The sequence below is a fragment of the Vibrio sp. JZG120 genome, from assembly GCF_053890955.1.
Window position 1 is genome coordinate 1 of the sequence record NZ_JBSRRK010000015.1, and the last position, 57,671, is coordinate 57,671.

Annotated in this window: 51 protein-coding genes; 19 read left to right on the forward strand and 32 right to left on the reverse strand. The window is 46.6% G+C overall.

What is annotated here, in order from left to right:
* From ACWPOD_RS20860 to ACWPOD_RS20870, 3 genes are all read left to right on the forward strand, one after another.
* Positions 1-239, forward strand: a 239-nt coding sequence (locus ACWPOD_RS20860; RefSeq protein ID WP_456232184.1) for a hypothetical protein, incomplete at its 5' end; no start/stop codon positions are given.
* A 687-nt stretch (positions 240-926) separates the two neighbouring features.
* Entirely contained in the window at positions 927-2,498 is a 1,572-nt protein-coding gene (locus tag ACWPOD_RS20865) for an ABC-F family ATP-binding cassette domain-containing protein (RefSeq protein WP_152815409.1), read from the forward strand.
* Positions 2,495-3,652: an MFS transporter gene (locus ACWPOD_RS20870; protein WP_456232185.1), complete on the forward strand. Its 1,158-nt coding sequence runs from the start codon at positions 2,495-2,497 to the stop codon at positions 3,650-3,652. The genes ACWPOD_RS20865 and ACWPOD_RS20870 overlap by 4 nt, the downstream gene beginning before the upstream one ends.
* A 74-nt stretch (positions 3,653-3,726) precedes the next feature.
* Here ACWPOD_RS20870 and fis read toward each other — a convergent pair whose 3' ends face one another.
* From fis to ACWPOD_RS20915, 9 genes are all read right to left on the reverse strand, one after another.
* The gene (fis, locus tag ACWPOD_RS20875; protein WP_000462885.1) at positions 3,727-4,023 is read right to left on the reverse strand and encodes a DNA-binding transcriptional regulator Fis; all 297 of its coding nucleotides are present in this window, start codon (positions 4,021-4,023) and stop codon (positions 3,727-3,729) included.
* Between the two features lie 23 nt (positions 4,024-4,046).
* The gene (dusB, locus tag ACWPOD_RS20880) at positions 4,047-5,015 is read right to left on the reverse strand and encodes a tRNA dihydrouridine synthase DusB (RefSeq protein WP_041853011.1); all 969 of its coding nucleotides are present in this window, start codon (positions 5,013-5,015) and stop codon (positions 4,047-4,049) included.
* Between the two features lie 139 nt (positions 5,016-5,154).
* Positions 5,155-6,042, reverse strand: coding sequence for a 50S ribosomal protein L11 methyltransferase (gene prmA / locus ACWPOD_RS20885; RefSeq protein WP_085344392.1), 888 nt, complete (start codon positions 6,040-6,042; stop codon positions 5,155-5,157).
* 165 nt (positions 6,043-6,207) lie between these two features.
* On the reverse strand, positions 6,208-7,551 hold the full coding sequence (gene accC, locus ACWPOD_RS20890; protein ID WP_005397839.1) for an acetyl-CoA carboxylase biotin carboxylase subunit: 1,344 nt from the start codon (positions 7,549-7,551) through the stop codon (positions 6,208-6,210).
* 14 nt (positions 7,552-7,565) lie between these two features.
* Positions 7,566-8,030, reverse strand: a complete 465-nt coding sequence (accB, locus tag ACWPOD_RS20895; RefSeq protein WP_005397840.1) for an acetyl-CoA carboxylase biotin carboxyl carrier protein — start codon at positions 8,028-8,030, stop codon at positions 7,566-7,568.
* Between the two features lie 61 nt (positions 8,031-8,091).
* Positions 8,092-8,541 (reverse strand): type II 3-dehydroquinate dehydratase, encoded by a 450-nt coding sequence (aroQ, locus tag ACWPOD_RS20900; RefSeq protein ID WP_005397842.1) that lies wholly within the window; start codon positions 8,539-8,541, stop codon positions 8,092-8,094.
* A gap of 303 nt (positions 8,542-8,844) precedes the next feature.
* Positions 8,845-10,797, reverse strand: coding sequence for an acetate--CoA ligase (gene acs / locus ACWPOD_RS20905; protein ID WP_456232186.1), 1,953 nt, complete (start codon positions 10,795-10,797; stop codon positions 8,845-8,847).
* Positions 10,798-11,034: 237 nt separating this feature from the next.
* A complete protein-coding gene (locus ACWPOD_RS20910) occupies positions 11,035-11,664 on the reverse strand; it encodes a 3'-5' exonuclease (protein ID WP_456232187.1) in 630 nt (209 codons plus the stop codon).
* 35 nt (positions 11,665-11,699) lie between these two features.
* A complete protein-coding gene (locus ACWPOD_RS20915) occupies positions 11,700-13,526 on the reverse strand; it encodes a DUF294 nucleotidyltransferase-like domain-containing protein (protein ID WP_395204493.1) in 1,827 nt (608 codons plus the stop codon).
* 230 nt (positions 13,527-13,756) lie between these two features.
* On the opposite strand from ACWPOD_RS20915, the gene ACWPOD_RS20920 reads away from it, so the two are divergent.
* Both ACWPOD_RS20920 and ACWPOD_RS20925 read left to right on the forward strand, forming a co-directional pair.
* A complete protein-coding gene (locus ACWPOD_RS20920) occupies positions 13,757-14,944 on the forward strand; it encodes a 3-phenylpropionate MFS transporter (protein ID WP_005397849.1) in 1,188 nt (395 codons plus the stop codon).
* Between the two features lie 143 nt (positions 14,945-15,087).
* Positions 15,088-18,519: a hybrid sensor histidine kinase/response regulator gene (locus ACWPOD_RS20925; protein ID WP_432602423.1), complete on the forward strand. Its 3,432-nt coding sequence runs from the start codon at positions 15,088-15,090 to the stop codon at positions 18,517-18,519.
* A 94-nt stretch (positions 18,520-18,613) separates the two neighbouring features.
* Here the strand turns inward: ACWPOD_RS20925 and ACWPOD_RS20930 are convergent, their stop codons facing one another.
* The 5 genes from ACWPOD_RS20930 to ACWPOD_RS20950 form a co-directional block, all read right to left on the reverse strand.
* Positions 18,614-19,999: a class II fumarate hydratase gene (locus ACWPOD_RS20930; protein WP_301609650.1), complete on the reverse strand. Its 1,386-nt coding sequence runs from the start codon at positions 19,997-19,999 to the stop codon at positions 18,614-18,616.
* 17 nt (positions 20,000-20,016) lie between these two features.
* On the reverse strand, positions 20,017-20,394 hold the full coding sequence (locus ACWPOD_RS20935) for a hypothetical protein (RefSeq protein ID WP_048626674.1): 378 nt from the start codon (positions 20,392-20,394) through the stop codon (positions 20,017-20,019).
* A 201-nt stretch (positions 20,395-20,595) separates the two neighbouring features.
* Positions 20,596-21,078: a hypothetical protein gene (locus ACWPOD_RS20940; RefSeq protein ID WP_012841321.1), complete on the reverse strand. Its 483-nt coding sequence runs from the start codon at positions 21,076-21,078 to the stop codon at positions 20,596-20,598.
* 256 nt (positions 21,079-21,334) lie between these two features.
* Positions 21,335-23,062 (reverse strand): sodium:solute symporter family protein, encoded by a 1,728-nt coding sequence (locus tag ACWPOD_RS20945; RefSeq protein WP_005397550.1) that lies wholly within the window; start codon positions 23,060-23,062, stop codon positions 21,335-21,337.
* Positions 23,063-23,074: 12 nt separating this feature from the next.
* Positions 23,075-23,338, reverse strand: a complete 264-nt coding sequence (locus ACWPOD_RS20950) for a DUF4212 domain-containing protein (protein WP_005397548.1) — start codon at positions 23,336-23,338, stop codon at positions 23,075-23,077.
* A gap of 520 nt (positions 23,339-23,858) precedes the next feature.
* Here ACWPOD_RS20950 and ACWPOD_RS20955 point away from each other — a divergent pair.
* Positions 23,859-25,604: a potassium/proton antiporter gene (locus ACWPOD_RS20955; protein WP_047010251.1), complete on the forward strand. Its 1,746-nt coding sequence runs from the start codon at positions 23,859-23,861 to the stop codon at positions 25,602-25,604.
* A 2-nt stretch (positions 25,605-25,606) separates the two neighbouring features.
* Here ACWPOD_RS20955 and ACWPOD_RS20960 read toward each other — a convergent pair whose 3' ends face one another.
* The 4 genes from ACWPOD_RS20960 to aspA all read right to left on the reverse strand — a co-directional run bounded on the left by ACWPOD_RS20960 (position 25,607) and on the right by aspA (position 31,338).
* Positions 25,607-26,236: a response regulator gene (locus ACWPOD_RS20960; RefSeq protein WP_005397542.1), complete on the reverse strand. Its 630-nt coding sequence runs from the start codon at positions 26,234-26,236 to the stop codon at positions 25,607-25,609.
* A 194-nt stretch (positions 26,237-26,430) separates the two neighbouring features.
* A complete protein-coding gene (locus ACWPOD_RS20965; protein WP_456232188.1) occupies positions 26,431-28,242 on the reverse strand; it encodes a protein-disulfide reductase DsbD in 1,812 nt (603 codons plus the stop codon).
* 161 nt (positions 28,243-28,403) lie between these two features.
* Positions 28,404-29,711 (reverse strand): anaerobic C4-dicarboxylate transporter, encoded by a 1,308-nt coding sequence (locus ACWPOD_RS20970; protein WP_005382378.1) that lies wholly within the window; start codon positions 29,709-29,711, stop codon positions 28,404-28,406.
* 175 nt (positions 29,712-29,886) lie between these two features.
* Positions 29,887-31,338 (reverse strand): aspartate ammonia-lyase, encoded by a 1,452-nt coding sequence (aspA, locus tag ACWPOD_RS20975; RefSeq protein WP_005397540.1) that lies wholly within the window; start codon positions 31,336-31,338, stop codon positions 29,887-29,889.
* A gap of 430 nt (positions 31,339-31,768) precedes the next feature.
* On the opposite strand from aspA, the gene ACWPOD_RS20980 reads away from it, so the two are divergent.
* Positions 31,769-32,287 (forward strand): FxsA family protein, encoded by a 519-nt coding sequence (locus tag ACWPOD_RS20980; protein WP_053807754.1) that lies wholly within the window; start codon positions 31,769-31,771, stop codon positions 32,285-32,287.
* 69 nt (positions 32,288-32,356) lie between these two features.
* Here the strand turns inward: ACWPOD_RS20980 and trmL are convergent, their stop codons facing one another.
* From trmL to ACWPOD_RS21000, 4 genes are all read right to left on the reverse strand, one after another.
* Positions 32,357-32,836: a tRNA (uridine(34)/cytosine(34)/5-carboxymethylaminomethyluridine(34)-2'-O)-methyltransferase TrmL gene (gene trmL, locus ACWPOD_RS20985; RefSeq protein WP_005382381.1), complete on the reverse strand. Its 480-nt coding sequence runs from the start codon at positions 32,834-32,836 to the stop codon at positions 32,357-32,359.
* A gap of 136 nt (positions 32,837-32,972) precedes the next feature.
* Positions 32,973-33,581: a superoxide dismutase gene (locus ACWPOD_RS20990; RefSeq protein ID WP_005397537.1), complete on the reverse strand. Its 609-nt coding sequence runs from the start codon at positions 33,579-33,581 to the stop codon at positions 32,973-32,975.
* Between the two features lie 176 nt (positions 33,582-33,757).
* Positions 33,758-35,152, reverse strand: coding sequence for an envelope stress sensor histidine kinase CpxA (cpxA, locus tag ACWPOD_RS20995; protein WP_301657786.1), 1,395 nt, complete (start codon positions 35,150-35,152; stop codon positions 33,758-33,760).
* The gene (locus tag ACWPOD_RS21000; RefSeq protein WP_456232189.1) at positions 35,152-35,841 is read right to left on the reverse strand and encodes a response regulator; all 690 of its coding nucleotides are present in this window, start codon (positions 35,839-35,841) and stop codon (positions 35,152-35,154) included. The genes cpxA and ACWPOD_RS21000 overlap by 1 nt, the downstream gene beginning before the upstream one ends.
* A 190-nt stretch (positions 35,842-36,031) precedes the next feature.
* Here ACWPOD_RS21000 and ACWPOD_RS21005 point away from each other — a divergent pair, with 190 nt between their 5' ends.
* From ACWPOD_RS21005 to pfkA, 3 genes are all read left to right on the forward strand, one after another.
* Positions 36,032-36,544 carry a CpxP family protein gene (locus tag ACWPOD_RS21005; RefSeq protein WP_256895328.1) on the forward strand — a complete coding sequence of 171 codons (513 nt, stop codon included), beginning with the start codon at positions 36,032-36,034 and terminating at the stop codon, positions 36,542-36,544.
* Positions 36,545-36,656: 112 nt separating this feature from the next.
* On the forward strand, positions 36,657-37,565 hold the full coding sequence (fieF, locus tag ACWPOD_RS21010; protein ID WP_005397530.1) for a CDF family cation-efflux transporter FieF: 909 nt from the start codon (positions 36,657-36,659) through the stop codon (positions 37,563-37,565).
* A 284-nt stretch (positions 37,566-37,849) separates the two neighbouring features.
* Complete coding sequence (gene pfkA, locus ACWPOD_RS21015; RefSeq protein ID WP_005397529.1) at positions 37,850-38,812, forward strand: 6-phosphofructokinase; 963 nt, start codon at positions 37,850-37,852, stop codon at positions 38,810-38,812.
* A gap of 94 nt (positions 38,813-38,906) precedes the next feature.
* Here pfkA and ACWPOD_RS21020 read toward each other — a convergent pair whose 3' ends face one another.
* Complete coding sequence (locus ACWPOD_RS21020) at positions 38,907-40,289, reverse strand: MATE family efflux transporter (RefSeq protein ID WP_046874656.1); 1,383 nt, start codon at positions 40,287-40,289, stop codon at positions 38,907-38,909.
* Positions 40,290-40,529: 240 nt separating this feature from the next.
* On the opposite strand from ACWPOD_RS21020, the gene ACWPOD_RS21025 reads away from it, so the two are divergent.
* From ACWPOD_RS21025 to ACWPOD_RS21035, 3 genes are all read left to right on the forward strand, one after another.
* Positions 40,530-40,820: a co-chaperone GroES gene (locus ACWPOD_RS21025; RefSeq protein WP_005381516.1), complete on the forward strand. Its 291-nt coding sequence runs from the start codon at positions 40,530-40,532 to the stop codon at positions 40,818-40,820.
* 77 nt (positions 40,821-40,897) lie between these two features.
* Positions 40,898-42,544 carry a chaperonin GroEL gene (gene groL / locus ACWPOD_RS21030; RefSeq protein WP_005381509.1) on the forward strand — a complete coding sequence of 549 codons (1,647 nt, stop codon included), beginning with the start codon at positions 40,898-40,900 and terminating at the stop codon, positions 42,542-42,544.
* A 316-nt stretch (positions 42,545-42,860) separates the two neighbouring features.
* Positions 42,861-43,424, forward strand: coding sequence for a VC2662 family protein (locus ACWPOD_RS21035; protein WP_005395435.1), 564 nt, complete (start codon positions 42,861-42,863; stop codon positions 43,422-43,424).
* Positions 43,425-43,524: 100 nt separating this feature from the next.
* On the opposite strand, the gene ACWPOD_RS21040 is transcribed toward ACWPOD_RS21035, so the two are convergent.
* A complete protein-coding gene (locus ACWPOD_RS21040; RefSeq protein WP_005395427.1) occupies positions 43,525-44,022 on the reverse strand; it encodes an MgtC/SapB family protein in 498 nt (165 codons plus the stop codon).
* 95 nt (positions 44,023-44,117) lie between these two features.
* Complete coding sequence (gene epmB, locus ACWPOD_RS21045; protein WP_005381502.1) at positions 44,118-45,140, reverse strand: EF-P beta-lysylation protein EpmB; 1,023 nt, start codon at positions 45,138-45,140, stop codon at positions 44,118-44,120.
* 32 nt (positions 45,141-45,172) lie between these two features.
* Here epmB and efp point away from each other — a divergent pair, with 32 nt between their 5' ends.
* Positions 45,173-45,739, forward strand: coding sequence for an elongation factor P (gene efp / locus ACWPOD_RS21050; RefSeq protein ID WP_005395425.1), 567 nt, complete (start codon positions 45,173-45,175; stop codon positions 45,737-45,739).
* A gap of 265 nt (positions 45,740-46,004) precedes the next feature.
* A complete protein-coding gene (locus ACWPOD_RS21055; RefSeq protein ID WP_005395423.1) occupies positions 46,005-47,408 on the forward strand; it encodes an SPFH domain-containing protein in 1,404 nt (467 codons plus the stop codon).
* A 102-nt stretch (positions 47,409-47,510) separates the two neighbouring features.
* On the opposite strand, the gene frdD is transcribed toward ACWPOD_RS21055, so the two are convergent.
* From frdD to frdA, 4 genes are read right to left on the reverse strand one after another with little or no spacing between them, the layout of a single operon-like run.
* The gene (gene frdD, locus ACWPOD_RS21060) at positions 47,511-47,888 is read right to left on the reverse strand and encodes a fumarate reductase subunit FrdD (RefSeq protein WP_005395421.1); all 378 of its coding nucleotides are present in this window, start codon (positions 47,886-47,888) and stop codon (positions 47,511-47,513) included.
* Between the two features lie 10 nt (positions 47,889-47,898).
* On the reverse strand, positions 47,899-48,282 hold the full coding sequence (gene frdC / locus ACWPOD_RS21065; protein WP_005395419.1) for a fumarate reductase subunit FrdC: 384 nt from the start codon (positions 48,280-48,282) through the stop codon (positions 47,899-47,901).
* A 2-nt stretch (positions 48,283-48,284) separates the two neighbouring features.
* Positions 48,285-49,043: a succinate dehydrogenase/fumarate reductase iron-sulfur subunit gene (locus ACWPOD_RS21070; protein ID WP_005381489.1), complete on the reverse strand. Its 759-nt coding sequence runs from the start codon at positions 49,041-49,043 to the stop codon at positions 48,285-48,287.
* Complete coding sequence (frdA, locus tag ACWPOD_RS21075; RefSeq protein WP_047010259.1) at positions 49,043-50,842, reverse strand: fumarate reductase (quinol) flavoprotein subunit; 1,800 nt, start codon at positions 50,840-50,842, stop codon at positions 49,043-49,045. Before frdA ends, ACWPOD_RS21070 begins: the two co-directional genes overlap by 1 nt.
* Before the next feature lie 435 nt (positions 50,843-51,277).
* On the opposite strand from frdA, the gene epmA reads away from it, so the two are divergent.
* The 4 genes from epmA (at position 51,278) to ACWPOD_RS21095 (ending at position 54,391) form a co-directional block, all read left to right on the forward strand.
* On the forward strand, positions 51,278-52,249 hold the full coding sequence (gene epmA, locus ACWPOD_RS21080) for an elongation factor P--(R)-beta-lysine ligase (RefSeq protein ID WP_456232190.1): 972 nt from the start codon (positions 51,278-51,280) through the stop codon (positions 52,247-52,249).
* A gap of 9 nt (positions 52,250-52,258) precedes the next feature.
* A complete protein-coding gene (locus tag ACWPOD_RS21085; protein ID WP_005395414.1) occupies positions 52,259-52,633 on the forward strand; it encodes a VanZ family protein in 375 nt (124 codons plus the stop codon).
* A 21-nt stretch (positions 52,634-52,654) separates the two neighbouring features.
* Positions 52,655-53,290, forward strand: a complete 636-nt coding sequence (locus ACWPOD_RS21090; protein WP_005395413.1) for a TetR/AcrR family transcriptional regulator — start codon at positions 52,655-52,657, stop codon at positions 53,288-53,290.
* Positions 53,291-53,434: 144 nt separating this feature from the next.
* Positions 53,435-54,391, forward strand: coding sequence for a DHH family phosphoesterase (locus tag ACWPOD_RS21095; RefSeq protein ID WP_167426170.1), 957 nt, complete (start codon positions 53,435-53,437; stop codon positions 54,389-54,391).
* A 73-nt stretch (positions 54,392-54,464) separates the two neighbouring features.
* Here the strand turns inward: ACWPOD_RS21095 and ACWPOD_RS21100 are convergent, their stop codons facing one another.
* The 3 genes from ACWPOD_RS21100 to gpsA all read right to left on the reverse strand — a co-directional run bounded on the left by ACWPOD_RS21100 (position 54,465) and on the right by gpsA (position 57,573).
* Complete coding sequence (locus ACWPOD_RS21100) at positions 54,465-55,610, reverse strand: murein hydrolase activator EnvC family protein (RefSeq protein ID WP_047010262.1); 1,146 nt, start codon at positions 55,608-55,610, stop codon at positions 54,465-54,467.
* Positions 55,611-55,635: 25 nt separating this feature from the next.
* A complete protein-coding gene (cysE, locus tag ACWPOD_RS21105) occupies positions 55,636-56,457 on the reverse strand; it encodes a serine O-acetyltransferase (protein WP_005395410.1) in 822 nt (273 codons plus the stop codon).
* 78 nt (positions 56,458-56,535) lie between these two features.
* Positions 56,536-57,573 carry an NAD(P)H-dependent glycerol-3-phosphate dehydrogenase gene (gene gpsA, locus ACWPOD_RS21110; protein WP_005395404.1) on the reverse strand — a complete coding sequence of 346 codons (1,038 nt, stop codon included), beginning with the start codon at positions 57,571-57,573 and terminating at the stop codon, positions 56,536-56,538.
* Positions 57,574-57,671 lie beyond the last annotated feature (98 nt).

A 57,671-nucleotide genomic window follows, 5' to 3' on the forward strand; every position in this document is an offset into this window, starting at 1 on the left:
TTAAGCCTCAGTCGAAAGACTGGGGCTTTTTTCGTTTTGGTTACCCGACTTACCTTAACCTCATTTCCATATTGAAATCTTGCATCGAGAGGCAGACTTCCCTCTTCGCTATGCTTTCTAAGCCCTGTCATGAACGAGTTGATGCGCAGTTCTGTGTGGTTTCTGCAGTTTCGAGCTCTAGTTTTGAGCCCCTGTGCTTAACTTACCAAAGCTTCCTTTATTATTACCTAGAAAGTTAATTCACTAGGTTATGTTATTTTCGGGGGAGATTTCTCTGCTTTAGATGTTTTGATTTAGCCACAGGCGCTCATTAAAATAAACTCAGCGCATTTAAAACTTTCCGAACATGGATTTTGTTTGTAGATCTATTTAAGCCAGTGCCTGCCTTAAAGGATATTTGCTACTTCTTCCCCTCTAATCGTCTCCAACCGATAAAGCCACCACTACGTACGTATAACGTGAGCGGTATAGGTGCTCTCATAGCTGTGTTTGCTGAGTAAGTCGTTCACCTGGCACATTGACTGAGGAAAGGTCTTCTTTCAGTGGACCTTCGTGTAAGTCACGATAGTTTTAATAATTATCTGGTACTTTTTATTATAAAGGTGTACGCTTCACATCGAATGTTTTTTCGACAGTAAACCATGTTATATCTCTTGTTTAAAAGCTTTGTAAGAAGGCTGAACTCCGTGCAAAAAACGCGATGAAGTGTTGCTCGGAGTCTTAAATTAATCTTCATCAGGTGTTTTATGCGTGAGTAACTTCGCTGAAGTTATACGCAGGGGTCTGTACACCTGATAAAAGAGAAGAGATGGCCGGTGATATTTCATCATCGGCCTTTTTGTATCTGTTAAGCAGCTACAAAGCATTATCCAGTATTGAAATAAGGGCCGGTATTGATCACCGGCCCTTTTTATTTGGTTAAAAACATGAGTATTTTACAAGTTAAAAATTTGTCTTATCAGATCGCTGATAAGAGTTTATATAACAACGCGACATTTCGAATTAACGTGGGAGAGAAAATAGGTATCACTGGAGCGAATGGCGTTGGAAAAAGCACCTTATTAAAACTGCTTATCGGTGAATTATCTGCAGATAAGGGCTGCATTGACTGGTTACCAAACCTTGAGGTGGGGTATTTAGAGCAACATTTTAAGATGGATAATGCGCTGACGGTTTATGAATGCTTAAAGAGTGCTTTTGAGAACTTATACGCTGCCGAGCAGAAGCTTTGGACTTTGTATCAGGCGATGACCGAGTCTCACTCTACATCTCTTTTAAGCCAAGTCGCCCGACTACAGGCATATTTAGAAGATGAAGACTTCTATGCAATTGATACCAAAATTGAACAAGTTGCTGTAGGTCTTGGCATTTATCAATTTGGCTTAGATACACCGCTTGTCTCGCTAAGTGGTGGTCAAAGACACAAGGTCCTTTTAGGGAGGTTGTTACTCCGCAACCCCGATGTGTTAATTCTCGACGAGCCGACAAACTATCTTGATGCTCTGCACATTGAATGGTTGGTCACGTTTCTCAACGAGTACACTGGCACTGTTTTACTGGTTTCTCATGATATTGACTTCCTTAATCAAGTAGCGACCAGTATTTGTGATATTGATTATCAAACGGTCCGAAAATACAGCGGCACTTATGTCAAAGCAATGCAGCAAAAGAATCACGACGGTGCTTTGTTAGAAAAGCAATATAAGGCTCAGCAAAATGAAATTCGAAAGTTAGAGCAATTTATTGCCAAAAATGGCGCTGGAGTTAACGCGAGTCTTGCTAAGGGACGCAAGAAAAAACTGGATAAAATCGAACGTATTCAACTGAATCATATAGAGAAAGTATCGATGTTTGACTTTGCTCACCAGCCTATTGGGCAACAGTATGTGATTGACGCAAAAGCGTTGAAGATAGGTTATCAGCAGCCTCTGCTTCCTGCGCTTGATATCACGTTAGCGCGCGGGGAGAAGTTGGTCGTTTCTGGTTTTAACGGCGTAGGTAAGTCGACTTTGCTTAAAACCCTTATGGGGGAGATCGAGCCGATCTCTGGTGAGGTGGTATTGGCAAAAGGTGCAATGATTGGGTATTTTTCTCAAGATTTGTCTTGGCGTCACCCTCAGCACACGCCTGAGCAGGAGCTATGCTCTTGTGATCCAACGATATCAAGCAAAGAATCACGCAAGATATTAGCTCGCTTTGGGGTCACCGGAGATAAGACGCAGCGCCACCTAGATACATTAAGTGGAGGTGAGCAAACTCGCGTGAAACTTTGTTGTTTATCAGTCCAGAAATGCAATGTTTTGCTGTTGGACGAGCCAACGACACATTTGGATAGCAGCAGTAAAAATGCGCTTAAAGAGGCTCTCCAGCGCTTTTCTGGTAGTGTGATTGTGGTATCTCATGAGAAGGCGTTTTTACAATCTTGGCCTGATAGAGTTTTAGATATTTCGTTGCTCACTTATGCTGAATCGGAAACAGAACAGGAGGTGGAGCTATGATGCAGTCCATGATCCTATTTCTTGTTGCTTTTCTTGTTGGTGCTGATGAGTTGATGCTTGGATCTATTCTTGAACCTATCGGAAATGATTTAAGTGTTCAACCGAGTCAGGTTACGTTATTTATTACGGCATATAGTTTAGCTATAGCAATTTGCGCTCCTTACCTGGGACGTTTATCAGACCGGGTTGGGCGTATTCGTATCATGTTGCCTGCTTGCTTCGTATTTGGGGTTGCGTCTATTACGACGGGCATAGTTCATGATTTTGAACTTGCGATTGCAAGTCGAGTGATCACAGGTATTGCAAGTGCAGGCATGTTGCCAATTGCATTTGCGTTGGCGGGAGACGCGAAGGGTAATAGAGCGATGCGTCAAATTGTGATGGTTCAGGCGGGATTAACGCTGGGTATGATAACCAGCCCAGCGATCGGAGCATTGCTGACCCAGCTTTTATCATGGCGTGCCGCTTTTATTATTTTGGGCGTTGCGGCTCTTCTTGTCGGTGCCATGAGCGTAGTGTTCATGAACAACAAGCATAATGAGTCCAAGAAGTCAGATACTCTGCCACCTATCACAGACGTCATTCATCTTCCAGGCGCGTTGAGGGCGATTCTAGCGATGTGTTTAGGCCTAGGGGGAGGTATTGGTGTATTTAACCTGATAGGCCTTCATATTCGAGATACCAGCGAGTTGGCGCTCGGTTGGGTGGGCGCTATTTATGCTGCTCTAGGGATCGTGAGTGTGGTTGGAAATATGTGCGTGGGGAGAGCTTGCCGTTGGCTTGATAGCTCTCGAGCCGTTATGCGAGTGGCTTTAATGGTGTGCATACCTTGCAGTGCATGGGTGTTCTCAAATGAGATGAGTACGGTGACCGCTTATCTTCCAGCTCTAGTGCTCTGGTCTCTTGCTGGAGGGGTAGGCTCTCCGGCGTTACAAGCACATATAGCAAGCTTATCTGATGAACATCGAGGTGTGCTGATGTCTTCTGGAATGAGTATGATGCACTTTGGTGTCGCGATTTGGTCTGCCTTGGCGGGCTTTGCTTATTCTGTAGGTAGTGAATGGGTCGCTGTCGTGGCTTTGTTATTGTTTGGCTCAGCGGTAGTTATATTAAAGCCAGTTGGTAATGCTGAACAAAGTGAGCGTTATTCGTAGTGTTTTAGTAGATAAAGAAAAGCCGTTACCTAAAAAGGTAACGGCTTGTTCCAAATACTTTTTGAAAGCCGGTCTTAGTTCATGCCGTATTTCTTAAGTTTTTTGCGAAGAGTACCGCGGTTGATACCCATCATAGTTGCCGCGCGAGTTTGGTTACCGCGAGTGTACTGCATGATAGTATCTAATAGTGGCTGTTCAACTTCAGCTAGAACTAATTCGTATAGTTCTGTTACTTCCTGGCCGTTTAGTTGAGCAAGGTAGTTTTTAAGAGACGCTTTAACAGAGTCACGTAAAGGCTTCTGAGTAATCTGGTCTTGTGACGTTACTGTAGTTACTGTTAATGCTTCTGAAGTCAGATTTTGTTCGAACATATTCGGTCTAGCTCTTCTCTTAATTATGATGCAACGTTATCAAAATAACCTTCTAACGCCTCAATTTGCAGCGGAGCTGCGTCGATAGCGTTGAAGGTACGGCGAAACTCACTTGCCTGTTCATGCTCTTTCAGGTACCACCCAACGTGCTTGCGCGCGATACGTGGGCCTAAGTACTCCCCATAAAATTCATGCAGAGCATTTACATGACCAAGCATAATGGTTTTCACTTCCTCAGTTGGAAGCTCCTCCATTGTGGTGCCGTTTTCCAAATAGTGATGGATTTCCTGGAAAATCCAAGGACGACCCTGGGCAGGGCGTCCAATCATTAAAGCGTCCGCACCGGTGTACTCCAGTACAAATTTGGCTTTCTCCGGGCTATCGATATCACCGTTCGCGATAACCGGAATTGAAATCGCCTCTTTTACCGCTTTAATGCTGTCATATTCGGCCTCACCTTTGTACATACATGCTTTCGTTCTGCCATGCAGAGCAAGAGCTTGTATGCCGCAGTTTTCGGCTAATTTAGCGATCTGGACACAGTTCTTGTTGTCTGTATCCCAGCCAGTTCGAGTCTTTAACGTTACAGGAACGTCCACTGCATTCACGACCGCTTTCAAAATCTCTTCGATAATGTTTGGGTATTGAAGCAGAGCAGAGCCCGCTAGCTTCTTATTCACTTTTTTTGCCGGGCAGCCCATGTTGATGTCGATGATTTGTGCACCGTTCTCAACACTGAATTGAGCTGCGTCCGCCATAAGCTGTGGATCGGAACCCGCAATCTGTACAGAGCGAATGCCCGATTCGCCCTCGTGTACCATGCGCTGTTTCGACTTTGACGTTCCCCATAGTTTTGGGTTAGCAGACATCATTTCACTGACGGCCATTCCCGCACCATAACGAAGACACAACTCGCGAAACGGTCTATCCGTTACACCAGCCATAGGGGCTACGATTAGATTGTTCTTAAGTTGATAGTTTCCGATTTTCAAAACGTCATCACAGTTCTGTACCAGCAAGGGCGCGCATTTTACGCATTTTTTCACTGCGTGAAAAGACTAATATTTGAGCATTTACAAATTGTTTTTGTAAATTGTATGAATTTCAAACAATTAGCTCTGAAAACCTTGTCTAGCCTTGCTTACGACCAGAGATGCGACACCATTCGCTTTGCTCAACAATCGGGTCAATGTGAAGCTCGTCACGGTAATAATTCGCAACATCTTCGGCTTGGGTGTCTAATACGCCGGACATAGCGAGGTTGCCATTTGGTTTAACTAGGCCTTTAATGATTGGTGCAAGTTCACGCAGTGGGCCAGCAAGAATGTTAGCAACAACCACGTCTGCAATCAGACCTTCTGGTTGGTTTTGAGGAAGGTAAACTTCTAGTTTGTCGGCAACGCCGTTACGCTCTGCGTTGTCTTTCGAAGCAAGCAGTGCTTGAGGATCAATGTCGATCCCTATCACTTTTTCAGCGCCCAGTTTGATCGCAGCGATCGCCAGAATGCCAGAGCCACAACCGAAGTCGATAACGGTCTTACCGCTTAAGTCCATGCTTTCTAGCCACTCAAGACAAAGTGCTGTTGTAGGGTGAGTACCCGTACCGAATGCAAGGCCAGGATCCAACATAACATTAACAGCGTCAGGATCTGGAATGTCGCGCCAGCTTGGACAAATCCATAGGCGTTCACCAAATTTCATTGGGTGGAAGTTTTCCATCCATTCGCGTTCCCAGTCTTTATCTTCAAGCTGTTCTACTTTGTAAGCAAAATTGTCAGCCAGCATATTGCTCGCTTTAATTTGGTCGATGATGAAGTTAGTGTCTGCTTCTGCATCGTACAGTGCCAGAATGTCAGTATCGCCCCATAAGCGAGTTTCGCCAGGTAGAGGTTCGAATACAGGTGTATCCTGCGCGTCTAAGAATGTAACAGACAGCGCGCCAGTCTCTTCCATTAGCATATCGCCGATTTGCTCAGCGTTTTCATTGGTCGCGTTGAGTTTGATTTGAATCCAAGGCATTGGTTTTTGCTCTTAAAGTGAATGAAGTGGCGCAGAGTTTACCAGAACTCTACGATTTGTTTGAGTATATACCCAAATAAGCCTACTTATCTGTTGAATGCTTAGAGTACATACAAAACAAAAATGCCCACGGGTGTGGGCATTTTTTAAGACGTTAGCTAAGGCTTATTGTAAGCCGAGCTTCTTCTCTAGGTAGTGGATGTTTGCGCCACCATGCTGGAAGTTTTCGTCATTCATAATGGAGAATTGCAGTGGCACGTTGGTTTTGATGCCTTCGATGATCATCTCACCCAGAGCATTCTTCATGCGTGCAATCGCCACATCACGGTTCTCACCGTAAGTGATCAGTTTACCAATCATTGAATCGTAATGAGGTGGTACTGTGTAACCAGAATAAATGTGTGATTCCCAACGCACACCCATACCGCCAGGCGCGTGGAAACGCTCGATCTTACCTGGAGATGGTAGGAAGCGTTCTGGGTCTTCTGCGTTGATACGGCACTCAATCGCATGGCCACGGATCTTAATGTCATCTTGAGTGAATGACAGAGGTTGACCCGCTGCAACGCGAAGCTGCTCTTTGATTAGGTCGATGCCGGTAACCATTTCTGTTACTGGGTGTTCTACCTGAATACGAGTGTTCATTTCGATGAAGTAGAATTCACCGTTCTCGTATAGGAATTCGAACGTACCTGCGCCGCGGTAACCAATTTCGATACATGCACGAGTACAACGTTCACCGATGTACTTACGCATCTCTTCAGTGATACCTGGTGCGGGCGCTTCTTCCACTACTTTTTGGTGACGACGTTGCATTGAACAATCACGCTCCCCAAGGTGGATTGCGCCGCCTTGACCGTCAGCGATAACTTGCACTTCAACGTGACGAGGGTTTTCTAGGAATTTCTCCATGTAAACCATGTCGTTGTTGAACGCTGCTTTTGCTTCAGCACGCGTCATTGCAATCGCTTGAATTAGGTCTTTTTCTGCGCGAACGACACGCATACCACGGCCACCGCCGCCACCAGACGCTTTGATGATGACTGGATAACCAATGCGTTTAGCAAACGCCTTGTTTTTCTCTTCGTCGTTGTCCAGAGGACCGTCAGAGCCAGGTACACAAGGAACGCCAGCTTTCTTCATTGCGTTGATAGCCGACACTTTGTCACCCATCAGGCGGATAGTGTCTGCTTTTGGACCAACGAAGATGAAACCACTGCGCTCAACTTGCTCAGCGAAGTCTGCGTTTTCTGACAAGAAGCCGTAACCAGGGTGAATGGCAACTGCTCCTGTTACTTCTGCTGCAGAAATAATTCGTGGGATATTTAGGTAGCTGTCGATACCACGAGCAGGGCCGATACACACGGTTTCGTCTGCGAGTAGTACGTGCTTAAGATCGCGGTCAGCTGTCGAGTGAACAGCGACGGTCTTAATACCTAATTCTTTACAAGCGCGAAGAATACGAAGTGCAATTTCACCTCGGTTCGCGATGACTACTTTGTCTAGCATAAGGCAAGCCCCGCTTATTCGATTACAACAAGAGGTTGGTCGAATTCAACTGGTTGGCCGTCTTCAGCTAGGATCGCTGTAACAACGCCAGATTTGTCCGCTTCGATTTGGTTCATCATTTTCATTGCTTCAACAATACATAGCGTATCGCCAGCATTTACTTTCTGACCCACTTCTACGAATGCTTTAGAGTCTGGGCTTGGAGAACGGTAGAAAGTACCAACCATTGGAGAAAGAACTTGGTGACCTGCAGGCGTTGCAGCTGCTGGAGCTTCTGCTGCTGGCGCTTCTGCTACTGGTGCCGCTGCTGCTGGAGCAGGTGCCGCTACTGGAGCTGCTGCGTAGTGAACTGGTGCTTGAGGGGCTGCAGTGCCGTGACGACTGATGCGTACTGACTCTTCACCTTCAGAAATCTCTAGCTCAGCAATGCCAGACTCTTCAACTAACTCAATTAGCTTCTTGATTTTACGAATATCCATCTTTTCTTTCTCTTTTATCTTGTGATTAAGACAACCCTCGTGGGGTTGCAGAGTGTTAGGGTTACTTTGCCTGTAGCTTATTAATCGCGGCAGACAGAGCGAATTCATAACCTTGTGCGCCTAGACCGCAAATCACGCCTTCTGCTTTATCTGACAGATAAGAGTGATGACGAAATGGTTCACGTGCGTGCACATTTGATAAGTGCACCTCAATAAATGGGATGGCGACGCCAAGTAATGCATCTCGCAGTGCCACACTGGTATGAGTGAAAGCCGCTGGATTGATGATAATGAAGTCAATCTTGCCATAAGCAGCATGAATGGCTTCAATCAGTTCGTACTCACGATTTGATTGTAGGTGTTCCAGTTCCACCCCAGCGTTATGAGCTTGCTTCGTAAGAGCATCCACAACTTGTGCTAAGGTGCTGTGACCATAGTGTGTCGGTTCGCGCAGACCCAATAGGTTAAGATTTGGTCCGTTTAGAACAAGAATCCGTGACTTTGCAGACATTATGTTGCTATCTTCCCTTATCGTGAGTGGAACGTTTATATTCCCAAATATACGATAGTTCAGCACGATTTTTTTGTTAAAACCGAGCAAATTTTAAAAAATCGACCAAGATTATAGCTAATTCATAGCAATTAGCAGCAATTTACTGGTCTAATCTCCTAATAGCCACCTTCGTTTCTGTAACCAAGTTAACAAAAACAACATAATTGCCATGTTCTTTGTGTGGCTAATTTGTGCGCAAAAGCAAAAAACCGCCATGAGTGATGGCGGTTTTTAAAGTGCTTTTAAAACAGTTGGTTGAATTTATGCCAATTCTGCTTTCTCTGCGATAAGTTTGTCTACCACGCTCGGATCGGCAAGCGTTGATGTGTCTCCGAGGTTGCTTGTATCGCCCGTTGCAATCTTACGCAGGATTCGACGCATGATCTTACCAGAGCGAGTCTTCGGTAAGGAATCCGTCCAGTGCAGTACATCTGGTGTCGCGATTGGACCAATCTCTTTACGCACCCAATCTTTAACTTCTTTGTGCAGCTCTGCTGACGGGAATTCACCATCGTTCAATGTAATGTAAGCGTAGATAGCTTGGCCCTTGATGTCATGTGGAATACCAACAATCGCCGCTTCTGCAATCTTGTGGTGCGCCACTAGCGCTGATTCAATTTCAGCGGTACCCATACGGTGACCCGACACGTTTAGTACGTCATCAACACGGCCAGTGATCCAGTAGTAGCCGTCTTCGTCACGACGCGCACCATCACTGGTGAAGTACATCCCCTTAAAGGTTGAGAAGTAGGTCTGTTCAAAGCGCTCATGGTCGCCGTAAACCGTGCGCATCTGGCCTGGCCAAGAATCAAGGATAACCAAGCTACCTTCAGCAACCGTATCTTCAAGAATGTTGCCCATATTATCGACAAGAGCAGGCTGGACGCCGAAGAATGGGCGAGTCGCAGAGCCTGGTTTTAGATCGGTTGCCCCTGGTAGTGGCGCAATCAAGATGCCGCCAGTTTCCGTTTGCCACCAAGTATCGACGATAGGTGAGTTCTCGTTACCAATCGTTTTGTAGTACCACTCCCACGCCTCTGGGTTGATTGGTTCGCCCACTGAGCCCATGATGCGCAGGCTTGAACGAGATGTGCCTGCAACCGCTTCATCACCTTTTGCCATTAGCGCACGAATCGCGGTTGGGGCGGTGTATAGAATGTTGACTTGGTGTTTATCAACCACTTCACTCATTCGGCTTGTGCTTGGGTAGTTTGGTACACCTTCGAATAAGATGGTCTTCGCCCCATTTGCAAGTGGACCGTAGATTAGGTAAGTGTGACCGGTAATCCAACCCACGTCCGCGGTACACCAGAAGGTTTCGCCTGGTTGGTAATCGAACACATATTTGAAGGTCATAGCCGCGTAAACGAGGTAACCGCCTGTTGTGTGTAGTACGCCTTTAGGTTTGCCTGTTGAACCTGAAGTGTAAAGGATGAAGAGCGGATCTTCGGCTTTCATCTCTTCTGGTGGGCAAACGTCAGAAACGTTAGCTGTTGCTTCGTGCCACCAAACATCACGGTGTTCATGCCATTCGACATCACCACCTGTACGTCTAAGCACCAACACTTTATTGATGGTTTTTACGTCTGGGTTAGTTAGTGCTTCGTCCACGTTCTTTTTCAGTGGAACGGCACGCCCGCCGCGCACGCCTTCATCAGCGGTGATCACGACTTTTGCGTCAGAGTCGATGATACGGCCGGAGAGTGCTTCTGGTGAGAAACCGCCAAATACAACGGTATGAACCGCACCGATGCGGGTACAAGCGAGCATAGCCACTGCGGCTTCTGGAACCATTGGCATGTATAAACACACCACGTCGCCTTTACGTACGCCTTGCTCTTTCAATGCGTTGGAGAACTTACATACTTCTTTGTGCAGTTCGTTGAAAGTGAGTGTTTTGTCGTCGGCTGGATCATCGCCTTCCCAGATGATTGCGACGTCATCCCCGTGTTCTTCGAGATGACGGTCAATACAGTTAGCCGAGACGTTCAGTGTGCCATCTTCAAACCAACGAATGTCGACATGACCAGTATCGAAAGAGGTGCTTTTTACTTTGGTGAAAGGTTTGATCCAATCAACGATTTTGCCGTGTTCGTTCCAGAAGCCCTCTGGATCGGTTACCGACTGCTGATACATGGCTAAGTAAGTATCATTATCCGCGTGTGTATGAGTTTTAATATTTTCTTTTACCGGATAAACGTGGGCTTCGCTCATGGCTTCTCTCCTTGTGCCTTATTTCTCGGCCTTACACCAATCTAGATAAGATTTTGAATATGTTTTTGTAGGGCTGTTTTTTGGTTCTAAATAACTTGGTCGTGGTAATGACGACGTTGTGCTTATAACTGTCAGTCACTGCGCGTATTTCCACAATTAGACTTTAGGATGAGAGTGAAGGAAGCGCCGTGAAATCGCTGAAACAAAAGTATTTCTGGGAGCTAGGTCAACTGATTTTTATGTATACGGCGCGGTTAGGTTGGGCAAATCGCCTTTCGTTAAGCGAACAAAGACCAAAGCGGCAGAAATCGCATCTTGTAAAGCGTCGTGTTTATCTTGGATAGGAAGTTCGAGGTGTTTACAAATGGCATCCAGACTTAAGTCGAAATAGGCATTCGGCAAATGTCTTTCCAGCTTGTCGTGATAAATCTGACTGACCTCGATGAGCGGGTTAGGAAGTGGGAAGCCAAGTTGCCTCAGACAAGCAAGGTCTAAAATCTTTTTATCGTAACGAATGTGATAACCGACAAGTGGTCGGTTGCCGATGAAGTCGAGCAACTCGAGCAGCGCCTCTTTTTCGCTAATCCCGTCGACTAAGTCTTGGTGGCGAATTCGATGAATTTTGACTGAGCCAGAATCGAGCGATTGCGGCGCGCGTAAGCGGACTTCAAATGGCTGACTAGTTATGATGCGGTTGTCGATGATCTTCGTGGCCGCAATGGTCACCAACTCGGCACGATTTGGATCAAGGCTGGTGGTTTCGCAGTCGAGAGAGACGTATTCCACTTTATCGGGCGTGCAAAAAAGCGACTGATAAGGAGATCCTTTCAGTTTGTAGTGCCAGTATTTGCGTTGTAACCAGTTCATTGCCTACGCCTCTGTATGATTTATGAAAATCATGGTTAATCACGAATTTGATAGTGGAAGCCTAAAAATTGCTTAAATTTTTTCACTACATGTAAGCTGTGGCGAAGTAAGTCACGCTCGGTTCTATCCAGTTGTTTAATATCAATGTTATTTAATGCTTCTTGCTTTTTGAGTTGTTGATTAAGGCGAACCTTAAAGAACAATTTCAGTGCTTCGTTGAGGTTATCTGCCGTTTCAGGCTCTAAGATGCGTTTTTTCCGAAGTGCTTCAATGCGCTCAAACGTGTTCTTCTCCTCAATGGCATATTCCAAAGACAAGGTGCGAATGCCGTGCACAATTGGGAAAATGCCGCCGCGTTTAATATCTAACCCGTCCTTAGCACTTTTTACGTTGCCAAACAGAGTTAGGGGCACAGAAAACTGCAAGGCAGGGCGAGTAAAATCAGACAGTATCAACATGCGATCTTTCATTGTATCGCGAAGATGGGCCGCGATTGGAGCCAGCAGCTCGCGATTCCCCGCAACAGCATGGGCGTCACTGAAAATGGCTAAGTCCATGATTTGTTGTGGTTCGGCTTTGGCTATCCAGCGGTCTAAGGTGTTTATCCACTCTTGCTGCGTTTTGACCCATTTCGGGTTGTTGACCATGACTTTACCCGGGCAGAGTGGGTAGCCGAGCTGTTGTAGAGTGTGCGTGAAGGATTGCATCACTTGTTCGCAATGAGGCCATTCCAAACCATCTTGAATAATTAGAGCATTGTCTTGGTCTGTCTTGAGAATTTGTTCTCCTCGACCTTCTGAGCCGAGCACGATTAAGCAGCAATGATCGTGCAAGGCTGGTGGAACCACTAACTCGAACGCTTTTTCGATAATTTGCTCGTTCACGGCGGAAATCAGCTCCATGATAAAGCGAGTGCGGATGCCGTTTCTCAATAAGCTCTCGACCAATTGACGTTGGCGGTTTGAGGCTAATGCGAGCTCTTCCACACTGCTTGCTCTGGCAATACTGAGCGTTAACACGTGAGAGTGGGTGGAGAACGCGCTGAGAATTTGGGTCATATCCAGCATGCCGACGGCTTGGTTGCCATCACATACCATGAGACGTTTCATTCGATTTCGGGTCATGGTGATCATGGCGTTGAATAAAAAATCACCATCATCAACGTGATAGACAGGAAAGGTGGCGATATCACCAACAGGGGTATTGAGTGCGCAGCCATCTAACATCACGGAGTGCAGCATGTTGGTTCGCGTCACGATGGCGTATGGATGAGCCGAGGGCCATTTTTCTAATCGCGGATCGTCATCATTGAGTTTGACAAGTGCTGCATCGATCCCATTTGCTTTTAGGGTGTGCGTCACCTCGTTAATCGGCGTGTCTGGCTCAAGGATCATCGGTGGGTGGTAAATGCTGCGGTCAACTTTGGTGAGGATAAACTCTGCCAAGTTTTGTTGTTGGTGAGCGGCTTCGATGAGTTCTTGTCGCTTTGATAAATTGTTATCGAAATAGGCCGCAAACTGACCATTCTCGTTGTAAAGCGCCAGAAAGACGTCTTTCGGTAGCAGATAGGAGAGCGTGTCTTCAAGTGCGATGTATTGATGACGTACGTTGTCTTCAAGTAACGAGCGCACATCAAACATATCGTCGTTGGCATAATGCGCGAACACTTCCTGCTGATCTTGGGAGCGCTCTTCTACCGCGCCTTTGATCAGAATATGCAAGTGAGGGTTCTTCTGTCCGCAAGATAAAATTACATCTCGAGCTCGATAGTAGGCAACGTCCAGAGATGAGCGCAGTCGTGTCTGTTGTGCTTCGGTTAAGCGGTCGAACGGTGGAGATTGCATGTTAAATTTGTCAGGCATGAGAACACCCAATGATGGAAGGAACACTCTCTAAGTCTGACAAATTTCCTACCGGAAGCCAGACGACTTTGGTCTAAATCACGATGATTTCGCTTTAAGATGGCCAATGTCGCAAAGTTAGTATTCCATCGAGGAAACGATAAGTTGCCTATTCTTCCCTTTTTATAATACGCATAGCGATCCATAATTCCCGGTTCGAACGTTGATGTTCCCGTTTTAGGATATTAGTAATGTTGAAACCTTCTCCGTATGGCTGGATTTCCCAGTACTTTCTCGGATTCTTCTTTGCGTATGGTGTATATCTGCCATTTTGGTCACTTTGGTTTAAGGAGCAAGGTGTCTCTTCGACCGACATCGGTTTGCTAGTTGGGTTGGGTCTTGCGACACGTTGTGTCGCCAATATCGTGATCACCCCACGAGTGCACAAAGTTGAACACCTTATGCCTGCTTTACGTTGGTTGAGTTTCGCTGCCCTCCTTTTTGTTGGATTTCACTTTTTTACAGGTGGCAGTTTTTGGTTAATGGCGTTAGCGACGGTGCTATTTAACCTCTGTTGTGGGCCGATTGTTCCATTATCGGACGCGATGGCAAACTACTACGCTCGTCTGAAAATGCTCGACTACGGCCGTACGCGCTTATGGGGCTCGATTGCCTTTATTGCGGGTTCGACGGCCGTGGGTTATCTGGTGGCTGAATTTGGCTCTGATATGATCTTGTACACGGCGATGGCTGGGGTATTAGTTTCGTTGCTATTTTCAATGCGTATGACTAACCCGATGCCCGTTACGCTTGGTGGGCAAAGCGCGGAGCGTCCAAAACTGAGTGCTCTTTTGACTGACAAGCCGATACTTAAATTCTTAGTGTTGGTGTCATTAATTCAGGGCAGTCATGCGGCTTACTACGGTTTTAGCGCTATTCACTGGAAAGCCGCAGGTCATTCGGAAGATGTGATTGGCTATCTGTGGAGCTTGGGTGTTGCAGCCGAAGTGGCAGTGTTTGCGCTGAGCAAGCGTTTATTTGTCGGTTGGTCAATGCGCGCGTTATTTGTTGTTGCTGCCGTTGGTGTGATGATGCGTTGGGGCATTACGGCATCGACAACGTCGATTGTTGCTTTGGTGATTGTTCAATTATTGCATGGCGTGACCTTCGCAACGGCACACATTGCTGCAATTCAATATATCCAAAACTCGGAAGAAAATAAGATAGTGGCGCTGCAAGCATTGTATAACGCGATTCCGCTAGGCGCATTCATCGCACTGATGACCGTGTTGAGCGGTTGGGGTTATGAGCACTGGGGACCACTTGTGTTCTGGGGCATGGCCGCGATGGGTTTATTGGCATTGTTCATCAAGCTCGAACCACAAGAGCCACATCATGTGGTCGATGTATCAGACAAGTCACTGGAAACACAGAATTAGACTTCTGTGACAAAGGTTAAAAACTAAGCTTTGTCTCCGTTGTGAAAGCAGTGTTAAATGAAACCTCTCCCTAATGGAGAGGTTTTTTTATTCTCTTGCTTTAAAACGGCAAGAAAGGCAAGAAAGGCAAGAAAGGATATCGGATGCAAGGATGGCTGGTGGTTCCCGTTTCTTTGGCGTATTTGGGAGCCTTATTTATCATCGCGTGGTACGGCGACATTCAGAAAAGGTGGTTAGCACGCTGGCGGCCGTGGATTTATAGCCTTTCCATTGCGGTGTACTGTACATCGTGGACCTTCTACGGCACGGTCGGGCAGGCCAGCAGTAACCCTTGGTCTTTCTTGCCCATCTATATTGCCCCCATTTTAGTGTTTACCATCGGATGGCGTGTTTTAGCTCGGCTTATTTTGATTGCTAAACGGGAACACATCACGTCGATTGCTGATTTTATCGGAGCTCGTTACGGCAAATCTCAAGGTTTGGCCGTAGTTGTTACACTCATTGCAGTTGCGGGAATTTTGCCGTACATCGCTTTGCAGTTGCGTGGTATCACCATGGGGCTAGAAATCATTGCCCCTGAACTGGCTACCGATTTTGGTTATCAAAACGATAGCGTGTCGTGGTTTGTCGTGGTCGCACTGGCAATTTTTACGATGCTATTTGGTACCCGGCACATTGATAACACGGAACACCATCGTGGGATGATGATGGCGATTGCTTTCGAATCGATTATCAAACTGTTGGCGTTTTTAGTGGTCGGTGTATTCATTGTTTGGTTGGCGATGAACACCGAGAATTTGAGCTTAGTTGATGTTGCCGCACAGACGTATCAGTCACCGAATATTCCGACGATATTGATTCATACCGTACTCACGATGCTGGCGATTGTTTGTCTTCCACGACAATTCCATACTATGGTGGTGGAGAACGAACGCGCGCAAGATTTGCATGTTGCTCGTTGGTTGTTTCCCATTTATCTGATCTTGATGGGGATTTTTGTTTTACCTATTGCGTGGGTAGGGCAAGGTTTGTTGAGTGGTGCTTCGCCTGATACTTATGTGATCAGTGTGCCGATGTCGGTAGGGGCGAGTGAAATCGCTTTGCTTGCATTTTTAGGCGGCACTTCGGCGGCCAGTGGCATGGTTATCGTGTCGACGATTGCCTTAGCGATCATGGTATCGAACGACTTGGTTATGCCACTACTATTGCGTCGCATGCGATTGACGCAGCGTAACCATCATCACTTCTCTGAATTATTACTGCGGATCCGCCGTGGTCTGATTTTAGTTCTACTAATTGGCGCTTGGGGTTTTTATCAAGCGTTAGATACCATTCACTCACTCTCAGCGATCGGCTTTCTCTCATTTGCGGCGATCACGCAATTCGCGCCTGCGCTGGTGGGCGGTATGTACTGGCGTCAAGGGAATAAGAAAGGTGTGTATGTTGGCTTGGCGGTAGGCTTTACCATTTGGCTGATTACGTTAATGAGCCAAACGGACATGCTTGCCGGGAATGCCAGTAACAACTTTTTGATTTGGTTGATCACCCCACCAGAGGTATTGGCTGGCTTTGACATTGCGATTTCAGATTGGGGGATGATCCTCAGCGTGGTCGCCAATGCAGTGTGTTTTGTCGTGGTTTCTATGACTACACGACCAAGCCTAAGTGAGCGCTTACAATCGGCGTCATTCGTTGGTACGCCACTGCCTGAAAGCGAAAACATGAGCCTATACCAGAGTCGTGTTACGGTTGCTGAACTAGAAATGCTAGCGTCTAGGTTTGTTGGGCGAACGCGAGTAAAAGCGGCTTTTCAAGCGTATTGGAGCCAGCAACGAGAAGAGCTAATGCCGAATCAGCAGGCGCCATCTTCTCTGATTCGACATACCGAACGTGTATTAGCCGGGGTATTCGGCGCTTCTTCTGCTAAGTTAGTACTCACTTCTGCGTTGCAGGGAAGAAACATGCAGCTTGAAGAGGTGGCGACTATCGTCGATGAAGCCTCTGAACTGTACGATTTTAGCCGAGGCCTACTTCAAGGGGCGATTGAACATATCGGCCAAGGTATTGCGGTGGTCGATAAGCAATTACGCTTGGTGGCCTGGAACCAACGCTACTTAGAACTCTTTGAATTTCCGCCAGGCTTGATCCAAGTTGGGCGACCGATTGCGGATGTGATTCGGCACAATGCAGAGCAAGGTTTATGTGGCCCAGGCGATCCTGATGACCACGTCCGTCGCCGTGTGTATCACCTTGAGCAAGGGACTCGGCACACCTCTTCTCGGGTCCGTCCCGATGGTCGCGTGATTGAGGTACAAGGTAACCCAATGCCAGGTGGTGGCTTTGTGATGAGCTTTACCGACATCACCGTATTCCGAGATGCAGAGCAAGCGCTGAAAGACGCCAACGAGACATTGGAAGAAAGGGTACGTCTGCGGACTCGGGAATTAGAACAACTCAATAAACAGCTAGTGGCAGCGACGCAACGCTCCGATTTGGAATCGAAGTCCAAATCACGGTTCTTGGCGGCAGTAAGCCATGATTTGATGCAGCCACTCAACGCTGCGCGCCTGTTTGCTTCTTCACTGTCGGAAGTTGCCAAAGACAGCGAAGCCAAAAAGCTGTCGGCACACATTGAGAGTGCTTTAGAGGCGGCCGAAGACCTGATAGGAGATTTGCTGGATATCTCGCGCTTGGAGTCGGGCAAGCTGGAAGTCAATGTACACGGTTTTGCGTTAAACGATGTGTTGTCGAATTTGAATGCGGAGTTCAGCGCATTAGCCAAGCAACAAGGTATAGCATTCACCATGATTCCATCCTCACTCATGGTGAAATCGGATCCCAAACTGCTGCGCCGTGTGGTGCAAAACTTCCTGACTAATGCGTTTCGTTATAACCCGAATGGCAAAGTGGCGCTCGGTGTTCGCCGGGTAAAAGGGCGAGTGCGTATTGATGTGTGGGACAACGGTGTAGGTATTGAAGAAGAGAAGCAGCAAGAGATCTTTGAAGAGTTTAATCGCGGAACTCAAGTTCGTTCCGACCAAGGTCTCGGGCTTGGTTTGGCGATTTCCAAGGGAATTGCTCAAGTGCTCGGGCATGAAATTTCGATGCGTTCTTGGGTTGGTAAAGGCAGTGTCTTTTCTATCACGCTTGATAAAGCCGATCATGTGCAGCCGCACCCAGTTCAAGTCACGACAAGTAACCAGTCTGAACTTGGTCATCTAAGAATTCTATGTGTGGATAATGAGCCCGATATTTTAGTCGGTATGGAAAACTTACTGTCTCGATGGGGCTGCGATACGCGAGTGGCGACAGATTTGGTCGAAAGTCTACAAGCTCTCGAGGATGGTTGGATGCCGGACGTGATTTTTTCCGATTACCGACTTGATGATGGTCGTACTGGCTTGGAAGTGCTACAGCAATGTCGCTTGAGGCTAGGCAGCTGCTTTGAAGGTGTCATCATCAGCGCGGATCGCACCGATGATATGCTTGATGGCATCAAGGCAAATGGGTTCAGCTTTATTGCGAAGCCAGTTAAGCCGCTTAAATTGCGTTCGGTGCTCAACCGCGTCGCATAAATTTAGAGTGTTTTAGCGCTGTTATAAAAGAGACCTCCGAATGGAGGTCTCTGTGTTTGTAATCTTATTTTGGTTTGTAGGCTGAGTTTGCCGCTTATTCCGCGACGCCGCCTTGGGTTAGCTTCGCTGGATTAAGCAATCGTTCTAACGTGGCTCTATCTAAATCGGTTTCTTCTTCTGCGACATCAATAATCGCACGCCCCTGCTTATAGGCTTTTTTCGCGACTTCTGCCGCTTTCAGGTAGCCAATGACCGGGTTGAGGGCCGTGACCAAAATTGGGTTTTTGGCGAGCGCTACATCCAAGTTATCTTGACGAACTTCGAATGTTGCAATGGCTTTATCAGCTAAAGCCGTTGCGCTGTTAGCGAGCAACTCGATGCTCTCCAATACGTTATGAGCAATGACAGGTAGCATGACGTTTAGTTGGAAGTTGCCTGCTTGGCCCGCGACGGTAATCGTGGTGTCATTACCAATGACTTGCGCTGAGGCCATAGCTGCGGCTTCTGGGATCACAGGATTTACTTTGCCAGGCATGATGGAAGAACCCGGTTGCAAGCCTTGTAATTCAATCTCACCTAAACCAGCCAATGGGCCTGAATTCATCCAACGAAGATCGTTTGCGATCTTCATGATCGCAACTGCTGCTGTTTTGAGCTGTCCCGACAGAGCGACGATCGCATCTTGACTGCTTAAATTGAAAAAGAAGTTATCACTGGCCGTGAACTGAATACGAGTTGACTGGGTTAGGTTGCTAGCGAATAAGTCTGCAAAGCGTGGATCGGCATTGATCCCCGTGCCAACCGCTGTACCACCTTGGGCTAAGGCTTTTGCCGCAGGAAGTGCTTGTTCAATCGCTTGTTTTGCGTGCTCGATTTGGAACTGCCAACCGCCAAGTTCTTGAGCAAAGGTAATTGGCATCGCGTCCATTAAGTGGGTGCGACCGGTTTTTACAACATCTTTCAATGCTTGTTGCTTAGACTCTAGTGTTTGGATGAGGTGTGACAGGGCCGGGAAGAGCTGTGTTTCAATGGCTAATGCTGCGCTAACTTGAATGGCCGTTGGCACCACATCGTTACTGCTTTGTCCCATGTTGACGTGATCATTAGGACTGACGGTACCGCCTAGATGCTGGGAGGCCAGTGTTGCAATCACTTCATTCGCATTCATATTTGAGCTGGTGCCTGATCCGGTTTGAAATACGTCAATTGGAAATTGCTCAATATGATTGCCCTCGATAATCGCCTGAGCTGCGTCAGCAATCGCATTAGCGATATCACCTTCAAGCAGCCCCAATTGTGCGTTGGTGAGTGCCGCAGTCTGCTTGATGTGTGCCAACGCTTGGATGAAGCCAGATGGCATCTTATGTTGACTGAATGAGAAGTTATCGACGGCGCGCTGAGTTTGGGCTTGGTAGAGTGCATCTGCTGGGACTTTCACTTCGCCCATACTGTCAGTTTCTATGCGGAATTCGGTGCTCATGGTAGGGATCCTTTTGGTTAATCGAGTGAGATTTGAATCAGGCGTAATTGTTGTTGTAATGCGAGAAATTTCACGTCGCCTTGTTCAAACTGATAGTAATAGCGTTTGAGACAGAATAATGGCGTATGGATAGAATCGAGACAGACACGACGGAAGATGCAACTGCGAGTGGAGTCTTGAATTGCGTCTAGTAGATGGAAATAAACCTGACGCAAAAACAGCTCACACAACAATAGATTTTCTTCATCGGCACCGTGTTCATAGCAGGAAGACAACACCATTCCCCAATGAATATAGTCATGAATTACGTCTGGCTCAAAGCCGTGTGGTGCGGCGAGAAGGAATCTATCTTGTGCTTTAAAAAATGCGTTAAAGATGTCCCGTTTGTTGTCCATAACCACCTCTCGTTTAATGTAATGATAATTATTATCAATTAAGTGGTGGGTTGGCAACCCTTTTTAGAGTAAGAGGTTGTTGAAGAAAGACTTACGGAAACAAAAGCCGACGTAAAAGCGTCGGCAGAGAGGGAATTATTTAGTCCTGAGGTGACAATGAGGTATCGACGTTTTGGATATCGGTGTCTTTATCTGTGGCCATTACTCTGTAAATAAGGTTTCGTACTTCACAAACGCGGTTTGTGTTTCGCCGTAATAAAGTGTGCCTCCAGATTGAATGACGACTCTTAACCAACTTTCTGCGGATGCTGGTCTTGGTAAGGTAATGTACCAACTTTTTCCAGCCTGATCGGCGGGCTTCATATCAATCGGCTGAGCATTTTTCTCTTCGTCATTAACGATGGAAACTTTGACCCCTTCGAGTGGATAGGCGGCATTGAGTGACAATTCTAAGCCATTTTTCGTGAGCTGTTCTGAACGAAACTTCACTTTAAAGTCGCCATTTTCCATGTCACACAGTCCACTGGTGTAACGACAGTTAGACTTACTCGCGAGTTTGTAAGTTTCCCCTTCTTGTGCCGCGTGGGGTTTCTCGCTGAGTGCCATATCGGTGCCGAAGTAGGCGATCAAAGAAAGAATCGGCGCAATCAGCAGTGCGAGAATAAAGTGCTTGTTTTTGAACATAAAATACTAATTCCATCAATTATCTGTTCATTTTTACTGGCTAAAATCACTAATAACTTCGTTAATGATTTTGAAGGTAGAGCAACTAGCTTGCTGCAATCTTTGCCTTGTTCTAAACGATTGTTTCTGCGTTCCCCGAACATATAACCAATGCCATTCGTGTGCTTCCTTGCTACGGCTCAGGGAATCTAATTATTAGAATAAGTTAGGTGAATAAAAAAGCCCCAAGTGGGGCTTTTGTGGCTTGCGTTATATTTTAGTGATCCACGGCATCGCCTGCACCAACAGGGACACGAACGTGTTCAACAAGATCTTTAACTTCTTGAGGTGTTTCCGCCGTAACTTTCGATACCGCGAATGCCACGATGAAGTTAAATAGTGCGCCGATAGCACCAAACGCGTTTGGCTCAATACCTAGGAACCAGTTGGTTCCCCAGCTTTCTAGATATTTCCAGTCAGCAACGAATAGGATGCCTTTGTGCTGGAATACGTAGAACAGTGTGATACTGATACCAGCAATCATACCGGCGATTGCGCCTTCTTTATTGATGCCTTTGCTGAAGATACCCATCATCAACGCAGGGAAGATGGATGACGCAGCAAGACCAAAGGCGAGCGCCACCGTACCAGCGGCAAAGCCAGGAGGATTCAATCCGAGATAGCCTGCGGCTGCGATTGCCACCGCCATCGAGATTCGGCTGGCAAGCAGCTCCTTCTTCTCGGATATGTTCGGATTTATAACCCCTTTGATTAAGTCATGGGAAATCGCCGACGAAATAGCGAGCAACAGACCCGCAGCTGTGGATAGTGCTGCAGCGAGACCACCAGCGGCAACGAGTGCAATGACCCAGTTTGGTAGCTTAGCGATTTCTGGGTTTGCTAGTACCATGATGTCACGGTCAACTCGCAATTCATTGGTGTCAGGGTTTGAGGTGTACTCGATCAGGCCATCGCCATTCTTATCATCAAAGCCTAATAGACCTGTTGTTTCCCAGTTCTTGAACCAATCAGGGCGCTCATCATACGCAAGGTGCTGACCAGGCGCAGGGTTGACGGTATCCATTAGGTTTAGACGAGCCATTGCTGATACTGCTGGCGCCGTTGTGTATAGAATAGCGATGAACACAAGTGCCCAGCCTGCAGAAGTACGCGCATCACGCACCTTAGGTACTGTAAAGAAACGGATGATAACGTGTGGTAGACCTGCAGTACCGATCATCAATGACATGGTGTAAACGAACATGTTTAGTGTGCTACCGCGAACCTGCGTAGTGTACTCACTAAAGCCGAGTTCGGTCACCACTTGGTCGAGCCTATCGAGCAGATAAACATCGGTGCCTTGAATGGTACTCCCGAGGCCAATCTGAGGTAGCGGGTTACCTGTAAGTTGCAGAGAGATAAAGATTGCAGGGATAGTGTAAGCAAGAATGAGTACGCAATATTGAGCAATCTGCGTGTAAGTGATGCCTTTCATGCCGCCAAGTACGGCGTACATGAATACGATACACATACCAATCAATAGACCAGTTGAGTAATCGACTTCTAGGAAGCGACCGAAGGCAACGCCAACGCCTTTCATCTGGCCGATAACATAAGTGACCGATGCGATGATAAGACAGATAACCGCCACGATACGTGCTGTGTTCGAGTAGAAGCGTTCACCAACAAACTCTGGCACCGTAAACTTACCAAACTTACGTAGATAAGGGGCGAGTAGTAGCGCAAGCAGTACGTAACCGCCCGTCCAACCCATTAGGAATACGGAGCCGCCGTAACCCATAAAGGCAATTAGGCCCGCCATTGAGATGAACGATGCCGCCGACATCCAGTCAGCAGCGGTTGCCATACCGTTAGCGATTGGGTTTACCCCGCCACCTGCGACATAGAACTCTTTGGTTGACCCCGCACGCGCCCAGATCGCAATACCGATGTAGAGGACGAAGGTTGCACCAACAACCAGGTAGGTAATAGTTTTCAAATCCATCTGAGTTACTCCTTACTCATCTACGCCGAATTCACGGTCGATTTGGCGCATCTTCCATGCGTAATAGAAAATAATACCTAGGAAGGTGTAGATGGAGCCTTGCTGAGCAAACCAGAAACCAAGTTTGTATCCACCTAATTGAAATTGATTAAGTACGTCGACAAATAAAATGCCGCAGCCGAAAGACACTACGAACCAGATGACCATAAGGCCAATCATGAGCTTCACGTTTTTGTCCCAATAGGCTTTGGCTCTTTCTTCGCTTTCAAATGCCATTGCCGTCTCCTTACGATTGGTATTGTTGTTAAAAAAATGTTTCAACATGTACATTAGCAAGGTGTTGGCAAGAACTCTTTTCAACTTTAGTCGGGGTATAAAAAATAAAAAACTCCCGTGATATGGTCGCTTAGAGAGAAGTTAGGGTTATTTATTAATGTTAAAAAGCTGTTAAATTAGCCAAAGGTCTAAGGAGAGAAATGATAAAAAGCACGAATAAGAGACGTGATTAATTTTTTCTTCATTGATTTTAGCGATCCTTAACAGAAACATTCTGCGTTCTTCTTTTTATCAATCAGCGAAAAAACTGGCGTGAAAACTTCACAAGTAATTTATTTACATAAAGTTTTCGTACCAAATCACCGTTTTAGCGCACAATAAAGTAATATAACTGAGTCATTCTCGTACAACCTCGCGCTTTGGGACGGTTTAAGGAGGAGGCAGATTAAGGCATTAACTTATTAACGAAGTCGCCTTAGCTCATCACAAGCATATCGTTTTTCATTAAGGGAGGGTGAGAATGGACGCAGACACCATTAACAGTTTTTTTCTTATAGGTGCGTTGTTAATCGCACTTAGCGTTCTTTTAAGCCCAGTTTCCTCTAAGTTGGGAATCCCAATTCTTTTGGTATTTTTAGCCGTTGGAATGCTGGCGGGGGAAGACGGTTTAGGCGGTATTTTATTTGATAATTTTTCGATCGCTTACTTGGTCAGTAACCTCGCATTAGCCATCATTTTGCTTGATGGTGGTATGAGAACACGGGTTGCCAGCTTTAGGGTGGCGTTATGGCCTTCGGTGTCTTTAGCAACGTTTGGGGTTGCAATCACCACTATTTTGACCGGGCTGATGGCAACGTGGTTATTCGACTTAGACTTGCTGCAAGGTATATTAGTTGGTGCGATTGTCGGCTCCACTGATGCCGCCGCGGTTTTTTCTCTACTCAAAGGTCGTAGTCTTAACGAACGTGTTGGCTCAACGCTGGAAATTGAATCTGGCACCAATGACCCTATGGCGGTGTTTCTGACTGTTACTCTGATTGCTATTTTAGCGAACCCAGATGCAGATTTGAGTGTGGGCTTTTTGGCGCTCAGTTTTCTTAAGCAGTTTGGTATTGGTGCTTTACTCGGTTTTGCTGGTGGCTGGATTTTGTGGAAGGTCATCAATCGTAATCAACTGCCGGATGGCTTATATTCGATTTTAACCGTCAGTGGTGGCTTGCTGATTTTCGCTTTATCTAATGCATTAGGTGGTAGCGGTATTCTGTCAATTTATCTGGTTGGTTTACTGTTAGGTAATCGTCCAACACGTAGCCGCCATTCCATTCTTCATGTTCTAGATGGCATGACGTGGCTAGCTCAAATCGGTATGTTCCTCGTGCTTGGTTTATTGGTTACGCCTTCCAACTTGCTTTCTATTGCGTTGCCTGGTTTGGCGTTGGCCTTTGGGATGATTTTATTTGCCCGTCCAATCTCGGTTTGGATCGGTTTACTGCCATTCAAGAGTTTCACACCACGTGAAAAGTGGTTTGTTTCTTGGGTGGGCTTGCGCGGTGCTGTCCCAATCATTCTGGCGGTATTTCCAATGATGGCAGGATTGCCAGATGCGCAGTTGTACTTCAATTTGGCGTTTTTCGTGGTAATGGTCTCTTTGATTGTGCAAGGTGGTACATTGACTAAAGCGATGTCTCTGGCGAAGGTAGAGCTGCCTTCTAAACCTGAGCCAATTTCACGAACTGGTGTGGAGATTTACCCTACCAGTGAGTGGGAGCTGTTTATCTATAAACTTAAAGCGGATAAATGGTGTATTGGTGAACCATTGCGTAGTCTTTCGATGCCGGATGGAACGCGCATCGCCGCAGTATTTCGCAATAAGGCGTTATTGCATCCGTCAGGCAGCACGCGCCTCGAGGAAGACGATACCTTGTGTGTGTTGGCGCAAGAAAAGGATTTGGATGCTCTGAGCTTGCTATTTAGTGAAGCGCCTGAGAAAGCGTCATTGGCACGATTCTTTGGTGATTTCTTCCTAGATATTGAAGTGAACCTTGCCGATATTGCGATGATGTATGGCCTGAACTTGGGCGATGAATCACTCGATAAAAGCTTAAGAAACCTTGTAGAAGAACAATTGGGGAGTACACCAGTGTTAGGGGACCAATTCGAGTGGCAAGGCTTGCAATGGATCATTGCCGATGTCGTTGACCAACAAGTCACCAAAGTAGGTATCCGTTTGCCAAGCGAGCAAAGCCTGCTCGCTGACGAGGAGTGAGTCTAGTCGTTCATCTCCGTTAGCATGATGACGGCTTGTGTGCGGTTTTTTACGCCGAGCTTGCGGAAAATCGCCGTCATATGCGCTTTGATGGTGGCTTCTGAAACATTCAATTCGTAGGCGATTTGTTTGTTCAGTAAGCCATCTGACAACATCCCCAACACCTTATATTGCTGTGGCGTTAGCGCGGCAATCTTCTCCGCTAAGTCATTACATGCCGCGTTATTGGTGATCAGCCCTTCAGGAAAATACGGGTCGCCATTGAGCACTTGATTGAGCGCATTCACCAATTCGCGCATATCGCTCGATTTAGGAATAAAACCAAACGCACCATGGCTTTTCACTTGTGTCACGATCGCTGGCTCTTCACTAGCCGATACGACGACGATTGGTAAGTCTGGGTGTTCTGCTCGCAAGTGAATCAAGCCAGACATACCATTTGCTCCTGGCATTTTGAGATCCAATAGCACCAAATCTGGCTCTTCTTCTCGCTCTAACAAAGCCAGCAGTGCGTCGAGTGAGTCCGCTTCCAGCAAATTTGCCCCACTGATTGCCATGTGGATAGATTGAAACAAGGCATTACGGAAGAGTGGGTGATCATCTGCAATGATGATGGTGTAGGTCGAATCCATGACGTTAAACACTTTTGACTATTTCGTTAAATTTATTATTGTCCAGCTTTGAGAGAGTGGACAATATTTATTCGCTAAAAGTCTGAACCAAATCGACTTTTATTAGGAAAATTGCATATAAGCGCAATTTTCTCATTCAAATCTGGGTAATAAAAAACGCCAGTGGTCATCACTGGCGTTTGAATATCTGATGATCAGAATTGTTGGATGTGCTCTAAGAAAGGCTCGGCTTGCATAAAACCGGTTAAACGCGCGTTTGAAACGTGTTCGCCATTCGCATCCCAGAACTCGATGGTTGGCAAGCCAAGTACGTTCATGTGTTTGAGTAACTCAATATCTTGCACTTGGTTCTTGGTTACATCAGCTTGCAGAAGAACAAAGTCTTTTAGCTTGGCTTCGACGCTTGGATCATGGAAGGTGTACTTCTCAAACTCTTTACACGCCACACACCAATCGGCGTAGAAGTCGAGCATCACAGGTTTGCCAGCTGCTTTGGCTAGCGCTAGTTGTTCTTCCAACTCTGCAACATTGGCAATGCGTGTAAAGCTTACGGAAGTTTGTTGAGCTTGCGTTGCGTTATTACCAAACCAGTAATTTAATACTGGCTGTGCTGACGCGAGCAAACCCAATACGGCGATGATGCCAACGGAGCTTTGTTTCCAGCCACCAAACTCCAAGCTGTTTTTCACATGATACAGCCAACCAAAGGCAGCGATGCCCAGTGTTGACCACAGAATTGTTGACCACATTTCTGGCATGATGCGTTCCAACAAGAAGATAGGCGCAGCAAGCAGAATAAAGCCGAACAGCGTTTTCACGCGGTCCATCCAACCGCCGGCTTTTGGTAGCAACTTGTTGCCAAATACCGCTACAAGGATCAACGGAATACCCATGCCCATCGCCAGCGCGTAAAGGGCGACCCCACCAGTGAGTAAGTCGCCACTTTGTGCGACGTAAAGCAGCGCACCAGAGAGTGGGGCGGTAGTACACGGAGAACAAACCAAGCCAGATATTGCCCCCATTGCAAACACGCCAGCACTGCTACCACCTTGCTGCTTGTTACTTAAGTTATTCAGCCACGTTTGCACGCTGCTTGGTAACTGCAATGAGTACAGACCAAACATCGACAGAGCTAATGCGATGAACAGTACACTCAAACCAATCAGCACATAAGGGTGTTGCATCGCCGCTTGGAACTGCATACCCGCAGACGCCACTACAAGGCCGAGCAGCGTGTAAGTCAGCGCCATGCCTTGTACGTAAACAAATGACAAACCAAGCGCACGACGTTGGCTCAGCTTGCCACTGCCAAGCACGATGCTGGTCAAAATTGGGTACATCGGCAGCACACAAGGGGTAAATGCTAGACCCACACCAAGTGCCAAAAACAACAACGGCGTCCACCACTTGTCGGCTAGATTCGCGGCTAAGCTATCTTGCTCACTGACTGGTACTGAAGTGGTGGTTGGTTTTGTTGCGGGCTGCACTTTTTCTGTCGTCGGTGCCTTGCCAGTCAGTGCTACGGTGTCGGAATTGGATGAAGAAAACGCGCTGATTGGAATCTCACGTGTTTCTGGTGGGTAGCAGAAGCCCGCTTTCGCACAGCCTTGATATTGCACAATGACACGTGCGCCCTCTTGCCAATTACTCAGTGGGATATTGACAAATAATGGTGTGGTATAGATATGAACATCACCAAAGAATTCATCTTTATGTGGCGTGCCGTTTTCCATTTGCAGTTCGCCCAGTGAGATGTTCTCACCAGACACAGATAAACGCTCTTGATACAGGTAATAACCATCGCGTACCTGCCAATCGAGCATCAATTTGTCGTCTTGCTGGTAGAAATTAAACGGAAATGCCTGATCGACCGGAACAAAGCTGTCGCTGCTGCTACCAAAACTGTTGTTCTGGCTATTGGTAAACTGGTCTTTGCCAAATAAAGCTAAAGACGGAGTGGAAAAGGTAATGAGCCCTAAGAGTAAAACGGAAAGTAATGCGCGCATAAAAGAGTCAATTCATCTTAGATAATTGCCGTTAGTGTAACTCAATCAGACCCGGAGGCGAGTCAATAAGTTTCATGAAAATGAAGATTTATTGAGCATAAATCAAGACAACAGGCAATAAAAAAGGGAGCCGAAGCTCCCCGAGTAAGACTCTGTTTCTACTAGATCAGTAGACCACCGAATGCGAAGCCAAGGGCTACCGCAGAAGCGATGGTTACCACACCAGGTACAAAGAATGGGTGGTTGAATACGTACTTACCGATACGAGTTGAACCCGTGTCGTCCATCTCAACCGCTGCTAGAAGCGTTGGGTAAGTTGGCAGTACGAATAGCGCACTTACTGCTGCGAAAGATGCAACTGCGGTAAGTGGTGCCACACCGATTGCTAGTGCTGCTGGCATCAGCGCAACCGTGGTTGCACCTTGCGAGTAAAGCAGCATTGAAGCGAAGAATAGAACAAGTGCTAGCATCCATGGGTAGTCTGCTAGTAGCGCACCAGCCACTTCTTTGATGCCGTCAACGTGCGCGTTAACGAAGGTAGAACCTAGCCATGCCACACCAAGAACACACACACATGCTGTCATACCAGAGCGGAATGTTGCTGCTGCTGGGATTTTGCCAGCGTCGATTTTACAGCTCATTACGATAGCCGCTGCGGCTGCTAGCATTACCGTCATGATAGCTTCGTTACGACCTAGAGCAGGGTTCTCGATAAGGCCAACAGAGCCAGAAATTGCTGCTGCGTAACACACTACGAATGCGATTGCGCCTAGGAAGATGAACGTCGCTTTCTTCGCTGTTGGTAGGATTTCGCGTTTTGCTTCTGTATTTAGCTTGATTAAGCCTTTTTCTAGACGCTCTTGGTATTCAGCATCGTCTTTTAGCTCACAGCCCATGAAGTTCGCCACGAACGCACCGATCATGCACGCGATGAACGTCGTTGGGATACAGATTGCTAGTAGTGTTAGGTAGTCAACGCCAAATGGGTGCAGCATTGCCGCAAACGCTACAACAGCCGCTGAGATTGGCGAGGCAGTGATCGCGATTTGCGATGCGACAACCGCAATAGACAGAGGACGAGAAGGGCGCACACCTTGACCTTTCGCGACTTCTGCAATTACTGGCAAAGTAGAGAATGCCGTGTGGCCAGTACCCGCCATTAATGTCATTAGGTAAGTTACGATAGGCGCATAAAAGGTGATGCGCTCAGGATGCTTGCGCAAAAAGTTTTCAGCAACTTGCACCATCCAGTCTAAACCACCAGCCACTTGCATTGCTGCGATGGCCGTGATGACCGACATGATGATTAAAATTACGTCAACGGGAATGTAAGCTTGGCTTGTTGGTACGCCCAAGATCAAAGACAACGCAATGACCCCAGCACCACCGGCAAAACCAATGCCGATACCGCCGATTCTAGCCCCCAAATAGATGAAGAGCAGAACCACGAAGAGTTCGACCATGACCATATTGATACCTCTTTAGTTTTTATTTGATTCTGATTTTTTGAACACTCAGGAACAGGAGTAAATGCTCAGAGAATTAGAACCCAGTGGCCTAATGGCAATAAAAGCATATAAAAAATGTGGTTAACCGTATGAGAGCCTAAAAAAGGGGCCTGAGTGGCCCCCTTCGAATTAGTTATTACTCGTAGCGTTTCGCTTTGTAAGTTGGATGCATGAAGTTTTCTACTGACAAGATTTCATCAAGCTCTTCTGCGGTTAGCAGACCGCGCTCTAGCACAACTTCGCGAACACTCTTACCGGTTTCCGCACAAATCTTACCTACGATGTCACCTTCGTGGTGGCCGATGTATGGGTTTAGGTAAGTGACGATACCGATTGAGTTGTAAACGTAGTTTTCACAAGTCTCTTTATTGACTGTGATGCCGTCGATACATTTATCACGTAGGTTCACACACGCATTGTGTAGTAGAGAGATAGACTCAAACATGCTTTGTGCGATAACTGGTTCCATTACGTTTAGCTGTAGCTGACCGCCTTCTGCTGCGAAAGAAACCGTGTTGTCGTTACCTAGAACCTTGAAGCAAACTTGGTTTACTACTTCTGGGATAACTGGGTTTACTTTTGCTGGCATGATTGAAGAACCTGCTTGCATTTCAGGTAGGTTCAATTCATTTAGACCAGCGCGTGGGCCAGAAGAAAGTAGACGAAGGTCGTTACAGATCTTCGATAGTTTCACCGCTAGACGTTTTAGTGCACTGTGCGTCATTACGTATGCGCCACAGTCAGAAGTCGCTTCGATAAGGTCTTCTGCCGCTACAACGTCAAGGCCTGTTACTTCCGCTAGGTGTTTTACTGCAAGGGCTTGGTAGCCAGTCGGTGTATTTAGACCTGTACCGATTGCGGTTGCGCCTAGGTTGATTTCTAGGAGTAGTTTAGAGGTGTAATCTAGAGCACGAATCTCTTCGTTTAGTGTTACTGCCCAAGCGTGGAACTCTTGACCTACAGTCATCGGTACCGCGTCTTGTAGCTGAGTACGACCCATTTTCAGTACATCTTTAAACTCAATTGCTTTAAGTTCGAATGCGCCTTTTAGGTACTCAATTGCTTCCATTAGTTTGTGTACGCTGTTGTAAACCGCGATACGGAAACCCGTTGGGTACGCACAGTTGGTTGATTGGCTCTTGTTTACGTGGTCATTTGGGTTAACAAATTCGTATTGACCTTTCTCTTTACCCATTAGCTCAAGCGCAACGTTTGCGATCACTTCGTTCGTGTTCATGTTCACGGAAGTGCCCGCACCACCTTGGAATACGTCTGATGGGAACTGATCCATGCACTTGCCAGTTTCTAGGATCAAATCACACGCTTCGATGATGTAGTTTGCAACGTCTTTTGGAATCGCACCAAGTTCTTTGTTTGCCAACGCCGCTGCTTTTTTGGTCATTACCATACCGCGTACAAATTCTGGTACGTCAGAGATGGTCATATTAGAGATGTTGAAGTTCTCGATCGCACGTAGCGTATGAATACCGTAGTACGCATCTGCAGGGACATGACGTTGACCTAATAGATCTTCTTCAATACGAGTGGCTGGGTTTGCTGTTTTTGGAGCATCAGATAGGGTAGCCATAGCAGGATCCTTAGATGATAATTCTGATAATAAAGTTATTTATTAGCCATTTCTGCAATCTAGAATCCATTCATCAGAATTTTTGGCTGGAAAATCCGTCCTGACTTATGTGGCACATGATACTGCACCTAGCGCATAAAAATAGTAACTAGATCACCTTTTTCGTTTTTCATGAGTCAATAATTTGCAAAGTATGAACGGGTTATTAATAACCCTTTATGGGTACTCGATTTTCCTCGACAAACATGGGTTTTTAGAGTTCGAAATTAGCACTTTAAAAGCACGAAAAAATCGGTATGCAATTGAATGAAACACTCCACTACCACTTTTTCTGAGTAGGAAGAGACCAGTATGAACACGCTTTTTTACAACGATTCGTTTGAGCTTAGTCCGCTTTTACCATTACACTGAATTAAACAAAGGAGGGCGTGTGTTTCCTATCTTATTATTGGCGTTTATTTTTGTCCCGATCATTGAAATCGGCTTATTTATTCAGGTGGGCGGCTTTTTAGGTTTGTGGCCGACTATCGCATTAGTATTAATCACGGCATTTGTCGGTGCATCGTTGGTGCGCAGCCAAGGCATCCAAACTCTGATGTCGGTGCAGGGGCGTCTGGAACAAGGTGAAATTCCAGCCCAGCAAATTTTTGAAGGCGTAATGCTAGCGGTGGCTGGCGTGCTGCTGTTAACACCGGGCTTTATGACCGATGCTCTTGGTATGCTGGTGTTGCTTCCTGCGCCACGCGCTGCGATTGCCAAATACTTGATGAGTAAAATGGTGGTGAAAACCATGCATGGTGGTGGCTTCCAAGGTGGTTTCTCTAACCAAGGGCCATTTGAGCAAGACCCGTTCCGCCGTGACCCATTTAATTCCCAGTCAGACGATGGCAATACCTTTGAAGGGGAATACGAGCGTAAAGACGATGATGATCGCAACAAGCTCAACTGATTGAGTCAGAGAGTAAAGAAAACAAAAGGGCGCACGAGCGCCCTTTTTTGTGTTTGGAATTCGTGGGGCTTACAACGCGCCTTCAAATCCCATTTGACGCCATGCTTCAAAAGCAATGATCGCAACGGCGTTCGAAAGGTTTAGGCTACGCGCATCTGGCATCATTGGAATGCGGATACGCTGCTCCATTGGCAAGCTATCGATGATTTCAGCAGGCAAGCCACGAGTTTCTGGACCAAACATCAATACGTCGCCTGCTTGGTATTGCGCATCAACGTGGTGACCTGTGGTTTTGGTGGTGCAGGCAAACAATCGGTAGTTGCCTTGCTTCTCTTTCTCTAAATATTCTAAGAATGCTTGATAGTTCTTATGACGCGTTACGCGAGCTAAATCATGGTAATCCAAACCAGCGCGGCGGACTTTCTTCTCTTCAAGATCGAAACCCAGAGGTTCAATTAAGTGAAGGTTTGCACCGCAGTTGGCACAAAGTCGAATGATGTTGCCGGTGTTCGGCGCGATTTCTGGTTCGTATAAAGCGATATCAAACATGGTATTGAAATAGAGTTAGTCAAATAGAGGGGCAGTATATACCCAAGTCAGCAAGATATGCGAGATTCAGCAAGATTGACCTGGGTATGAAAGCAGGCATTAGCGCGGACGCTAATACCGTAAGTATCGATGCTCTTTATAATAGAGCGTGAGCGTAATTTTCTTCAACCGCTCGCCAGTTGACGACGTTCCACCATGCGTCAATGTATTCTGGACGACGGTTTTGGTAGCTGATGTAATACGCGTGCTCCCACACGTCAAGAGCGAGAATTGGCTCGCCGCGTACATCCACTACGTCCATCAGAGGGTTGTCTTGATTGCTGGTGGACGTAATGTGAATCTCACCATCTTTTACGATCAACCATGCAAAGCCAGAACCAAAGGTATTAATCGCGGCTTGGGCAAACGCTTCTTTAAATTGCGCAAAGCTACCAAATTTATCGTTAATTGCCTGAGCAAGTGCGCCTTGAGGCTCACCGCCACCGTTTGGTGACATGCAATTCCAATAAATGATGTGGTTGTAGTAGCCGCCGCCATTATTACGCACTGCAGGGCTGAGCTTAGAGATATTGTCAAAGATCTCGTCTAATGACTGAGTTTCGAGCTCGCTCCCTTCAACGGCACTTACGAACTTATCGAAATAAGTCTTGTGATGTTTGCTGTAATGCACTTCCATGGTTTTCGCGTCGATGTACGGCTCTAGTGAATCGTACGGGTAAGGCAGAGCGGGAAATGTATGTGACATAGTAAATCCTCCTTAATTGGAAAATTCACTTTAATGCTAACGATAATTATTATCAACTTTGATCTTTGTAAGGGTATTCGAAGGCGTTCCCACCCAATTTCTAAAGTGAAGATGAAGCCGTGAATCTCTCACTCTAGAAATAGGGTGTGGCTTACTGTTAGCTCATCGGCTTGAAGTTAACGATTGATAGGTAAGGTGATACTCATGCGCAATCCGCCTAACGGACTTCGACTGGCGACGATCGTTCCACTGTGCTGGCGGATGGCACTTTCGGTAATGGTTAGGCCGAGACCCGTGCCGCCGGAGTGGCGATCGCGGGCAGTCGAAACGCGATAAAACGGGCGAAAAATCGCGGCTAATTCTTCTTCTGGAACGCCCTCGCCATTGTCATCAACCGTGATATGCAGCGTATCATCATCGGCCTTGATGTCGATTTTCACCTCATCTTTCCCGTAATAAATGGCGTTACGAACGATGTTTTCCACCGCACTCATCAGCAGTTTAGGATTGCCGGAGATACTTCGTTTTGGCAGTTCAGAATAGTGTAGGTGCTTACCCATTTGCTCAGCTTCAAACTGCGCATCTTTAATTATCTCTTCCCACAAACTTTCCAGTGGCTGCGTTTCGCGAGTCATATGGCTGTTCGCCTGCATGCGAGACAGTTCAAGCAATTCGCTGATCATCTGTTCCAGGCGCTGCGCTTCGGTATCGATACGAGTCAGTTCTGGGCTTTCACCCTGCTTACGCGTCGCTAATGCGCTCGCCATACGTAGGCGAGTTAAAGGTGAGCGTAACTCGTGAGAGATGTCGGATAGCAGGCGTTGCTGTCCTGAAATCATCTGATTGACCGCCTCGACCATCTGGTTGAAGCTGCTGCCAGCTTGACGAAACTCTGCCGTGCCTTTTTCTAAATTTGGGTCTGTGACAAATTCGCCTTTCGCGACACGTTGAGCGGCGGCTTCAAGACGCCGCGCTGGCTGACTTAGTGCCCATGCAAGCCATAACAGCAATGGTGTACTAACCAGCATGACCGCGAGCAATAGCTGGAATGGGTGATCAAACAGACGCAAGAGTAGTGGTGGTGGCTCATTCCACTTGAAGCCCACATACATCAAGATATCGGAGCCAGCCAAAGTAATTGGGATTGGACCTGCAATCATGTATCGACCATACAGTTTCTGCTTTGGCTGGTTGTAATCTTCGATACTGGTGACAAAGTTTTGCATGGCACGCAATTGGAAGTTACTGCGTTTTTCTGTCGTAAGAACATTACCGCTGTAGTCAGAAAAAAATACGCGCGGACGAGGGTCATGCTTACCGTGACGGTTACCCTCGATACGAAATAGTATTCGTCCTAAATCAGTTTGCTGACGGTATTTTTGTTGGATTGCGTCACGCGTTTCTACCATACGTTTATAGTGCTCTTCTGGAATGTCGCGCGCTTTGCGAGGGTCCAAATGTGGCAGTGATAGCACGGCTATCAACACCAATAACATAGTGAACCAAAAAATGGCAAAGATGCGTCCATACAAGCTATTGATGTTTGGCAGTTTGATGCGTGATAGGCGCATTAATCCTCCTCAAGCAGCATATAGCCACGACCACGCAGGGTTTTGATTCGCGGCTTGCCATTGCTCTGATCTGGTAATTTTTTACGTAAGTTCGAAACATGCATATCGATCGCGCGATCAAAAGCGGCGAGTCGTTTACCAAGCACATCTAAGCTCAATGTTTCTTTAGTTAGCACTTGTCCTGGGTTTTGCACAAAGTGGGTCAACAGAGCAAACTCGGTTGCTGTGAGATCGAGCAACTGTTGATCGCAGTATGCTTCTTGTTTACCTGGGTAAAGACGGAGCTCTTGATACTCAATGCAATCGCTGTTTTTGGTGTTTTTCTGTGTGCTGCTGGTACGGCGTAAGATCGCACGGATACGAGCTAACAGTTCACGGTCACTAAAAGGTTTCGGTAAATAATCATCCGCGCCTAGCTCTAAACCGATCACGCGGTCAATTTCTTCCCCTTTAGCGGTCAGCATCAAGACAGGAGTTTCCCAGTTTTCACGCAAGCGTTTAAGGGTTTCCATGCCATTTAGCTTCGGCATCATGACATCCAACAAAATCAAATCAATCTTATCATTGACCGCAGCTAAGCCTACTTCGCCATCATTTGCTTCGCTGACTTCAAATCCTTCGAAACTGAGTACTTCTTTTAATAAGCTGGTTAGCTCGATATCGTCATCAATTAAAAGAATGTTTGCCATGGGGGCACCTATAGTAAGTTACCGATAGCTTAATATTACATTGGAATGATGTGCTGCGAAGAGGGTAAAAATCACTCTTTACGATTCTTTACGCTCCCTATACGTCGCTTTACCTAGTGGGTCGTATTCTATACTCAAGCGCTGTGAGAACAGCTCAGAAGAATCACTCACCTGTGTAAGGAATCAAATTATGAAATCTGCAAAAAAACTTGTGTTAGCTGCTGTTGTTCTACCTCTTACTCTTGGCGCAGCAAGCGCGCTCGCTTACGGTGGTAAAAACCATCATCAAGGCCCGCGTGATGAATGTGGCATGGGAATGGACCGCGGCATTATGCGTGATTTGAATTTGACGGATGCTCAAAAAGATCAGCTTAAGTCTTTCCGTGAAGCAAACCGCGCACAGATGAAAGGCAAATATTCTGAAAATCGCGAAGCCCGTATGGCTGAGCGACAAGCACACCACGCAAAAATGCAGTCACTCTTACTAGCGGATAGTTTTGATGAAGCGCAAGCGACCGCATTAGCAAAAGAAATGGTTGAACGCCAAACTGAGCACCGTGTGCAAATGCTAGAAAGAAAGCACCAAATGCTGAGCGTATTAACGCCAGAACAAAAAGCAGAGTTTGTGAAGTTGCAAAATGAACGCATGCAAGAATGTGGCGACAGAATGCATAAGCGCATGGAAAAATACCGCAATAATTAAGTCATGAATTGATGTTATATAAAGAGGCAGCCATTGGTTGCCTCTTTTTTGATCTGGTTATTTCATGGGCATTCAATATACTCAACGTATGGTTTGAGTTAACTCTTTGATTATGAAACAGCAATATGCACGTTTAGTGACGACCGCAGCTTGGACTGCAACTATTGTGGCGACTCTTCTCTTGATTGTAAAAGTCATCACGTGGTGGGTAACCGGCTCAGTTAGCCTATTGGCATCACTGATCGACTCAATGTTGGATATCGCCGCGTCGGTGGTAAATCTCGTTGTTGTCCGTTATGCCTTACAACCAGCAGACCGCGAACATACGTTTGGGCATGGTAAAGCTGAGTCTCTAGCGGCCTTGGCTCAGGCGATGTTTATTTCGGGGTCGGCGGTATTTTTGATCCTGAACGGGATTGACCGATTTTTCCGTCCACACGCACTGCATGCGCCGGAGCTCGGTGTTTATGTATCGCTGTTTGCGATTGTGGTCACACTTGGCTTGGTGATGTTCCAAAAACATGTGGTACGCGTGACAGGGAGCCAAGCAATCGCGGCGGATTCTCTGCATTATCAGACTGATTTGTATATGAACGCTGCGATCATGGTGGCTCTGGGACTCAGCTACTTTGGCGTGACGCAAGCGGATGCGGTGTTTGCGATTGGCATTGGTGTCTTCATTCTTTACAGCGCCTTCAAAATGGTCAGCGAAGCGATTCAGACGTTATTAGACCGAAAGCTACCGGATTCCGAATTGGAGCAAATCCGTAATGAATGTTTGAATGTGAAAGGGGTTCTTGGGGTTCATCAACTGCGCACCCGTATGTCAGGGCCGACACGCTTTATTCAGTTGCACTTGGAGCTAGACGATAACTTACGTTTAATCGAAGCGCACTATATTGCCGATAAAGTTGAGGAAAACCTTTTAGCTTTGTTTCCTGATGCGGATGTTTTGATCCATCAAGATCCATTGTCTGTCGTTTTTGGGCCAGAGAAAGAGCAAAAAGCGCAAGATTGGTAGGGCTCGAAAAATCCATAAGTGCCTGACGACAAACAGGCACTTATTGACTATCTTTCCATCAATACTTATTAAGATTCGTGATCCTGATGTGAATCAACAAAGTTTCATAGAGAAACTGTAATACTCTTACATAAGTAGAAAAGTTACATAAAAAAGTGCGTTTTCATTGGTAATCCTGTAGAGGAAATGTAACATAACGCACAGTTCTGGATTATGCAGGTTGCTTGGTAACAAGGGGCCTAAAAGAAAATTAAATAATTGATTGCCAAAGATCGAGGGTGAGCATGATTAAGAAGATCGGTGTTTTAACAAGTGGCGGTGACGCACCTGGTATGAACGCGGCGATACGCGGCGTAGTACGTACAGCACTATCCGAGGGATTGGAAGTATTCGGTGTGTACGACGGCTACCTAGGCCTATATGAAGGCCGCATCGAGAAGCTAGATCGTTCTAGCGTTTCAGATGTGATCAACAAAGGTGGTACGTTCCTAGGTTCTGCACGTTTCCCTGAATTTAAAGAAGTGGAAGTGCGTGAAAAAGCGATTGAGAACCTGAAAAAACATGGTATCGATGCGCTAGTCGTGATCGGTGGTGACGGTTCGTACATGGGTGCGAAGAAACTGACTGAAATGGGTTACCCATGTATCGGTCTACCAGGCACAATCGACAACGATATCGCTGGTACTGACTACACAGTGGGCTACCTAAGTGCACTAAACACAGTTATCGATGCAATCGACCGTCTACGTGATACTTCTTCATCTCACCAACGTATTTCAATTGTAGAAATCATGGGTCGTCACTGTGGTGACCTAACTCTGATGTCTGCAATCGCGGGTGGTTGTGAGTACATCATCACTCCAGAAACTGGTCTAGACAAAGACAAGCTGATCAGCAACATCCAAGACGGCATCGCAAAAGGTAAGAAACACGCAATCATCGCGTTGACTGAGCTAATGATGGATGCCAATGAACTGGCTCGTGACATCGAAGCGGCGACAGGTCGTGAAACTCGTGCAACAGTACTTGGTCACATCCAACGTGGTGGTCGTCCAACGGCATTTGACCGCGTTCTAGCATCTCGCATGGGTAACTACGCTGTTCACCTATTGATCGAAGGTCATGGTGGTCGTTGTGTCGGTATCGTGAAAGAGCAACTTGTTCACCACGACATCATCGACGCGATCGAAAACATGAAGCGTCCAGTACGCAACGATCTATACAAAGTTGCTGAAGAACTGTTCTAAGCAAGTTTGAAATAGATAAAGAAAAACCGCGGCTTTCCGCGGTTTTTTTGTATTTGAGTATCAGCCAAAGGAAGCTGAGGGATCGGACAGAATCTTACGAAGCGCCGCTCTGTTCAATGAGCGTCAATTTACGTTCGCGCAGTGCAAACATATAGCCCAGTAGGCCACCTAACGTATTCCCCACAGCGATACCTATAAACAAGCCTTCAATACTGTAAATCTGGCTTCCGATCCATGCTGATGGCAGGGTAAACACGAACAGACGCATAAAGCTCCATTGGAATGCTCGTAATGGTTTGTGCATCGCATTCAAACCACTGATTAACATCATCACAATGCCTTGAAAACCATAACTGAACGGCACCACAAGCAGGTAATGCCACAGCAGATTTTTTACCGCTTCTTCCTGCGAGAACAATGCCGCTAGAGGAATACTCAATGGCACCATCATCAAGAAGATAAACCCTTGGAACACCACCGCAAAACGCATGCTGATAAATAAGCCGGAAAAGGCGCGTTGAGGGTTTTTCGCCCCTAAGTTTTGTGCCATGAATGGCGTGAGTGCTGAGGTCAGAGACATCAAGACTAGGATCAAAATAGACTCAATACGCTGCGCCGCACCGTAAGCCGCAACTGCTGCCGTACCGTGGTTGGATAACAGCATCATCAGAATGGCACCGGACAATGGATTCATCGCGTTCGACAGTGCGGCAGGAGTGCCGATTTTTAAAGTTTGCTGCCAATCTTGTTTCAGTAAGGACCATTGGGGTTGAGCGAGCAACTTTTCGCGTTTAACTAGCACATAGAATGAGCCACATAGTGCACCTAACCAGCTAAAAGCACTGGCTATTGCCGCCCCTTGGATGCCAAGCTCGGGGAATGGGCCAAGTCCGAAGATCAGTAGTGGATCGAGCATGCCGTTAATCAAGCCCGCCAACATCATGATTTTGGCAGGTGTTTTTGTATCCCCAGATGCTCGTATCGCGCTATTGCCCGCCATTGGGATCACCAACAATGGAATGGTGAGATACCACACCTGCATGTACTCTTCGATGAGTGGAATTAGGTCGTCGGCTGCGCCAAGAAAGCGGAACAGTGGTGCAATAGTGGCAAAGCCAATCGAAGAGGCGATAGCCACGAGTAACACCGCTAACAACAAACCGTGAGTGGTAAACCGAGCGGCTTGTGGGGCGTGACCTTGTCCAAGTAAGCGACCAATATTGGTCGATAGACCCATCCCTATTCCCATCGTGATGCAGTTAACCGCAAAGGTTACAGGGAAGGTATAGCTGATCGCCGCTAGTGCTTGAGTACCAAGCAACGAGATAAAAAACGTGTCCACCAAGTTAAACATCAAAATCGCGATCATGCCCATGGTCATGGGGACGGTCATTTTCCGCAGCGTTTCAGGAATGGGTGCGGTCAACAAACCATGCTTATCGGTCGCTTGGGGTTCCAGCTTGTTATTTTCCTGCATGTATGACAACTATGTGGTGAGCAAACTGCAAGGATACAAGAAAGCGAGATGCTGGGCGAGTGAGCATTTCGAACGCAAACCGTTGCTTAGTTGTTCGTTATTTTAACTAAGTCACAAAAATTTTGTGCCACCCCCTTGGGATCGCTGCTTCGACCCCTTATATAGGGATCACGTGTCTGGGGCTACAGTCCCTAAGGACAATTATCAAATAAACATGGAAATTTTCAGGAGAGACGACCGATGAACATTCGTCCATTACATGACCGAGTTATCGTTGAACGTAAAGAAGTTGAATCTAAGTCTGCTGGTGGCATCGTTCTCACTGGTTCTGCTGCAGAAAAATCAACTCGCGGTGTTGTTCTAGCTGTGGGTAAAGGCCGCATCCTAGAAAACGGCACAGTACTGCCGCTGGACGTTAAAGTTGGTGATACTGTTATCTTCGCTGAAGGTTACGGTACAAAAACTGAAAAAATCGACGGTAAAGAAGTGCTTGTCATGTCTGAAAACGACATCATGGCGATCGTTGAATAATAGCAATCATTGAGTAATTTTTTGCTCAGATTCAATTACGAAATTACACACAAAGAATTTTAGAAAGGAAATCAAAGATGGCTGCTAAAGACGTTAAATTTGGTAATGACGCACGAGTTAAAATGCTAGAAGGTGTAAACGTTCTGGCTGACGCAGTAAAAGTAACACTGGGTCCAAAAGGACGTAATGTCGTTCTAGACAAATCTTTTGGTGCACCGACTATCACGAAAGATGGTGTATCAGTAGCGCGTGAAATCGAGCTGGAAGATAAATTCCAGAACATGGGCGCACAAATGGTTAAAGAAGTTGCGTCTAAAGCAAACGACGCGGCAGGTGACGGTACAACAACAGCAACAGTACTAGCACAATCTATCGTAAACGAAGGTCTAAAAGCAGTCGCAGCGGGTATGAACCCAATGGACCTTAAGCGTGGTATCGACAAAGCAGTAGCAGCAGCAGTAGAGCAACTAAAAGAGCTTTCTGTTGAATGTAACGACACGAAAGCGATCGCACAGGTTGGTACTATCTCTGCAAACTCAGACGCAAGCGTAGGTAACATCATTGCTGAAGCAATGGAGCGTGTGGGCCGTGATGGCGTTATCACTGTTGAAGAAGGTCAGGCGCTACAAGATGAGCTAGACGTAGTTGAAGGTATGCAGTTCGACCGCGGTTACCTATCTCCTTACTTCATCAACAACCAAGAGTCAGGCAGTGTTGATCTAGAAAACCCATTCATCTTGCTAGTTGATAAGAAGATCTCAAACATTCGTGAACTTCTTCCAACGCTAGAAGCTGTAGCGAAAGCGTCTCGTCCACTGCTTATCATCGCAGAAGATGTAGAAGGCGAAGCGCTAGCAACATTGGTTGTCAACAACATGCGTGGCATCGTGAAAGTTGCAGCGGTGAAAGCACCTGGCTTCGGTGACCGTCGTAAAGCAATGCTACAAGACATCGCTATCCTAACAGGCGGCACTGTGATTTCTGAAGAAATCGGTCTAGAGCTTGAAAAAGTAGCACTAGAAGATCTAGGTCAAGCGAAGCGTGTTTCTATCACGAAAGAAAACACGACTATCATCGATGGTATCGGTGAAGAAGAGATGATCTCTGGTCGCGTAGCTCAAATTCGTCAACAAATCGAAGACGCAACCTCAGATTACGACAAAGAGAAACTACAAGAGCGCGTAGCGAAACTGGCTGGCGGTGTTGCAGTAATCAAAGTTGGTGCAGCAACTGAAGTTGAAATGAAAGAGAAGAAAGACCGTGTAGAAGATGCGCTAGCCGCAACTCGTGCAGCGGTTGAAGAAGGTGTTGTTGCTGGTGGTGGTGTTGCACTTATCCGCGCGGCATCTAAGATTGCTCACCTAACGGGTGACAACGAAGAGCAAAACGTTGGTATCCGCGTTGCACTACGTGCAATGGAAGCGCCAATCCGTCAAATCACGAAGAACGCAGGTGAGGAAGACTCAGTGGTTGCGAACAACGTGAAAGCGGGTGAAGGCTCTTACGGTTACAACGCGGCAACAGGCGAATACGGCGACATGCTAGAAATGGGTATCCTAGACCCAACGAAAGTAACTCGTTCTGCGCTACAGTTCGCAGCATCGGTTGCGGGTCTGATGATCACGACTGAAGCAATGGTTACTGACCTACCGCAAAAAGACGCACCAGCGATGCCTGACATGGGTGGCATGGGCGGTATGGGCGGTATGGGTGGCATGATGTAAGCCAGCTTATCTCTTTGCTCTAAGGGAATCCTTATAGCGGAAAGATAACCGACCAAACCTTTAAAAGTCGAGGCATTTGCCTCGACTTTTTTATGTGCGTTATCCGAGAAATATAGCATTCTGATGTGGCTTCGATTGTGAGAGGCGAGTTCAAGAAATGTCAGTGGAAAAACATGAAAATAGAAGCGATAAAATTTTTTCTTTTGAGTCAGATGGTTAAATCTGACCTACCGCTAACACTTTTTGAACGTGGATAGCGCAAAATCTGAACATTACACTATGTTGTAAATTGTTGCTTCCCATCATGGAGATGAAAATGAAAAAGCTTATGACGTCATTGGCGGTTGCAGCCGCTATCGCATCACCAGTTGCTCTTGCTGACAGTACACCTGTGATGTTCTCTACTATCGACAACACAAACGCACCTTCTAACTCGTCAGTTGGTGGTGTTCGTTTAGCCGTGTTGCATGGACAGGTGAATGAGGTTAAAGGTGTCGACTTTTCACTGCTTGGTATGTCAGAAACGGATCGTACGACAGGTGTGAACTTCGGTCTGTTTTTTGGTGCAGCAAAAGTAAATCAAGAAATGAAAGGCGCGTCTTTAGGCTTAGTTAACTGGAACCAAGGTCAGACGACGGGTGTTAACTTGGGTGCTGTCAACATTACGAACAACGTAAAAGGCTTGAACTGGAGCGCGGTGAACTATTCTGAAGGCTACACCATGGCGGATGTGGGCTTAGCGAGTATCTCTAAAAAGTCTAACTTCCAGTTTGGTTTCTTCAACATGACCGATCAAATTGATGGCGTACAAATTGGTCTTTTGAACTGTGCGGATAACGGTTTCTTCAAGTGTTTCCCACTCATCAACTTCGCTAAATAATCCCTGAGCAAGTCAGAATCTTTAGATACCGAAAGCCCTCGATATTCGTCGAGGGCTTTTTAATTACTGATGGGGTGAAGCGAGTTTACCGGCGCGTTAACTATTTAATTAAGCGGGATGAGGTTTTGCGTTGTTGAATTCTTTGGTGAACCCCTCGGCGCAATGCTTTGATGTGGTTTTCTGCTTTATCCACGCCCAGTAACACCGTTAAAGCCAGTAGGGTAATGACCACCGACTGCGTTAAATAACCCAAACCGATCATCAACCCTAATCCTGCCAGTACCCAAATAACCGCTGCGGATGTTACGCCGTGGATTTTTCCATCGAGTGTCATCATCACCCCTGCACCTAAGAAGCCGACGCCAGTAATAATCTGACCAAGCACGCGTGCTTGATCGAGTGTATTTGGCGATAACGATACTGCCATCGACATAAACAGGTAAGTGCCTGAAATAATAAGAATTGCCGTGCGAATGCCAACAGGTTTACCACGAGTTTGGCGTTCGATACCGATCATTAGCCCATTAATGGCGCAGCATAGTAGGGCAGGCCAGCTGAATGGGCCAAGATCGAAAATTTGTTCGAGTGCTGTATGCATCTTGACCTCCAAAAGAGCGGAGTATGCATAGACTTACCGTGCAAAGCGAACAAAAAGGAACGGTCGTGACGACAAATTTAATTGAGCGTCAGGACCTATTCTAAATGCAAATCCAATGGCGTTTTACTTGGCCTGCCACCAATTTCTCGTGTCAGTTTTGGTACCAGGTAACCCGATACACGCGTGATGAGTCCGCGCATAATGGCTTTTGCTTCTTCGTCCGAAATAAAGTAGTGCGCCGCGCCTTGCACCTTATCAAGAACGTGGAGGTAATAAGGCAAGATACCCGCGTCAAATAAGGCTTCACTTAACGCCACTTGAGCTTCTACCGAATCATTCACGCCTTTCAGCAGAACGCCTTGGTTTAGAAGCGTAACGCCTGCTCTTTTGAGCTTGAACATCTGTTCAGCAAATTCGTCATTGATTTCGTTGGCATGGTTGATGTGAGTCACGAGGATGATTTGTAACCTTGATGCTTGCAGCAGTTGGCATAGTTCATCAGTGACGCGAGCGGGAATCACCACAGGTAAACGGCTATGAATACGCAGACGTTTGATGTGAGGTATGTGAGCAATATGCTCTAAAAGCCAATGAATTTCATCGTCTTTTGCCATTAATGGATCACCACCTGAGAAGATGACTTCGTTCAACTCTGGTTGCTGCGCCATGTATTCTAAGCACTTTGTCCATGCCTGCTTGCCGCTTTTATTTTCTTGATATGGGAAGTGACGACGAAAACAGTAACGGCAATTTACCGCGCAGCCACCTTTGACGATCATTAAGGCGCGGTTGCGATACTTGTGTAGCAGACCAGGGACTTCATTATCCTGCTCTTCTAACGGATCGTTGGAATAGCCCGGATGTACTTCAAATTCATCACTTAATGGTAAAACCTGACGTAAAAGAGGGTCTTTAGGGTTGCCTTTCTCCATCCTATCGACAAAACTTTGCGGTACACGCTGTGCAAACAGCTTGCGCGCGGCAAACCCGTCTTGCCACGGTGAAGGATCTATTTCCAGTATTTCGAGCAATTTTGCAGGATCAGAGATCCCATTCGCCAACTGTTTGAGCCAGTTTTGCTCAACAGATTCGACTTTTCGGGTTATTATGTGCGGCATTGAATTTAGCTCTAAGAATGTAAGAGGAAAAAATGGCTACAGTTAGCACCAATGAATTTAAAGGCGGTCTTAAGTTAATGCTTGATAACGAGCCTTGTGTAATTCTGGAAAACGAATACGTTAAACCAGGTAAAGGCCAAGCGTTCAACCGCGTTAAAATTCGTAAACTTCTTTCTGGTAAAGTGCTAGAGAAAACATTCAAGTCTGGTGACACTTGTGAAGTGGCAGACGTAATGGATATCGACCTAGATTATCTATATTCAGACGGCGAATTCTACCACTTTATGAACAGTGAAACGTTTGAACAGATCGCAGCAGACGCAAAAGCGGTAGGTGACAACGCTAAGTGGTTGGTAGAAAACAACACTTGTATGATCACTCTTTGGAACGGTAACCCAATTACTGTTACTCCACCAAACTTCGTTGAGCTAGAAGTGGTAGACACAGATCCAGGCCTGAAAGGTGATACTCAAGGTACTGGTGGTAAACCAGCTACGCTATCAACTGGCGCTGTTGTTCGTGTTCCTCTGTTCATCTCAATTGGTGAAGTGATTCGCGTTGATACTCGTACGGCTGAATACGTAGGCCGTGTGAAGTAAGTACTTTAGATTGATTGTTTGAAAGGTCGCTTCGGCGGCCTTTTTTATTGCCTGTAATTCTCTCTTGAATGTTCCTGCATAGAAAATCGATATCCTCCGCAAATTTTCGATGATTTTGTATTATTCGTAAAAATCTTATTTATTTCATGAATCTGTCGATTATTCCTTAATGTAACATTTTGATACATTAGTTCTTGTTGTTGAGTTGCATAGCAATCTGATTTTTATCGATTTAACTCAGTAACAATCCAAAAAGGAGAACAAAATGGAAAGCAGAGGCTTAGGAAGGGGTTTAAAGGTGGAAGAAAGACGTCAGTTACTACACAAAGGATTGAAAGCTGCGGTGTTTGGCGTACCGCTGTTGGCAATAGGCTTAACGATTAATAGCTCTGTGCTGATGACCGATGCAGGTTACAGCTACGTGCATCAGAACAATATCACAGGTGAGTTGGATGTGTTTACTGAACCTGGCATTCATTTTCGCATGCCATTTCTGTCCAAAATCACCAAGTATGACCAAGTGATCACTGTGTCATTCGGTAACAGCAAGGGCGAAGATTTTTATCAACGTCTTGATGCGATTCAGGTTCGATTTGCCGACACCTACATTGGTCAGATCCCCGTAACATTCCGCTTTAAGCTCAGTAATGACCCTGAAGCGGTGAAGAAGATGCACAAAGAGTTCCGCAACAATAGTAACTTGATTGATGCGTTGCTTGTAAAGAACGCACGTAACGTGACGGTGATTACTGCAACCCAATACACGGGTGAAGAGTTTTTCCAAGGTGGTTTGAACCAGTTCAAATCGAAACTTGGCGATCAGTTGCGAGAGGGGATTTATCTAACAGAGCGACGTCAGGTTGAAGTGGAAGAGTTGGATCTTGCGCCTGTTGGGGCGAATCAGGCCAATGCGAACCAACTACAGCGTACCAATCAACTGGTTTGGAAAACGGTGCCAGTTGTAGATAAAACCGGGCAACCAATTCGTCAAGACAACCCGTTACAACAATACGGCATTCAAGTGACGCAGGTGACCATTGGTGATCCACAGCCAGAAAAGCAGTTAGATCAGCTATTGGCGGATAAAAAGCGTTTAGTGGCGGATCGTATTCGCGCGATTCAGGAACAAGAAACGTCGAAAGCACAGGCGGAGACCGAGCAGTTACGCAAAGAGATTCAACGAACACGTGAAGTGCAAGACGCTCAGCGTGGTAAAGAACTCGCTATTATTGCTCAGCAAAAAGAAGTGGAAGTTGCACGTCAGATTGCAGAGCGTGAAATCGTTGAAGTGGAAAAAACCAAACGACTTGCTGAAGTCGAGAAGGAGAAAGAGCTAGCTATCGCAGAGGCTAACTTAGCCATTCAAAAGGCGAACGCACTTTCTGCTGAGTTTGAAGCGAAAGCGATATTAGCGAAAGGTCGTGCAGAATCTGAGGTCCTAAAAGCGAAGTACTCGGCGTTAGGGGCAAACCGTGAAGTTTATTTGGCAGAGTTGAATCGAGACGTAGCGAACTCGTTGTACAACAACTTGCAAAACTTCCAAGTTCAGATGCCACAAAACTACATTGGTGGTAGCGAAGAAACGGGCTTGAAAACAAACCTAGATGTGATTACTGGCTTTGGTGCCCTGGGTCTTATGGACCAAACGAAGAAGGTCATACAGCAATAAGATCATGGGTGGTCAAAAGCTTAAAAAGCAAAAAGATCATGGGTAACCCAAAGCAATAAAAAAAGCTGGCATAGAGCCAGCTTTTTCTTTTTAGTCAGTATCTTAAATCATGAAGATAAAGATAACGGCTAGTGCAGTAATGAGGCCTGCAAATGCATAGCATGCAATTTTACCTATCACACCAGTGTGGAATTTAAGGTCGTGCATGCCGTGGTGTACACGGTGCATCGCATGCCACATTGGTAGAGCTAGGGTGCCAATGATGAATAGCGCACCGATGATACTGGTTGCGAATTCGGAGACACGCTCGTAGCTCATCGCTTCTGCATCAATCACGCCTAGTGGGACCAAGATACCTAGCACCAATACCGTGATTGGCGTGATCATCGCGAACCAAGTACCGCCAGCACCAAATAGACCCCACCAGATTGGCTCATCAGAACGTTTTGGTGATGTGTTTACACTATAATTCGGTTTCATGCTCAGCTCCTTACACCACGATGAGAACGATCAGTGAGATGAACGCAACCGCGGCCCACTGAGTCAATACGATGATTTTCTTGTCCACTAGTTTGCCTTTCAAACGAATTGGCATTACTTGTGGCATCATGCTGAAGAAAGTTTGAGCGTGGAATAGGCTACCTAGTAGTGCAACGATGTTGATTGCGACTACGATTGGGTTTGCCATAAAATCCAACCAACCTTGCCATGCTTCAGGGCCTTTCACCAAGCAACCTAAACCGAAAGTTAGGAACAGAGTGAATAGGATCAAAGGCAGCACAGTCGCTTCACGTAGCATGTAGAAGCGGTAGAAAGGATGGTTCTTCCACCAAGTGCGTTTTACTTCACGAACGTAAGGTTTACGATTGCTCATCCTTATGCCTCCACTTTCTTTGGTGAACCATCAGGTTTCAACATAGCAATCACGAAGTCCATAGAAGACTCCACTTTGCCTTGGTTTACTGCCGCTGCTGGGTCAACGTTCTTCGGACAAACTTCAGAACAGTAACCAACAAACGTACAACCCCAAGCACCGTTTTCACCGTTGATAAGCTTCATGCGCTCATCTTTACCGTTGTCACGGCTGTCTAGGTTGTAGCGGTGCGCTAGCGTTAGTGCCGCAGGACCGATGAACTCAGGGTTTAGACCAAACTGAGGACACGCCGCGTAGCATAGACCGCAGTTGATACAACCAGCGAACTGCTTGTATTTCGCCATTTGCTCTGGCGTTTGCAAGTTCGTACCGTCTTCTGGTTTACGGTCGTTACCAATGATGTACGGTTTGATTGCCTCAAGACGTTCGATGAACGGTGTCATATCAACAATCAAGTCTTTTTCGATTGGGAAGTTTGCTAGAGGCTCGATAGTCACACCGTCTGGGTAATCACGTAGGAAGCTCTTACAAGCAAGCTTCGGTACGTTGTTCACCATGATGCCGCAAGAACCACAGATCGCCATACGGCAAGACCAACGGTAAGACAGATCTTTGTCTAGGTGATCTTTAATGTAGCCCAGTGCGTCAAGCACAGACATGGTTTCATCGAATGGAACTTCGAATGTTTGCTTGTATGGTTCTGCATCTTTTTCTGGGTCATAACGCAGAATGTCTACTTTTTGAATGCGATTTGCTGACATTATGCTTGCTCCTCTGCGTTCTTCTCTTCAGCTGCGGCTTTTTCTGCTGCTTCACCGTATAGACGAGCTTTTGGTTGTGACTTAGTGATAGTCACATTGCTGTAATCGATACTTGGCGCTGAATCTGGTTTGTAGAAAGCAAGTGAGTGTTTTAGGAAGTTCACGTCATCACGCTCTGTACAACCGTCGTCCAGACGTTGGTGCGCGCCGCGAGATTCTTTACGTAGAATCGCAGAGTGAACCATCGCTTCTGCGACTTCTAGGCCGTAACCCACTTCAATTGCGTACAGAAGATCAGTGTTAAACACTTTGCCTTTGTCTTTAATGCTGATGCGTTTGTAGCGTTCTTTTAGTTCGGTGATCTTGTTAATGGTTTCTTGCATCAAATCTTCTTGACGGTAGATACCACAACCCGCTTCCATGGTATGACCCATTTCAGTGCGGATGTTTGCCCAGTTCTCATCACCTTCTTGGTTCATCAGTTTGGCGATACGCTCTTCAACTGCTTTCACTTGAGCATCGATTGCAGACTCGTTCCAACCTTTGAATTCTTCAGCGCGTTTCACTGCGTTTTCACCCGCTACGCGACCAAATACCACAAACTCAGCCAATGAGTTAGAACCTAGACGGTTTGCACCATGAAGACCAACAGACGCACATTCACCAACCGCGAATAGACCTTTAATGCGAGTTTCACAGCCGCCGTTTGTCTCGATACCACCCATGGTGTAGTGAACCGTTGGACGAATTGGAATTGGCTCTTTTGCAGGGTCTACGTTTACGTAAGCTTTTGCTAGCTCACAGATGAACGGTAGACGCTCTTGTAGGTACTCTTCACCAAGGTGGCGAAGGTCTAGGTGCACCACGTCACCCAGTGGGTGTTTGATGGTGTTGCCTTTCTGTTGTTCGTGCCAGAAAGCTTGAGAAACTTTGTCACGAGGACCCAGTTCCATGTATTTGTTCTTCGGTTGGCCAACTGGAGTTTCAGGGCCCATGCCGTAATCTTGTAAGTAACGGTAGCCGTTCTTGTTAACGATGATACCGCCTTCACCACGACAACCTTCCGTCATCAGGATACCTGTGCCAGGAAGACCGGTTGGGTGGTATTGAACGAATTCCATATCACGTAGAGGAACGCCGTGACGGTAAGCCATTGCCATGCCATCGCCCGTTACGATACCGCCGTTGGTGTTACAGTGGTAAACACGGCCCGCGCCACCTGTTGCTAGAACAACAGATTTTGCTTTGATAGTAACAAGCTCGCCTTCAGACATGTGAATAGCAATCAGACCTTGAACTTCGCCTTCATCAACAAGCAGATCCACCACAAAGTACTCATCAAAGCGTTTGATGTTGCTGTACTTCATGGATGTCTGGAATAGCGTATGAAGCATGTGGAAGCCAGTTTTATCTGCAGCGAACCAAGTACGTTCAACCTTCATACCACCAAAGCGGCGTACGTTGACTTCACCGTTCTCTTTACGACTCCATGGGCAACCCCATTGCTCCATTTGGATCATTTCGCGAGTCGCGTTCTCTACAAAGTATTCAACAACGTCCTGTTCACATAGCCAGTCACCACCGCCAACAGTGTCGTTGAAGTGGTTGTCTAAGCTATCTTCATCCTTGATAACTGCTGCTGAGCCACCCTCTGCAGCGACCGTGTGGGAGCGCATTGGATAAACTTTAGAAATCAGAGCGACTTCTAAGTCTGGGTTTGCTTCAGCCGCTGCAATAGCAGTACGAAGACCAGCGCCGCCTGCGCCGATGACTGCGATATCTGTGGTGATAATTTGCACAGTTATCCTCCAGTGTGTGATTGCGGAAATCCGCTTGTTATTGTCATTACGAGGCGCTCTTTAAAAAGAACTCCCCAAAAGTAGTAGGGTTAGTGTAGATGAGCCACATGGCAGAAAAATTGATGTAATTGGGTTTTTGCTTCGGTAATGCACTTAAGGGCATAGAATTTATAGGTTATGTGACTGCTATCACGGCATCGAGGTTTTGGCCCTCAAGCATTAACATTAGGGATGTTAAACCTGTGTTGCGTGACATTAACCGCATGGATAATAGGATTTTAACTGAGTGTTTTTTGTGCTGCGGCACGAGTAATACTTGCCTCAAATAGGCGAGCACGTTAGTAAAAAGAAGAAGGGATATTCCTCTCTTCTTGAAGAGTAAAAAGCATGTAGAATGAGACTTTCCTCGCTGAATTAAAGTTTGAGAGACTTGTTATGCAAACCAACTGGCAACCTACTGCTTCCATTGACCAACTTCGTCAACGTGCGACGTTAATCGCGTCGATTCGCCAATTCTTCGCTGATCGACAGGTGATGGAAGTCGACACGCCAGCTATGAGTCACGCAACCGTGACTGACATTCATTTGCATACTTTCCAAACCGAGTTTGTTGGCCCGGGTTATGCCGATGGTAGCAAGCTGTTCTTTATGACCAGCCCTGAATTCCACATGAAGCGCCTGCTGGCGGCTGGCAGCGGTTGTATTTATCAAATCAACAAAGCATTTCGTAACGAAGAAAATGGTCGTTACCACAATCCAGAATTCACGATGTTGGAGTGGTATCGCGTTGGCTTTGACCATCACAAGCTGATGGATGAAATGGATGACCTATTGCAGTTGGTATTGAAGTGTGGCGCAGCGCAGCGCATGAAGTATCAACAAGCCTTCATTGATGTGTTGGGTGTGTGTCCACTAGAAGGCTCGATGACGGAGCTGAAAACGGCGGCAAGCAAGCTGGGTTTGAGTGACATTGCAGAGCCTGAAGAAGATCGCGATACGTTACTGCAATTGCTATTTAGCGTGGGAGTCGAACACAAAATTGGTCAGGATGTGCCTGCTTTTGTGTACGACTTCCCGGCATCACAGGCGGCGCTTGCGAAAATCAATCCTCAAGACCATCGTGTTGCGGATCGCTTTGAGGTGTATTTTAAGGGAATTGAGCTGGCAAATGGGTTCCATGAGCTCGATAACCCGAAAGAGCAACTGGCGCGTTTTGAGCAAGATAACGCGAAGCGTCTCGACATGGGTTTAAAACCGCAGCCAATCGACTATCATTTGATCTCCGCATTGGAGGCAGGGTTGCCAGATTGTGCGGGTGTTGCGTTAGGCATCGATCGTTTGATCATGCTAGCGCTCGGCTGTGACCACATTGATCAAGTGACGGCTTTTCCATTCCCAATCGCATAAGGATATTCAATGAACTTGGCTGCTGCACGTTTGGTCATTCTCAGCTACGCAATACTGATTGCTTACTTATCGTTGAGCTCGGGCGAGTTGCAAGACTGGGGCAACATTGCGTATCTTGATAAAATGCAGCACGCCATGGCGTACAGCGGATTTGCGTTTTTAGGTTGCTTTTGCGTGTGGCGTTGGCGTCAACGTTGGGCGGTGGCGATTGGTATCTTATTATTTAGTGCTGCCATCGAATGGCTACAAGGGTATGTCGGCAGACAAACCTCTTGGTTAGACCTTGTCGCCAACTCAACGGGTATTCTAACTGGTCTGTTATGTTACCGTATTTGGAGCCTCTATCGACCTAGGTTGGTGAAGTCGCTATACTCGATTCGTTAATGAAGAGGGAACACGATAACAATGAAAACGCGCGACAAAATCGTCTACGCGGCACTGGAGTTGTTCAACCAACATGGTGAACGCAACATCACCACCAATCACATTGCCGATCACATCGAAATTAGCCCAGGTAATCTGTATTACCACTTCCGTAATAAGCAAGAAATCGTTCGTGAGATCTTTGCGCTTTATTCAGCAGAACTTTTAGAAAGATTTACCCCTATTCAAGGCTCACAAGAAAGCCTGACTATGCTGAAGAGCTACCTAGATTCCATCTTTACGCTAATGTGGAAATACCGCTTTTTCTACGCGAATCTACCTGAGATCTTGTCACGAGATGAGCAGTTACATGAGCAGTACATCGATGTGCAAGAAAAGCTGCAAGCGAACCTCATTGCGATCATGCAAGAGTTTGTATCGCTGAAGCTGCTTAATGTTGATCAACAGCAGTTGAAGTCACTGGTGTGTACGTTGCATTTGATTGCGTGTAGCTGGTTGGCGTATCAATCTGCAATGGCTTCGAAAACCAGCATCACTGAGCAAATGGTGAAGCAAGGGATGTTGCAGATGCTTAATGTCGTTAAGCCATTAGCAACTGAGCAGGGGTTAGAGCAGCTACTGTTACTGGAAGATGCAGTCAGCAATCTACACAGTTAAACGTCAAACTGCTTAATATTTCGAGAGTCACTCTCATTTTCGAGTCGTGGCTCGAGTTGACTTGTCAAATATGCCACGCACAATAGTCCTCATACCGTTCAGCCCTCTCTGGGATATGACTCTCGATAAAGGAACTATCGCTCCATGAATTACGACATTTTTAATGGCGATGCTGATGGCATCATTGCGCTTCTACAATTACGCTTGGCTGATCCTATCGAGGCTCAGTTAATTACTGGTGTAAAGCGCGACATCAAGCTGGTGGAAAAAGTAGACGTGCAAGCGGGTGATGAGCTAACGGTGTTAGACATTTCGATGGAAAAGAACATGGTAGGCCTAGAGCAAGCATTGGCTCAAGGCGCGCACGTGTTTTACGCCGATCACCATAAGGCGGGTGATATTCCTCAGCATGGCAACTTGGATGCGCACATCGATCTCGATGCCAACATGTGTACGGCGTTGATTGTCGATCAATTGCTAAATGGACGTTTTCACACATGGGCGATTACGGCGGCTTATGGCGATAACATGATCGCGAAAGCAGATGAATTGGCTGGCAAGGTCGGATTGTCACACGATCAGAAAGCGCAGCTTAAAGAGCTTGGCACTTTGATTAATTACAACGGTTACGGTTCGAAAGTGGATGACTTACATTTCCATCCTGCGGATTTGTACCAAGCCTTGCTGAAGTACACGTCGCCATTTGATGTAATTGAAGATAAAACTTCGCCTTACTACCAACTGCAGTCTGCTTACCAACAAGATATGGATGCCGCTCTGGCAGTGCCTGCCACGCATGAGAGCGGTAAGCTAAAGCTGTTCGAGCTACCAAACACGGCTGCATCACGTCGAATCAGCGGTGTGTATGGCAACTGGCTGGCAAATCAAAACCCAGATTCTGCTCATGCAGTACTCACCGAAAATGCAGATGGCACTTACACGGTCTCTCTACGTGCCCCGTTGAACAACAAACAAGGCGCCGTTGCCGTGTGTGGACAGTTTCCAACTGGTGGCGGCCGAGAAGCGGCGGCAGGCATCAACACATTAAGCAAAGATGATGTAAGTGCTTTTATTGATGCGGTAGAAACGTACTACGCATAGCATTTGCCAAAATATGAATACAAAAAAGGAGCCGAGTGGCTCCTTTTTTATTATAAGTCGATGAGTCAGATAATCAGCGCTTCAACCAAGATTTCGGGTTTTGCGCTTCACTGTTGCGGCGAATTTCGAAGTAGAGTGATGCGCGATCTTGCCCGCCAGTATCACCCGCAAGAGCGATCACTTCGCCAGCGGTCACGCGATCGCCTTCTTTTTTCGTCAACGCTTGGTTGTAGCCGTAGAGCGTCATGTCGCCTTTGCCGTGGTCAAGCAATACCACTAAGCCATACCCGCGTAAATACTCAGCAAATACGACAGTACCAGGGTAAACGGCTTTCACTTGTTGACCGTAATTGGCCGCAAGCACCATTCCCTTCCAGTTTACTTGCCCGGTTTGGCGAGTACCGAAGTTGTGTAATACACGACCTTTGAGTGGCCATGGCAGTTTACCGCGCTGTTTGCCCAGTCCATCCATTGGCACGGCATTACGCTTAGCCGCTTTGGCGATCTCGGCTTTTAGGCGTGTTTCGTTGCGCTGCAGTTCAGCAAGGTAGCGTTTATCGTTCTTGATACTGCTCTGAATTTTATTCAGGGTTTGCTTACGTTTGGATTGTGTACTTGCCAGCGCAGTACGTTTCTCAGATTGCTGTTTGAGTAACGTCTCGATTTGCTCTTTTTCTAGCTCAAGCTGGTTTTTGTTGTGTGCCAATTCTTGAGTGGTTTTGGTGATTGCATCAATCACTTCAGCACGCGCTTTGGCTAAGTGCTGGAAGTATTGACTCATGCGGTCTTCTTCCACACCTTGATTCAACAAGTGCCCATTGGCTTTTGCTCGTTCGGTCACGTAATACGTTTGCAGCAACTGTTTGAGCTCTTCCTCTTGCTCTTGGCGCTGCGCTTCTTGCAAGGCAATTTTCTCTTCTAGCTTGTCTATGTTTTTGTCTGCTTGTGCGAGCTCAGATTTGGTTTGTCTTATTTCGCGTTCAAGTTTAGAAATGCCAAGTTCTTGCTCTTTGAGCGATTTTTGTAGCTCATTGAGTTGCTTTTCTTGGGAAGAGAGAGATTTGCGTTGACGGCTTATCTCACTTGATACGCCTTTGAGCTCTTGTTGACTAGCGGCAGAAGAGGTGAGGGGATATGTGGCAGATAAAGCACAAGTTAATAAAATAGCCGAGCGTAGAACAGGGTGATTTTGTTTTCGCACTTGAGATTTACCTACCACGTTGTTGTCAAAGGTTTGTTGACGATTAAATACCATCTCCATGGATAAAGCTTTGTGATTTACCATTAAAGCCTTGATCCATATCGAGAGAAGGTTTGTCCGTTTTTGGACGACCGACGATTTTCGCAGGAACCCCCGCCACGGTTGTGTGTGGTGGTACTGCTTGCAATACCACAGAGCAAGAGCCGATTTTCGCGCCTTCGCCCACTTCGATATTGCCAAGAATTTTTGCACCTGCACCAATCATCACACCTTCACGGATTTTCGGGTGACGATCGCCGCACTCTTTACCCGTACCGCCTAAGGTAACGTCTTGTAGAATTGAGACGTCATTATCGATAACTGCAGTTTCACCGATGACAATACCCGTTGCGTGGTCGAGCATTATGCCGCTACCAATGCGTGCTGCCGGGTGAATGTCTACCTGACACGCAACCGAAATTTGGTTTTGCAGGTAGGTGGCCAGTGCATGGCGCCCTTGCTTCCATAGCCAGTTTGCCACGCGGTAGCCTTGCAGAGCGTGGTAGCCCTTTAAGTACAGCAGCGGCATAGAGTACATCGAAACTGCAGGGTCGCGATTAACCGTGGCACAAATGTCACAAGCGGCACAATCGGTAATGGTTGGGTCGGCAGAGAACGCTTCTTCTACCACTTCACGTACTGCCATTGCTGGCATCGATGCCGTGTTTAACTTGTTTGCCAAAATGTAGCTGAGCGCGGCACAGAAACTTTCATGCTTGATGATGGTGGCATGGTAAAAGCTGGCCAGCATTGGCTCTTGCTCTGACATTTCGCGGGCTTCTGAGACAATTCTGTTCCAGACTTTTTGTTTTTCGCAGTGTTTCATTCTCAATATCCTGAGTGGTTCTTCCGTGACCCGACAACTTCTATTCTTCTCAGATGAGGTGCGAAGGGGCGTAGAGTGCTACTTTCCTTCGGCTTTTTTGTCACGAGCAAGTAAATCTTGCGCTGCCAGGCGTGCATCCTTCCCTTGATACAATACTTGATAAATTTGATCAACAATTGGCATCTCAACACCCATGCGTTGAGAGAGCATCCATACTTCTTTCGTGTTGCGGTAGCCTTCTACGACTTGGCCAATTTCTTCTTGTGCCGTGTCGACGTCTTTACCTTGACCTAGCGCTAAACCAAAGCGGCGGTTACGTGATTGGTTGTCGGTACACGTTAGGACAAGGTCGCCTAAACCAGCCATACCCATGAAGGTTTCTGGTTTTGCACCAAGCGCAGCACCAAGACGACTCATTTCGGCCAAACCACGAGTAATCAATGCAGTACGCGCGTTGGCTCCAAAACCGATGCCGTCAGACATACCTGCACCAATTGCGATAACGTTTTTCACCGCGCCGCCCAATTGCATGCCGATAAAGTCACTATTGGCGTACACGCGGAAGGTTTTGCTGCAGTGGATTTTTTCTTGTAGGTCAGCGACAAATTCAGCATCTGGAGAAGCAACTGAAATTGCAGTAGGCATGCCCATCGCGAGCTCTTTGGCGAACGTTGGGCCAGACAATACAGCCAGTGAGTAGTTTTCACCGATAATGTCATAAGCGACGTCTTTCAGCAGACGACCCGTTTCTGGCTCAAGACCTTTGGTTGCCCAGCAGATACGAGAGTCTTCACGTAAGAAAGGCTTACAGCTGTTCAGCACGATGCCAAAAACATGGCTTGGAACCACAACCAATAAATCTCGGCTTGCTTGTACGGCTTTTTCTAAATCCGATTCAATGATCAAGCTTTCAGGGAAATCAACGTCAGGTAAGAAAGCGTGGTTCGCGCGATCCGCTTCTAAACGTGCCATGTGCTCAGGCTCGTGTCCCCAAAGGACTACGTTCGCGCCGTTACGAGCGAGTGAGATCGCCAGAGAGGTACCGTATGAACCTGCGCCAATCACCGTCATTGCGATGTCTTTACCGTAAGCATTGTTTGTATTTGCTTGTGTCATGCTACCGCCTAATTGTCTTTCTACTAGTAGAATCTAGTTCCTAATCGTCAAATTTTACGCCTTCTGGCGATTAGGAACTAGGAACTTTTGTTAGAAAT

Excerpts from the sequence above, each read along its gene's own strand:
- ACWPOD_RS20865 (WP_152815409.1), top strand. The coding sequence starts at position 927 with ATGAGTATTTTACAAGTTAAAAATTTGTCTTATCAGATCGCTGATAAG.
- ACWPOD_RS20870 (WP_456232185.1), top strand. The coding sequence starts at position 2,495 with ATGATGCAGTCCATGATCCTATTTCTTGTTGCTTTTCTTGTTGGTGCT.
- fis (WP_000462885.1), bottom strand. The coding sequence starts at position 4,023 with ATGTTCGAACAAAATCTGACTTCAGAAGCATTAACAGTAACTACAGTA.
- prmA (WP_085344392.1), bottom strand. The coding sequence starts at position 6,042 with ATGCCTTGGATTCAAATCAAACTCAACGCGACCAATGAAAACGCTGAG.
- accC (WP_005397839.1), bottom strand. The coding sequence starts at position 7,551 with ATGCTAGACAAAGTAGTCATCGCGAACCGAGGTGAAATTGCACTTCGT.
- accB (WP_005397840.1), bottom strand. The coding sequence starts at position 8,030 with ATGGATATTCGTAAAATCAAGAAGCTAATTGAGTTAGTTGAAGAGTCT.
- aroQ (WP_005397842.1), bottom strand. The coding sequence starts at position 8,541 with ATGTCTGCAAAGTCACGGATTCTTGTTCTAAACGGACCAAATCTTAAC.
- acs (WP_456232186.1), bottom strand. The coding sequence starts at position 10,797 with ATGAGCGAAGCCCACGTTTATCCGGTAAAAGAAAATATTAAAACTCAT.
- ACWPOD_RS20910 (WP_456232187.1), bottom strand. The coding sequence starts at position 11,664 with ATGAACTGGTTACAACGCAAATACTGGCACTACAAACTGAAAGGATCT.
- ACWPOD_RS20915 (WP_395204493.1), bottom strand. The coding sequence starts at position 13,526 with ATGCCTGACAAATTTAACATGCAATCTCCACCGTTCGACCGCTTAACC.
- ACWPOD_RS20920 (WP_005397849.1), top strand. The coding sequence starts at position 13,757 with ATGTTGAAACCTTCTCCGTATGGCTGGATTTCCCAGTACTTTCTCGGA.
- ACWPOD_RS20925 (WP_432602423.1), top strand. The coding sequence starts at position 15,088 with ATGCAAGGATGGCTGGTGGTTCCCGTTTCTTTGGCGTATTTGGGAGCC.
- ACWPOD_RS20930 (WP_301609650.1), bottom strand. The coding sequence starts at position 19,999 with ATGAGCACCGAATTCCGCATAGAAACTGACAGTATGGGCGAAGTGAAA.
- ACWPOD_RS20935 (WP_048626674.1), bottom strand. The coding sequence starts at position 20,394 with ATGGACAACAAACGGGACATCTTTAACGCATTTTTTAAAGCACAAGAT.
- ACWPOD_RS20940 (WP_012841321.1), bottom strand. The coding sequence starts at position 21,078 with ATGTTCAAAAACAAGCACTTTATTCTCGCACTGCTGATTGCGCCGATT.
- ACWPOD_RS20945 (WP_005397550.1), bottom strand. The coding sequence starts at position 23,062 with ATGGATTTGAAAACTATTACCTACCTGGTTGTTGGTGCAACCTTCGTC.
- ACWPOD_RS20950 (WP_005397548.1), bottom strand. The coding sequence starts at position 23,338 with ATGGCATTTGAAAGCGAAGAAAGAGCCAAAGCCTATTGGGACAAAAAC.
- ACWPOD_RS20955 (WP_047010251.1), top strand. The coding sequence starts at position 23,859 with ATGGACGCAGACACCATTAACAGTTTTTTTCTTATAGGTGCGTTGTTA.
- ACWPOD_RS20960 (WP_005397542.1), bottom strand. The coding sequence starts at position 26,236 with ATGGATTCGACCTACACCATCATCATTGCAGATGATCACCCACTCTTC.
- ACWPOD_RS20965 (WP_456232188.1), bottom strand. The coding sequence starts at position 28,242 with ATGCGCGCATTACTTTCCGTTTTACTCTTAGGGCTCATTACCTTTTCC.
- ACWPOD_RS20970 (WP_005382378.1), bottom strand. The coding sequence starts at position 29,711 with ATGGTCATGGTCGAACTCTTCGTGGTTCTGCTCTTCATCTATTTGGGG.
- aspA (WP_005397540.1), bottom strand. The coding sequence starts at position 31,338 with ATGGCTACCCTATCTGATGCTCCAAAAACAGCAAACCCAGCCACTCGT.
- trmL (WP_005382381.1), bottom strand. The coding sequence starts at position 32,836 with ATGTTTGATATCGCTTTATACGAACCAGAAATCGCGCCGAACACCGGC.
- ACWPOD_RS20990 (WP_005397537.1), bottom strand. The coding sequence starts at position 33,581 with ATGTCACATACATTTCCCGCTCTGCCTTACCCGTACGATTCACTAGAG.
- cpxA (WP_301657786.1), bottom strand. The coding sequence starts at position 35,152 with ATGCGCCTATCACGCATCAAACTGCCAAACATCAATAGCTTGTATGGA.
- ACWPOD_RS21000 (WP_456232189.1), bottom strand. The coding sequence starts at position 35,841 with ATGGCAAACATTCTTTTAATTGATGACGATATCGAGCTAACCAGCTTA.
- ACWPOD_RS21005 (WP_256895328.1), top strand. The coding sequence starts at position 36,032 with ATGAAATCTGCAAAAAAACTTGTGTTAGCTGCTGTTGTTCTACCTCTT.
- fieF (WP_005397530.1), top strand. The coding sequence starts at position 36,657 with ATGAAACAGCAATATGCACGTTTAGTGACGACCGCAGCTTGGACTGCA.
- pfkA (WP_005397529.1), top strand. The coding sequence starts at position 37,850 with ATGATTAAGAAGATCGGTGTTTTAACAAGTGGCGGTGACGCACCTGGT.
- ACWPOD_RS21020 (WP_046874656.1), bottom strand. The coding sequence starts at position 40,289 with ATGCAGGAAAATAACAAGCTGGAACCCCAAGCGACCGATAAGCATGGT.
- ACWPOD_RS21025 (WP_005381516.1), top strand. The coding sequence starts at position 40,530 with ATGAACATTCGTCCATTACATGACCGAGTTATCGTTGAACGTAAAGAA.
- groL (WP_005381509.1), top strand. The coding sequence starts at position 40,898 with ATGGCTGCTAAAGACGTTAAATTTGGTAATGACGCACGAGTTAAAATG.
- ACWPOD_RS21035 (WP_005395435.1), top strand. The coding sequence starts at position 42,861 with ATGAAAAAGCTTATGACGTCATTGGCGGTTGCAGCCGCTATCGCATCA.
- ACWPOD_RS21040 (WP_005395427.1), bottom strand. The coding sequence starts at position 44,022 with ATGCATACAGCACTCGAACAAATTTTCGATCTTGGCCCATTCAGCTGG.
- epmB (WP_005381502.1), bottom strand. The coding sequence starts at position 45,140 with ATGCCGCACATAATAACCCGAAAAGTCGAATCTGTTGAGCAAAACTGG.
- efp (WP_005395425.1), top strand. The coding sequence starts at position 45,173 with ATGGCTACAGTTAGCACCAATGAATTTAAAGGCGGTCTTAAGTTAATG.
- ACWPOD_RS21055 (WP_005395423.1), top strand. The coding sequence starts at position 46,005 with ATGGAAAGCAGAGGCTTAGGAAGGGGTTTAAAGGTGGAAGAAAGACGT.
- frdD (WP_005395421.1), bottom strand. The coding sequence starts at position 47,888 with ATGAAACCGAATTATAGTGTAAACACATCACCAAAACGTTCTGATGAG.
- frdC (WP_005395419.1), bottom strand. The coding sequence starts at position 48,282 with ATGAGCAATCGTAAACCTTACGTTCGTGAAGTAAAACGCACTTGGTGG.
- ACWPOD_RS21070 (WP_005381489.1), bottom strand. The coding sequence starts at position 49,043 with ATGTCAGCAAATCGCATTCAAAAAGTAGACATTCTGCGTTATGACCCA.
- epmA (WP_456232190.1), top strand. The coding sequence starts at position 51,278 with ATGCAAACCAACTGGCAACCTACTGCTTCCATTGACCAACTTCGTCAA.
- ACWPOD_RS21085 (WP_005395414.1), top strand. The coding sequence starts at position 52,259 with ATGAACTTGGCTGCTGCACGTTTGGTCATTCTCAGCTACGCAATACTG.
- ACWPOD_RS21090 (WP_005395413.1), top strand. The coding sequence starts at position 52,655 with ATGAAAACGCGCGACAAAATCGTCTACGCGGCACTGGAGTTGTTCAAC.
- ACWPOD_RS21095 (WP_167426170.1), top strand. The coding sequence starts at position 53,435 with ATGAATTACGACATTTTTAATGGCGATGCTGATGGCATCATTGCGCTT.
- cysE (WP_005395410.1), bottom strand. The coding sequence starts at position 56,457 with ATGAAACACTGCGAAAAACAAAAAGTCTGGAACAGAATTGTCTCAGAA.
- gpsA (WP_005395404.1), bottom strand. The coding sequence starts at position 57,573 with ATGACACAAGCAAATACAAACAATGCTTACGGTAAAGACATCGCAATG.